Below are 57,671 nucleotides of genomic sequence, written 5' to 3' on the forward strand. Positions count from 1 at the left end.
GGCCCGGGCGTAGACGTGGCCCGGGACGCCGTCGGCGGCGACCAGGGTCAGCGCCTCGGTCAGCGCGAGGGCGGCCCGTTCCCGCTCGGTGAAGAAGTGCGCGGCCTCGCGCCAGAGCGCGACCAGGGCCAGGCGTTCGTCGTTCGCGCCCGCGTTGTGCGCGTCGGTCCAGTGCATGTGCAGGCAGTACGCGCAGCCGTTGAGCTGCGAGACGCGGATCTGGACCAGTTCGACCAGCGCGGGGTCCAGTCCCTCCCGAGCGGCGGCGTCGAAACCGATCAGGGCCTTGAACACCTTGGGTACGGCGCGGGCGAAGTCGACGCGGTGGGCCTCGGGATCGGGGTGGGAACGGGGTTCGGGGGCGGCCTCGGTGGGCCGTTCGGTGCGGTGCTCGCTGCTCATGTCGACGAAGCTCATGTGACGAAGGTAGGCGCGAAAGAGACCTGGTATAGGGTGCAGTTCCATGTCGGAAGACGAGGTCAATTCCGCCGAGTGGAGCGGCCGTGACCTGCATCTGGAGTTGTCCGGTACGGGCAGCCGGCGGGCGGTGCTGATCGGGGCGATCCGGACGGCGATCCGCACCGGTCGGCTGGCACCGGACACGCCGCTGCCGCCGTACCGGTCACTCGCCGCCGATCTGGGCATCGCCCGGAACACGGTCGCCGACGCGTACGCCGAGCTGGTTGCGGAAGGCTGGCTGACGGCGCGTCAGGGCTCCGGGACCCGGGTCGCCCGGCGGGTCGAACCGCTCGCCGCGCCGCGCCGCCGCGCCCGCACCGAACTGCCCGCGCGGTCCGCCGGCTCGACCCACAATCTGCGCCAGGGGCAGCCGGACGCGGCGTCCTTCCCACGTACCGCGTGGGTCGCGTCCGCCCGCCGGGCGCTGAACGCCGCGCCGAACGAGGCGTTCGGACCCGGCGATCCGCAGGGGCGTCCGGAGTTGCGGGCCGCGCTGACCGATTACCTCGCGCGGGTGCGCGGGGTGCGCACCCATCCGGATCGCATCGTGATCTGCTCCGGCTTCGCGCACGCGTTGCGGCTGCTGTTCGCCGGTGTGCTGCGCGGGCCGGCCGCCGTGGAGTCGTACGGGCTCGCCTTCCACCGCTCGATCCTGGACGCGGCGTCGATCCGCACGCTGCCCCTGGACATCGACGAACAGGGCGCCGACACCGACGCTTTGGCCGCGCGGGCGAACGCGCGCGTGGCCGTGCTGACGCCGGCTCACCAATTCCCCACCGGCGGCCCGTTGTCGCCCGAGCGACGGGTCGCCGTGCTGGACTGGGCACGGGCCCGGGGCGGGATCGTGCTGGAGGACGACTACGACGGCGAGTTCCGCTACGACCGGCGTCCGGTGGGCGCGGTCCAGGGCATGGATCCGGACCGCGTGGTGTACGTGGGCTCGGTCAGCAAGAGCCTGTCCCCCGCGATCCGGCTCGGCTGGATGGTGTTGCCCGAGCACCTGGTCGACGACGTCCTGGCGGTGAAGGGCCTGCGCGAGGCGTGGGCCGGTGTCACCGATCAGCTCACCCTCGCCGACTTCATCGAGGGCGGCCACTACGACCGGCACATCCGCCGGATGCGCCGGCGCTATCGCGCCCGCCGGGACCATCTGCTCGCCGCGTTGGCCGAACACGCCCCGCACGTCACCGCGACCGGCATCGCCGCCGGCCTGCACGCCGTGCTGCGCCTGCCGCCCGGCACCGAGTCCGCCGCGGTCAAGGCCGCCACCTGGCAGGGCCTGGCCCTCGACGGCCTGGCCGCCTTCCGCCACCCGGACGCGACGGGCTCGGCTCCGGACGGCCTGGTGGTCGGCTACGCGACGCCCCCGGACCACGCGTACCCGGCGGCGGTGGAGGCGCTGTGCCGGTCACTGCCGCCGGCGGAGGGCGAGTAGGGCGGACTTCGGGCGCGGGCGGCGCCGCGCTTCGGGGCACGTGCGCCCGCCGGTCACATCGTCCGGGTCGGCGGCATGCCCGAGCGGCCCGAGGCGGGGGTCTTGACCGCCAGGATCTGGTTGACGCCGATGCGGTTCTGTTCGAAGGCCAGGGCCGAGGCGGCCATGTACAGGCGCCAGACCCGGACCCTGCCCGGTGAGGTCAGCCGGGTGGCGCGGTCCCGGGCGGCCTCCAGGTTGGCCACCCACGCGCGCAGCGTGGTCGCGTAGTGCTCGCGCAGCGCGTGCACGTCCCGCACCTCGAAGCCCGCCTCCTCCAGCACCGACACCGTGCTGCCCACCGGCGTCAGCTCGCCGTCCGGGAAGACGTAGCGGTCGATGAACTCGTCGACGTGGTAGGCGGATTCGTCCCGCGCAGGGCGGCGGGCGATCTGGTGGTTGAGCAACCGGCCGCCGGGACGCAGGAGTTCGTACAACGAGTCGGCGTACTCACGGAAGCGGATCCGGCCCACGTGTTCGGCCATGCCGATCGAGGAGATCGCGTCGTAGGGGCCGTCGGCGTGTTCGCGGTAGTCCTGGATCCTGATCTCGACCCGGCCGGTCAGCCCCGCCTCGGAGACCCGTTTGCGGGCCAGGTCGGCCTGTTCGCGCGAGATGGTGATGCCGACCACCTGCGCGCCGTAGTGCTCGGCGGCGTGCAGCGCCATCGACCCCCACCCGCAGCCCACGTCCAGCAGCCGCATCCCCGGGCCCAGCGCCAGCTTGCGGCAGACCAGGTCGAGCTTGGCCCGCTGGGCGTCCTCCAGGGTCGCGTCGGGGCGGTCCCAGTAGGCGCACGAGTAGACCATCGAGGGGCCCAGGATCAGCGCGTAGAACTCATTGCCGACGTCGTAGTGGTGCCGGATCGCCTCCTGGTCGCGGCGCAGGCTGTGCAGCATGCCCCGGCGGCGGCGGACCTCCTCGGCGGGCGCGGGCGGCGGTACCGGCAGGCCGGTCAGGGTGAGCGCCTCGCCCATCGGGCGCAGCGCGCCGAGCGCGGCCCGCACGGACGGCAGCGGGCGCTCGGGGTGGGGGGTGCGGATGGCGACCGCCTTGGCCGCCGGGGCGCTCACGGGCGGCGGCTCGTCGCGGTGCAGGGCGATGCCGGCCAGTCGGTCCAGCGCGTCGTAGAGGTCGCCGTCCACGTCCAGGTCGCCGGACACCCAGCCGCGCGCGAAGCCCAGCTCGCCCGGCTTCCACATCAGCCGGCGCAGCGCGCGTCGGTTGCGGACGACCAGGGTCGGGCCGTCCGGCGGCCCCGCCTCGCTGCCGTCCCAGGCCCGGATCCGAATCGGCGACGGGCGGCCGAGTACCTGCTGGGTCAGCGCGGCCAGGCGGTTGGCGGTGTGCGGCATGACGGATTCCTCCGCGGTGTGGAACCCCGGACTCCCGATCCGGGCTACACCGTTGCCCCTACCCCAATCGACGCGGAGCGCGAACGGAATTGCTCCGTCCGGGGCGGATCACCGCCCCGGACGGAGCACATCGTGTCCGGCCGGTCACAGCACCTTGGACAGGAACGCCTTCGTGCGGTCGTGCTGCGGGTTGCTCAGCACCTCGCGGGGCACCCCCGCCTCGACCACGAGTCCGTCGTCCATGAACACCAGCGAGTCGCCGACCTCGCGCGCGAAGCCCATCTCGTGGGTGACCACGATCATCGTCATGCCCTCCTCGGCGAGGCCGCGCATGACGTCGAGGACCTCGCCGACGAGTTCGGGGTCGAGCGCGGAGGTCGGCTCGTCGAACAACATCAGCTTGGGGTCCATGGCCAGCGCGCGGGCGATGGCCACCCGCTGCTGTTGGCCGCCGGAGAGCTGGGCGGGGTAGGCGTCCGCCTTGTCGCCCAGGCCGACCCGCTCCAGGAGTTGGTGCGCGCGCTCCCGGGCGGCGGGCTTGCTGATGCCCTTGACCTGGGTGGGCGCCTCCATGATGTTGCCCGCGGCGGTCATGTGCGGGAAGAGGTTGAAGCGCTGGAACACCATGCCGATGTCGCGCCGCTTGAGCGCGACCTCGCTGTCGCGCAGCTCGTAGAGCTTGCCGTCCTTCTCCCGGTAGCCGACGAGTTCGCCGTCCACCCACAACCGCCCGGCGTTGACCTTCTCCAGGTGGTTGATGCAGCGCAGGAAGGTGGACTTGCCGGAGCCGGAGGGGCCGACGATGCACATGACCTCGCCGGCGCCTACCTCCAGGTCGATGCCCTTGAGCACCTCCAGCGGGCCGAACGACTTGCAGACGTCCTCGGCCTTGACCATGGGTTGCCCGGAGCCGGCCGCCCCGGGCGCGGGCTTGTCGAAGTTGGTCGTCATCGGATCTCGACTCCCGAACGCCGGGTCGGGAACAGGTTGGCCCTGATCCGCTGGAGCGGGGTGGGCGGCAGCGCCCGGCTGGCCCCGCGCGAGAAGCGGCGTTCCAGGTAGTACTGGCCGATGCTGAAGACGGTGGTCAGCAGCAGGTACCAGAAGCAGGCCGCGAAGAGCAGCTCCATCACCGCGAGGTTGTTGGTGTACACGTCCTTGGCCTTCTGCAGCACCTCGGGGTAGACCACCACGCTGGCCAGCGAGGACGTCTTGAGCATGTTGATGAACTCGTTGCCGGTGGGCGGCACGATCACCCGCATCGCCTGCGGCAGCACGATCCGGCGCAGGGTACGGCCCTTGGACATGCCGAGCGCGTGGGCCGCCTCGGTCTGGCCCTCGTCGACGGACTGGATGCCCGATCGCACGATCTCGGCCATGTACGCGCCCTCGTTGATGCCGAGGCCGAGCAGCGCCGCCCAGATCGGGGTGATCAAGTTGTTGGTGTTATGGCCGAACATGGTCGGGAAGATCAGCGCGAGGTTGCCCCAGATGAGCAACTGGACCAGAACCGGCGTGCCGCGGAAGAACCAGATGTAGACCGACGAGACGGTCGCGGTGACCGGATTGCCGGACAGTCGCCCGATCGCGGCGAGCACGCCGAGTACGAGCCCGAGCGCCATCGAGTAGAGGCTGATCTTCAGCGTGTTGACTGCGCCCTTGATGATCTGTTCGTCGAACAGGTACTCGCCGGTCACGCTCCAGTGGATCTTCGCGTTCGCGAACGCGTTGATCAGGAGGCCGACCAGGGCCAGAACCACGACGGCGGCGACCCAACGGCCGTAGTGCGGCACGGGGATCGCTTTGATGTGTTCCCGTTTGGCCGGCTGTTTGTCGGCCGCGGGGGTTGGGGGTGTGGTCACGGGAAGGTGACCTCCTCTTGGAGCACGAGTGCGGGCGCGGGCACGGGGTGGCCCGGTGGGACGGTCCGCCGGGTCCGGCCCCGCCGCCGCTGGGCGGGCGGGGCCGGACCTCGGATCAGGAGGTGCCGCCGTTGATGGTGACCTCGGTGACGGCGCCGGCCTCGACCTTCCAGTTGTTCAGGATCTTGGCGTACTCGCCGTTCTTGATCAGCGCCTCCAGGGCCGACTTCAGCGCCTGCTGGAGCTGCTGGTTGTCCCTGCCGACGCCGATGCCGTAGAGGCCGGCATCGATCTGTTCGCCCGTGACCTCGAAGTCCTTGCCGTCACCGGAGGTCTGCGCGTTGTACGCGGCGACCGGGAAGTCGTTGAGGTCGGCGACGGCGGCACCGCTCTTGAGCTTGAGCAGGGCCTCGCCGTCGTGCTCGTACTTCTGGATCGTGATCGCGCCCTTGCCCGACTCCTCGCACTTCTTGGACTGGGCGGTGGCGACGTCCTCGTTGGTCGTCGCCTGCTGGAGCGCGACGATCTTCCCGCACAGGTCGTCGAGCGACTTGATGTTCTGCGGGTTGCCCTTCTGCACCAGGATCGAGGTGCCGGCGCGGAAGTAGTCGACGAACGCCAGGCCCTGGCCCTGCCGCTCCTTCTTGTCGGTCATCGCGGACATGACCAGGTCGAAGCGCTTGGAGGTGATCCCGGTGATCAGCGAGTCGAACGGGGAGTTCTTGTACTCGTACTTGACACCGAGCTGCTTGCTGAGCGCGGCGGCCAGCTCGGGGTCCACGCCGACGGCCTTGCCGCCCTTCATGAACTCGATCGGTGCGTACGCGATCTCCGAGCCGATCTTGAGCTTGCCGGACTTCTGGACGTCCGGCGGGAGCATCTTGAAGAACGGCGCGTTCTCGTCCTTCTTGCCGAGCGCGCTGTCGCCGCCATCGTCCCCACAGCCGGTCAGGAGCATGGAGCCCGCGACCAGGGTTGCGGCACAGGCGATCAGGCGGCGGTGGGTAAGGCGTCCGCTCATGTGCGGGTTCCTCCAGGTATGAGGGGACAAGGTGGCCGGCATGGCACGAGCTGACTCGCGGTGCCCGATCTGCGGGCGGTTTGGGCGAATCCGGGATCGAGCTATGGGCATGAATGATTTCCTGGTGCTCTGTACGGGACAATGGGACAGATTGTTAATTACGAAGATCCAATTTGACAGAATGTCAAGCAGCGATGGGGACATTTCATCCCATCAGGCGATTTTCCAGGGCATACCGAAACGGCTCTGGCCGGCCGGGGTCTACGCGCATTGGCGTGATACTCGCCGGACGGCGCGTGAGCCGGCGCGGGCGATGCCGGTCCCCCGGCGCAGCAGGAGCGCCACGTCGATCGCGGCGACACCGATCGCGGTGGCGAACGGAACGGCGGGGCGTCGGCCGCCGAGCAGCGCGCCCGCGGCGGCCAGTACGCCGGCACCGGCCAGCGCGAGCCGGCCGGCCCGGTCCGGTCGGCCGTACGCGAGCAACGCGGTGGCGCCGAGCAGCGGCAGCGGGGTGAGCGTGCGGATCCCGGTCGGGCCGAGCCGGTGCGGCAGGCCGCGTACGCCGCCCGCGTGGTCGACACCCAGGTCCGGCAGCGCGTCCGCCAGATGCGCGCCACAGCCCAGCAGCGCGGCGGCGGAGACGACCCACCACGCGGGCGCGGGCCGCCCGGGCAGCCCGAACGCGACGAACGCGGGCAGACTCGCGAAGCCGACCGCGTAGGGCACCCAGGACCCGACGGTGCCCTTGACCCCGAGGTCGTACGCCCACGCGGCACCCACCCCGACCAAATGCGCGGTGCCCGCCGCCGGCCCCGACGCGTAGGACAGCGGTACGCACGCCACGAGCGCGGTTCGGGCGGCGAGTGCCACCCGTTCGGCCGTGACCAGGTCGGCGACGACCGGCTTGCCGATGCGCCCGGCGGCCCGATCGCGGTCCGCGTCCACCGCGTCGTTGCACCAGCCGACCGACAACTGCCCGCTGAGCACCGCCGCGCCGACGAGCGCGCAACCCTTGGCGTCGCGCCCGGCCGCGACGGCGAGCGCGGTGGTCAGGGCCGTGACGGCGAGCGTCGGACCGAGGTGGCAGGCGAACAGGAGGCCGAGCACGGGCGCGTGTTCGGCGGGACGCCCGCCGGGGTGTGCGGGGGTGTGCGGGGTGGCTCCGCTCGGCGTGGCGGCTTCACTCACGTGGGTGTCCTCTCCGGGTAGCCGGCGTAGGTCCGGCGCATGCGAGCGACGAGTGCGGGCAAACGACGTGGGTTCGGTGTTCCCGCTGGGCACTGTTCCAGCGTTCCCGCTCGCCGCCGGTTCCGTTCGCCGCCCAGCGTCTTCGCTCCTCATCCAGCCGGGGATACGCCATGACCCGCATCGCAGCCGTCCGTGGCGCACTGCCGCCGCACCGATACCCGCAAGCCGAGATCACCGAGGCGTTCGCGGCGATGTGCCTGCCCGCCGGCGCCGATCGCCGCGTCCTGGATCGGCTGCACGCGAGTGCCCGGGTGCACACCCGCCATCTGGCGCTGCCGCTGGACCACTACGCCAAACTCGACGACTTCGGCGCCGCCAACGACGCCTACCTGGACGTCGCGGTCGAGCTCGCGGCCGAGGCGGTCGAGTCCGCGCTCGGCGCCGCCGGGCTCAGCGCGCGCGACCTGGACCTGATCGTGTTCACCACGGTGACCGGCCTCGCGGTGCCCTCGATCGACGCGCGCCTGGTCGGCCGGCTCGGCCTGCGCGCGGACATCAAGCGGCTGCCGGTGTTCGGCCTCGGCTGCGTCGCGGGCGCCGCCGGCATCGCCCGCCTGCACGACTACCTGCGCGGGTGGCCCGAGCACGTCGCCGCGCTGGTCTCGGTCGAGTTGTGCTCGCTCACCCTCCAGCGCGACGACGCCTCGATCGCCAATCTGGTCGCGGGCGCGCTGTTCGGCGACGGCGCGGCCGCGGTGATCGCCTGCGGCGACGCGCGGACCGGGCCCGGGCGCGGACCGCGGGTGGTCTCCAGCCGCAGTCGCATGTATCCGGACTCGGCCCGGGTGATGGGCTGGGACGTGAGCGGCTCCGGGTTTCGGATCGTGCTCGGCTCGGACGTCCCCGACGTGGTCCGCGAGTATTTGGGCGGCGACGTGCGGACCTTCCTCGCCGAACACGACCTGACCCCGGCCGACATCACCGCGTGGGTCTGCCACCCGGGCGGCCCGAAGGTGCTCGAGGCGGTCGCCGAGACGCTCGAACTCCCGGCCGGCGCCCTGGACCTGACGTGGCGTTCGCTGGCCTCGACCGGAAACCTGTCGTCCACCTCGGTGCTGCACGTGCTGCGCGACACGATGGCCGCCCGGCCCGATCCCGGTACGCCGGGCCTGATGATCGCGATGGGCCCGGGGTTCTGCTCCGAGCTCGTCCTCCTGGAGTGGTAGGTCGGGGATGTACTGGTATTTCGCACTGGTGGGCCTGGTCGCCCTCGAACGCGTCGCCGAGTTGGTGGTCTCCCGGCGCAACCTGGCCTGGAGCCTGGCCCGGGGCGGCGTGGTCAGCGGACAGGGGCACTACCCGCCGATGGTCGTGCTGCACGTCGGCCTGCTGGCCGCGTGCGTCCTGGAAGTGGGGCTGGGCGACCGACCGTTCGTGCCCTGGTTCGGGTGGTCGATGTTCGCCCTCGTGCTCGCCGCGCAGGCGCTGCGCTGGTGGTGCATCACGGCGCTGGGGCCGCGCTGGAACACCCAGGTCGTGGTGGTGCCGGGACTTCCGTTGGTGCGCACCGGGCCGTACCGGCTGCCCTGGTTGCCGCACCCCAACTACGTCGCGGTCGCGGTCGAGGGCCTGGCCCTGCCGCTCGTGCACGGCGCGTGGGTCACCGCGCTCGCGTTCACCGGACTCAACGCCGCGCTGATGGTGGTCCGGATCCGCTGCGAGTCGACCGCGCTGTCGGCGGCGACCGCGTGATCGACCTGCTCGTCGCCGGCGGTGGGCCGGCCGGTCTGGCCACCGCGATCCACGGCGCGCTCGCGGGGCTGCGCGTGGTGGTCGTGGAGCCGCGGCCGGCGCCGGTGGACAAGGCGTGCGGCGAGGGGCTGATGCCGACGGGCGTTGCCGCGCTGGCCCGGCTGGGGATCACGCCCGCGGGGCGGCCGTTGGCCGGGATCCGGTACCTGGACGCCCGGCACGCGGTGCAGGCGAGATTCCGGGAGGGACCGGGACTGGGCGTACGGCGGACCACGCTGCACGCCGCGCTGTACGAACGGGCGCTGGCGCTGGGCGTGGAGCACAGGGTCGGGCGGGTCACCGACGTGCGGCAGGACGCGCACGGGGTGACCGCGGCCGGGCTGAGCGCGCACTGGCTGGTGGCCGCCGACGGCCTGCACTCTCCGATCCGGGCCACCCTCGGGCCCGCCGTGCCGGATCGCCGGGCCCGGCGGTACGGGCTGCGCCGGCACTTCGAGGTCGCACCGTGGACCGACTTCGTCGAGGTGCACTGGTCGCCGCGCGGCGAGGCGTACGTGACGCCGGTGGGCCCGGACCTGGTCGGCGTCGCGATGCTGGGGCCGCGCGGTCGTTCCTACGACGACCACCTCGCCGCCTTCCCGGCGCTGCGGGATCGGTTGGCGGGCGCGGCGGCCGGCGAGGTGCGCGGCGCGGGGCCACTGCGCCGCCGGGTCCGCACCCGGGTCGCGGGCCGCGTCCTGCTCGTCGGCGACGCGGCCGGCTACACCGACGCGCTCACCGGCGAGGGCGTCGCGCTGGCCCTGGCCTCGGCCCGAGCCCTGGTCGCCGCCCTCGTCGCGGGCAGCCCCGAACGCTACGAATCCGACTGGCGCCGGCTCTCCCTCCGCCACCGCCTGCTCACCGAATCCCTCCTCACCGCCCGCTCCCACCCACACACGGCCCGCCTGATCGTCCCCGCGGCCCACCGCCTGCCACGGGTGTTCGGCACGATCGTCAACGCGTTGGCGTAGGTCGGGATCGGGGCCGCGGGACTGCGGGATCGGGGGATCACAGGACCGCGGGATGACGGGATCGGGGACCGTATTGCCCAGGCGCGCCCGAGGAGGGCGCACACTCCGGCGGGGATCGCCCCGCTGTCCGGAGCCTGTGGCAACGTCCGGCGGGCTTCCACGGCGCCACCCGAATCGTCGTCTTCGGGATGGACCCGATCGCCGCGCCGTAGCCGACACCGGGATCGGAACGGCCCCGACGCCGTGCCGCTTCGAGGGCCGGGGCCGTCCCTCCATCTCCTTCTACGGAGCCTGCCAGGGAATCGACGGCCCGCAGTCCACCCGACCGTGCGGCCCGTCGTGCCACACCCACTGTCCATCACCGGTCACCGTGACGCCGTGCTCCTCGCGCGGGGGTTCACCCCGCGCACGCCACGCTGCGTAGGCGTCCTCGATCTCCCGCCACAGGTCGCGCGGCCCGCCCTCGTTCACCTCGAACGAGTGGGCGTCCGGTACGTAGTCGACGGAGGCCCAGGACTGCCCGTCGGCGTACCACGTGGTGAACTCCCCGGCGTGCGCTCCCCTCCCGAAGAACGTGCGCTGCTCGACATCGGGCAGCCGAAGCCCGATCGCGAAATCCGCGTGCTCCTCCTGAAGGGGTCGCGGATCCGTCGTCGTGTGGCGGACCCTGCCCACGCTCGGGTCGGCGATGACGTCACCCACGAAGCGCCGGGCCTCGAACCTCGGGCGCTGCGACCGGGCCCACATGAAGTTGACGTTGCCCACGAATCGGCCCGAGGCCGTGCCGTCGGCCGCGACGACCAGGCGCAGGAGACCGGAGTTGTGGAAGGCCGTGCCCCAGGGCGTGAGGATCACCCCTCCGGGCCGGACCTGTTCCACCCACGCGTACGGCACGCGTTGTACCGCCATGGTGGCGGCAATCCGGTCGTAGGGGGCACCTTCCTTGTAGCCGTGCAGCCCGTCGCCGACGATCAGGGTCGGTTCCGAGCCGCAGCCGCGCAGGGACTCCTGGGCCTGGATCGCCACGAGTGGATCCACCTCGATCGAGGTCACCCGGCCGGCGGTGAGCGCGGTGGCCAACAGCGCAGTGGACCACCCGGTGCCGGTACCGATTTCGAGGATGTCGTGATCCGGTTCGACGTCGAGTTGTTCGAGCATGTGCCGCACGAGGGAGGGTTGCGACGCCGACGATGTCGGGATCAGGCTCCCGCCCGGCATGCCGTCATCCATCTGAGTCACAAGCGGGATGTCGGCCGCCACGGCTTCCGCCCACGCTTCGGGGTCGGTGTCGCGGTCGATCAGGGCGTCGTCACTCCCCCACACCACCCCCGGGACGTACGAGCGCCGGGGCGTGTCCGCGAAAACTGCGTCCCAGTCGACCAAGGTGCTCACTTGTCCTTCTCCTTGTCGCGGTCCCTGTCCTTCGGCGGCACGGGCCTGTCCCACTGGCCGTCCCGCTGCCGTTGGGGGGTCTTGGCGTCGCCGTCCTTGTCGTCCTTGGCGTGGTTCCCCATCGTCTTGCCTCCCGAGTTGTCGTGTGTCGAGCCGATGCCAGTCGGTGGAGGCGTAGGTATCGCCGTCATCGCTCCTTCTCCTCCTCGTCGAGCAGGAACGGAGGTTCCGCCCAATCGGCCACCGCACCCAACGGGCAACCGACTCGCTCCAGGTCGGACAACAACGCGAACCACTCCGGGCCGACCGGCGGTTGCACGGTCGCCAACATGCCCCTGTCCACGGCGCACAACTCCGTAAGCGTGCCGTCCGGCCGAAGCGTCGCGTCTTCCCCGCCGACGTATCTCACGCTCCGATACAGAATCGGCGAAGGCGGCCGAAGAATGACCAAGTCCCGTACCTGACAAGCGAATTCAATCCCACTACGCAAGCGCAGATGAACCTGTCGCCCTCGCACGTCCATAAGCACACCCTCGCGACCCGAATAGGCGTCACGACACCACGCGTGCCGATAGCGCTCGAAGAACGCGAGCCCCCGGTCGAGATCCTCCTGCGTGCTCCCCGAAACCCGCTGCCGCGTGGTCATCGCACGTTCCGCCCACCCGAGCGCGGCGCGCGAATCCACAGCAACAACCGCGAACGCAAACGTAGTCGCGGCTCCCGGAGTGGGGTGAACGCAGCGGTATCGGCGTCCGCCCCGCCGACCCACTCCCGAATCAGCACCCTCAACCGCTCGTCCTGCCAGTCGCGATCCTCCGCCGGAACCGGCACCGAAGCACGTTGAGTCCACCCGAATTGATATGCCATCGTGGGTACGTGTCCTTTCTGTGAGGGGCACGCAGGGAGTGGGGCGACTCGCCAAAGTTGAGCCCCACTCCCTACGCCCGTCGCAGCCCCACCCTTCGGCCTGCGACGTTTTGAGCAAGGGATTGCCTCTCCCTTCCGTACACGGTCTGTCGCTCTGCGTCCCCATCATGAGGTGGGAGAGCTAGCCTGTGCATCTCGGCATCGTTACCGATTTGCGGTGGAACGGAAGGGGGAACGCCCGTGCGATACCAAGAGAAAGACCTCGAACCCCAAGGCTCGCCACGGCAGATGTTCGGGCGGGAGATTCGGGTCAAGCGCAAGAGCGTGGGCATGTCACTGACGGCGTGCGCGACGATCCTGGGCTACAGCAAGGCGGCGATGTCTCGATACGAGACCGGCGAGAGCACCATCCCACCGGACATGCCGGCAAAACTGGATATTGCCTTCGAGACGGACGGGTTCTTCGTACGGCTTTACCAGATGGTGGAGCACGACCAATTCCCGGACCGTTATCGCGGGTTCATGGCGCTGGCGGCGAAGGCAGAGGCGATCCTGGAGTACTCGGCGCTCACCGTGCCTGGGTTGTTGCAGATCCCTGCCTACGCCCGCGCGCAGTTCAGCAGGTTTGTGCCCAGGTGGCCGGACCCCGAGATCGAACGAAAAGTTGCCGCACGCGTCAATCGGCAAAGCATCTTTACTCGGGAACACCCGCCGCGCTACGGCGCAATCCTTGACCAGGCGGCCATCAGCCGCGTGATCGGTGGCCCAGCCGTCATGCGCACGCAACTCGAAGTGCTCTTGCCTCGGATGGACACGCGGTACGGCACGATCCAAGTCCTACCGTTCAACTCCGGAGCCCACCCGCAATTGGGCGGATCGCTGACGTTGCTGACCCTGCCCGACAGTGAGCCCGTCGCATACCTCGAAGGTAGCCACACCGGCCAGTTGCGTGAGGATTCCGCTACTGTCGCAGACCATCAAACGGCATACGATTGTCTACGCGCCTACGCCCTCTCCCCCAGGGAGTCGGCCGAGATGATCCGGGCGGTCATCGAGGAGTTGGAAGCATGCAAGGGACGCGGGACGCAACCGCCGCGACGTGGCGTAAGAGCTCCTACAGCAACTCGGATGGGGGCAACTGCGTCGAGGTCCGCAATGATCTCCCGGGCGTCGTCCCGGTACGTGACTCGAAGGCCCCAGCCATAGGTCAACTCCTCATCGGCGCAACGTCATGGAGTGCACTGACCGACGCCCTCCGGAACTGACTCGACCCCTGCCGGCCCCGCCTCTAGGCAATCCGCAAGCGGTCGGCGAGGGCGAGGAGTGGGGTCGATCTGCGGCGCTCGCGCGAGACCAGGTCCGTGACGACTCGGCGGGATGTGGCGTGGTAGCGCATCCACTCGGGGGCGGTGTGTTCGGCCTTGAGGATGGCGCGGGTTGCCCGGTCGTCGTTGGCGAGGTCGATGTGGGCCAAGGCGCGGTCCACGTAGTAGCGCGCCTGCCAGGTGGGCGGGAGGCTGTTCAGGTCGGTGATGCGACGGGCTTCGACCAACGCCTGTTCGGGGCGGTCCATTTCGACGAAGGCGTTGACCGTGGCGACACCCGCGTTGGTGGGTCCGAACGGGGTGGCATAGTCGATGCGGTCGGCGCCGATCCGGGCGGCGGCGGCATTGGCGAGACGCAGGAGTTCGGCGGCGGTGTCCTTGCGCTCCGCGCGGACGGCGGCCGAGGCGGCGCGTAGGAGCAGGATGCCCCACAGGGCGACGTCGATCGGCGGTGTCTTCGTCCACGACGGCTCGATCTTCTCCGCAGTTGCCTCGGCCACCCGTTGCGCGTCGTCTATCCGCCCCTGCTTGCTGAAGATCCAGGACAGCGTCGACATGCCAATGACTTCGAGCCGGGCATCATCGGAGTGCCCGGCTGCGCTCCTGGCCCGCTCCATCGCCGTGTACGCCGCGTCCTCCTTGCCGAACGCGGCCAGAGTCGTGGCCGCGACCTGATACGCCTCCGCCAGGATGGCGAACGAGGCGGCGCGATCGGCGCCGGAGTGCTCGCGCGTCGCGGACCGCGCATCCGAGATGAGTCGCGGCAATACGGCGGCGATCTCCGACAGCTTCCCGTCACGCCGGATCGCCTCCGTCGACCTCAACGCCGCCCGAAGGTCGAGGACGGACGGCGATTCCCCGTCGGCGACCGCCATTTCGTCTTCGATCAACTCGGAGACCGGAGTCACGGCCCGCCGGAGCGCCAACAGGCTCGGTAGCGGATCCCGATGCACCGCGCCCTCGAACGTGGTCGGCTGCCCAATCAGGATCGACGTTTCCACGTCGAGCGCGCTCGCGAGTGCGTTGAGCGTGGAGAGCCGGGCCGTGAGTCGCTGGTTCTGTTCCAGCTTGCGGACGACATCGACGGAAACCCCCGCAGCGGCGGCGAGCGACTCCTGAGTGTGGTCCCTCCGCAGGCGCAGCCGCGCGATGCGATCCCCGATGCTGTCTTGCATGGTCAGGACTCCCGGCAAGGTAGGCGCTGACCCCACGGTACGCCCGCCGGCCGGCCGGCAATCGCGGGAAGCGACCACCGGCTCACGTCGTACGATCGGCTACGCGCGCCTCTGCCCTTTCCCCGAAAGAGTCGGCAGCGATGATCCGGGCGACCATCAAGGAATTGCAATCATGCAAGGAATCCAGAACGCAGACATCAGCTCATGGCGCAAGAGCACGTACAGCAACGGGGATCAAGGCAACTGCGTCGAGGTCCGCGATGATCTCCCGGGCCTCGTCCCGATACGCGACTCGAAGGACCCGAGCATCGGGCATCTGACAATCGACGCGGCATCCTGGACAGCACTGACCAACGCCCTCCGAAGCTGACCCAACCCGGCCGACCCCTATGCCTCCGGCACCGTTTACGTGGGGCAGCCGAACATTTCGCGGCACGCGTCCAAGCCCTCGATCTCGGTCTCGATCGTGCGGTGTTCCCGCCAGGCGTCTCGGGTCAGGCGTAGGCGGCGGGCCGGGCGCGGGGGGCCGTTTTCGTCGGCGGGGAGGATCTCGATGCCGTCGTCGGCGTAGCCGAGACGTCGGGAGACCGCCAGCGAGGGTGCGTTGTCCAGGAGCGCCGAGGAGATCGCCCACTGGGCGCCGAGGCCGGCAAAGGCCAACTCCAGCATCGCGGCCCTCATCTCCGTACCGAACCCGTGGCCCTGGTGGGCCAGGCCCAGCCAGGAGCCCGAGCCGATCTCGCGCCGGCGGGCGAAGTCCGTGGCGCTGCACTCCTGGAGGCCGATCACCCGACCCTCGTGCACGACGGCGAGCAGCAGCTTCCACTCCTCCGGCCGCCAGTTCGCCCACGAGCCCCAGTAGAACTTGAGGGCCTCCCGGGCCCGAGCCGGATGCGGCGCGCGCGTCCACGGCGTACTGAACGGCATGAAGTCGGGTGCGTGCACGCCGAGTTCGGCGAGTTCGACCAGCGCCACCAGGTCCTCCTGGCTCGCCGCCCGCAGTTCCAGCCGAGGCGTGGTCAACCGTAGGCCGAAGACCGGCCAATGATCAGTGAGCATGGTCGATTCTCGACGCGACACCCCACCCCACGCGAGCGAATTCCGCCGTCGCGACCGCCTGCTACCGCGTCTGCGCCGTCGGCGCCAGCCCGTGCAGCAGCAGGTCCGCGAACACGTCGCCGACCTCGCGCGGCGACATCGGCCCGTCGAGCTGGTACCAGCTGTTCAGGTGGTGCACGCCGCCGAAGAAGTTGTGCGTGGCGATGTCGGCCGACACGTCCGCGCGCAGCAGGCCCTCGCGCTGGCCCTGCTCGATCAGCGAGCGGAAGCGCTCGTGGTAGCGCCGCCGCTCGGCCCGGATCTCGTTGCGCTTGTCCGGCGCAAGCAGGTGCATCGAGCGGAAGTAGACCACCGCGTCGTCGATGTTGCCCAGCGTGGTGACCACCACGTCCGCCGCCGCCTCGCGCAGCCGGTCCACGACCGGCTCGGGGCCGTCCGCGATGGTGTTCAGCCGCTCGGTCTGCATCGCGAGCATGCGGTGGTAGATCTCCACCAGCAGGTCGTCCTTGGACGCGTAGTAGTGGTACATCGCCCCCTTGGTGACCCCGGCGGCGGCCACGATCTCCTGGACCGAGGTGCTCTCGAAGCCGCGCTCGGCGAACATCCGCGAGGCGATCCGGAGCAGCCGCTGGGGCAAGGGTGTCTCTTCGGCCTCGGACAGAACCGGTGCCGCGTTTCCGCGACCTCTAGCCGCCATGATGTCCAACCTTTCGGGGGAGCGTTCGACGCCACCCTAGCCAAGATACCGACCGGTCGGTACCGTAATTCGCGCACGGCACGTCTCGCGCACCCTATGGCCACGGAACGTCCGCGCCGTCTGCGACCAGGGAGAGGAAGGCGCCGGTGGACTTCAGCTACGACACACGGACCGAGGAACTGCGGGAGCGACTGCTCGCGTTCATGACCGAGCACGTGTACCCCGCCGAAGCCGTGTTCACCGATCAGGTGGCCGATCCGGGCGCCGATCCGTGGGGTCGGCCGCCGGTGATCGAGGAGCTCAAGGTCGAGGCCCGCAAGCGCGGCCTATGGAACCTGTTTCTGCCGGGCGCCGAGGGCGCGGGCCTGACCAACCTCCAGTACGCGCCGCTGGCCGAGATCGCCGGCCGCAGCCCGCACCTGGGCCCCGAGGCGCTCAACTGCGCCGCGCCCGACACCGGCAACATGGAACTGCTGCACGACTTCGGCACGCCAGAGCAGCAGGAGCGATGGCTGAAGCCGCTGCTGGAGGGCACCATCCGCTCGGCGTTCTGTATGACCGAGCCCGACGTCGCCTCCTCCGACGCCACCAACATCACCACGAGCATCGTCCGCGACGGCGACGAGTACGTGATCGACGGCCGCAAGTGGTGGTCCTCCGGGGCGATGGCGCCCACCTGCGAGATCCTGGTCGTGATGGGCAAGACCGACCCGGACGCGCCGCGCCACCGCCGGCAGAGCATGATCCTGGTGCCGCGCGACACCCCGGGTGTACACATCCGGCGCGGGATGCACGTCTTCGGCTACACCGACGGTCCGCACGGCGGCCATGCCGAGGTGGTCTTCGACAACGTACGGGTGCCCGCCGCGAACCTGGTCGGCAACGCCGGCGACGGCTTCGCCATCGCGCAGGCCCGGCTCGGCCCCGGCCGGATCCACCACTGCATGCGGCTGATCGGGATGGCCGAGCGCGGCCTGGAACTGATGTGTCGCCGGGTTATCGCCCGCGAGGCGTTCGGCGGGCCGCTCGCCGACCAGGGCGTGATCCAGGAGTGGATCGCCGAATCCAGGGTGCGGATCGAGCAGTTGCGCCTGCTCGTGCTCAAGACCGCGTGGCTGATGGACACCGTCGGCAACCGCGGCGCGCACCGCGAGATCCAGTCGATCAAGATCGCCACACCGCTCACCGTCGAGTGGATCCTGGACAAGGCCATCCAGGCGCACGGCGCGGGCGGCCTGTCCCAGGACTTCGTGCTCGCGTCGCTCTGGACGCACGCGCGCACGCTGCGTCTGGCCGACGGGCCGGACGAGGTACACCGTCGTTCGCTCGCTCACCGCGAGCTCAAGTCCTACCGAGAGGCAGCCGCCCAGTGAGCGACTCGTCCCGTCCCGTAGCCATCGTCACCGGCGCGAGCCGAGGCATCGGCCTGGGCATCGCCCAGGCCCTGGTCGCGCGCGGCGACCGGGTCTGCGTGACCGCGCGTGGCGCGGACACGCTGGCCGAGGTGGTCGCCTCGCTCGGCGGTCCCGAGCACGCGATCGGCGTCGCGGGCAAGGCGCACGACCCGGTCCACCAGGACGCGGCGGTGGCCGCGACCCTGGAGGCGTTCGGCCGGATCGACATGCTGGTCAACAACGCCGGCATCAACCCGGTGTACGGCCCGCTGGTGGAGCTCGACCTGGACGCCGGGCGCAAGATCCTGGAGGTCAACCTGCTCGCCGCGCTCGCATGGACGCAGCGCGTGCACAAGGCGTGGCTGGGCGAGCACGGCGGCGCGATCGTCAACGTCTCCTCGCTCGCCGGCGCGCGGCCCGCGCACGGGATCGGCTTCTACGGCGTCAGCAAGGCCGCGCTGACCCACCTGACCGCCCAACTCGCGAGCGAACTCGGCCCGCGGGTGCGGGTGAACGCGGTGGCGCCCGCGGTGGTCAAGACGGTCTTCGCGACCGCGCTGTACGAGGGCCGCGAGGAAGAGGTCACGGCGGCCTACCCGATGGGCCGGCTCGGCGTGCCCGAGGACGTGGCCGGCGCGGTGGCGTTCCTGCTGTCCGAGCAGGCGAGCTGGATCACCGGCCAGACGCTGCTGGTCGACGGCGGCGTGAGCCTGTCCGGCGGTGTCGGATGACCGCGCTCGCCGGCGCCGGGGTGGTGATCACCGGTTCCGGTGCCGGGATCGGCGCGGCTCTGGCCCGCCGCTTCGCCGCCGACGGCGCCCGCGTCGTGGTCAACGACCTGGACGCGGACGCGTGCCACGCGGTCGCCGCCGAGATCGACGGCATCGCGCTGCCCGGCGACGCGGCCGGCGAGGAGGGCGTCGCGGCGCTGATCGCCGGTGCCCGCAAGGCCCTCGGCGGCGAGATCGACGTCTACTGCGCCAACGCCGGCATCGGCGAGGGCATGGGCCTGGACGCCTCGGAAGCGGCCTGGGACCGCTCGTGGGACGTCAACGTGATGGCGCACGTACGCGCCGCGCGGCTGCTCACCCCGGCCTGGCTGGCCCGGGGCCGGGGCCACCTGGTCACCACGGTCTCCGCCGCCGGCCTACTGACCATGCTGGACGCGTCGGCGTACTCCGTCACCAAGCACGCCGCCTACGCGTTCGCCGAGTGGATGGCGATCACCTACGGCGCCAAGGGCATCACGGTCCAGGCGGTCTGCCCGCTGGGCGTGCGCACGGCGCTGCTCGGCGCGACCGGAGAGGCCGCCCGGCTGATCCTGGACGACGGCGCGATCGAGCCGGCTGAGGTCGCCGGCGTGGTCGCCGAGGCGGTCGTCACCGGCGCCCCCTTCCTGATCCTGCCGCACCCCGAGGTGGCCCGGATGTACGCGGGCCGGGCCGCCGACCCGGACCGCTGGCTGGCCGGCATGCGCAAGCTCCAGGCCCGCCTGGAGATCGCGAAGGACGGCTGACCACCCGGGCCCGGGACGGCGGCGCCACGTCGCCCGGGCCGGTGCGCTCATCCTCGGCGCAGCGCCGCCAACTGCTCGGCGAACGGCACCACTTCGTCGATCGAGTCGCCCTCGCCGCCGCCACCGGCTTCGCGCCTGGACAACCCCGCCGCGAGGTCGGCGAGTTCGCCGCCGGCGCGGGCGATTCGGACGGACAGGTCGTCGCCGGCACCGGCCGCCGCGCCCCAGTCGTCGGTCGCCGCGTACACCGAGGTCGGCACGACCGTGGCCCGCAGGTAGGCGAACATCGGGCGCAGCGCGTGCTCCAGGGCCAGCGAGTGCCGTGCGGTACCGCCGGTCGCCGCGATCAGCACCGGTTTCCCGGTCAGCGCGGTGTGGTCCAGTACGTCGAAGAAGGACTTGAACAGCCCGCTGTAGGACGCGGTGAAGATCGGCGTGACCGCGATCAGGGCGTCCGCTCCGGTGACCGTCTCGATCGCGGCGCGCAGACCCGGCGGCGGGAAGCCGGTGACCAGGTTGTGCGCGATGTCCACCGCGACGTCGCGCAGTTCGACCACCCGGACGTCCGCCTCGACGCCCCGATCGGCCGATTGCCGACGCGTGGCCTCGGCGAGGCGATCGCCGAGCAGGCGGGTGGACGAGGGCTTGCCCAGTCCGGCCGAGACGACCACGAGCTTGAGCGGTTGCGGCTTGGGCGGCATGGTGTGCTTCTTCCTTTCTCTCCGGTCTCTCCGGCGGTACAGGGGTGTTCGGCCGGTCACAGCACCGGTGCGACCTCGTTGGCCGGTGCGACCCCGTCGACCGGCGCTGCCTCGTTCGCCGCCGCGTCCCGTCGGGCGACCAGCGCCGCGTGCGTCGGGCCGGCCGGCACGTCCGTCCCGCGCCGGGCCGCGAACTCCTTGCGCAGCACCGGGATCACCTCTTCGCCGAGCAGGTCGAGCTGCTCCAGCACGGTCTTCAGCGGCAGGCCGGCATGGTCCATCAGGAACAGCTGGCGCTGGTAGTCGCCGAACGAGTCGCGGAAGGTCAGCGTCTTGTCGATGACCTCCTGCGGGCTCCCCACGGTCAGCGGCGTCTGATCGGTGAACTCCTCCAGCGACGGACCGTGGCCGTACACCGGCGCGTTGTCGAAGTAGGGGCGGAATTCGCGTATCGCGTCCTGCGAGTTCCTGCGCATGAACACCTGCCCGCCGACGCCGACGATGGCCTGCTCGCGGGTGCCGTGCCCGTAGTGCTCGAAGCGGTCGCGGTAGAGGTTGATCAGCCGGACGAAGTGGTCCCGGGGCCAGAAGATGTTGTTGGCGAAGAACCCGTCGCCGTAGTAGGCGGCCTGCTCGGCGATCTCGGGGCTGCGGATCGAGCCGTGCCACACGAACGGCGGCACGCCGTCCAACGGTCGCGGTGTCGAGGTGAAGCCCTGGAGCGGCGTACGGAAGCGGCCCTCCCAGTCGACCACGTCGTTGCGCCACAGCTCGTGCAGGAGCGCGTAGTTCTCGATCGCCAGCGGGATGCCCTGGCGGATGTCCTGACCGAACCACGGGTACACCGGTCCGGTGTTGCCCCGACCCATCATCAGGTCCACCCGGCCGTCGGCCAGGTGCTGGAGCATCGCGTAGTCCTCGGCGATCTTCACCGGGTCGTTCGTGGTGATCAACGTGGTCGAGGTGGAGAGGATGATCCGCTCGGTACGCGCGGCCACATAGCCGAGCAGCGTGGTCGGCGACGAGGGCACGAACGGCGGGTTGTGGTGCTCCCCGGTCGCGAACACGTCCAGACCGACCTCCTCGGCCTTGAGCGCGATCGCCACCATCGCCTTGATCCGCTCGTGCTCGGTGGGCTCCCGGCCGGTAGTGGGGTCGACGGTGACGTCTCCGACGGTAAAGATCCCGAACTGCACGATGACCACTCTCTCAGGTAGTTGAACTCTCAATCATCCCTAAAGCAAGATACGCCGCCCCCTATTCCCAACCAAGACCGGGCCGGGGCCGGGGCCGGGCGGGGCCCGGACGGGGGCCGAGGCCGGGCGGGGGCCCGGGCAGCCGGGCCGCGCCGGGACGGGGCAGCCCGGACAGACGGACGGGGCCCGAATCGGAGCGAAGCCGGAAGCCAGCCGAGGCGGAGCCGGGCCAGCGCGAATCCCGCGCCGGATCGGGGCACCAAGCCGTCCGGACGCGTAGCGGACGTGCATCCCGGACGCGTAGCGGACGCGCATCCCGGACGCGTAGCGGACGTGCATCCCGGGCGCGTAGCGGACGGCCCGACCGTGACCGCGTAGCGGGCATGCACCCCGGCACGCCGACCGGGGGCACGCCCACAACGCAGCCGCCCGCGCCACACAGCCCGCCAGGCCCGCGCCTCTCACGGGCCATCTCCCACAGGGCCCGAATCGGAGCGAAGCCGGAGACCAGCCGAGGCGGAGCCGGGCCAGCGCGAATCCCGCGCCGGGACGGAACACCAAGCCGTCCGGACGCGTAGCGGACGTGCATCCCGGACGCGTAGCGGACGGCCCGACCGTGACCGCGTAGCGGGCATGCACCCCGGCACGCCGACCGGGGCACGCCCACAACGCAGCCGCCCCGCGCCGAGCAGCCGGGCCAGGGCCGGCCAGAGCCGGCCAGAGCCGGCCAGGGCTCGACGCCCCCTGGGGCTCCGGCACCGCCGGAGAGCGACGCGGCTCCATGTGCGGCACACCACCGCGCGGCACACCAATACGCGGCACACCGCCGCGCGGCACACCAATACGCGGCACACGCCACCGCGCAGCACCGCCACCGCGTGGGTTCAGTCGCGCAGGATGCGTAGGCTTACCGCGAGTTCCGCCTCGGTGACGCGGCCTGCCGCCGCGGCGTCGCCGGATCGGATTGCCGCGACCATTGCCGCGTGCGCGTCGGCGCCCGGGTCCGCCGAGGCGGTGCGCAGGCCCTTCTCGTCCATCACCGCGAGCAGGTCCAGCAGCCCCGGCCGCATGGTCACCTGGAACACCGCGAACAGGTCGGTCAGCACGTCGTTGTGCGCCGCCGCGACGATGCTCGCGTGGAACGCGATGTCCGCGTCGATGTACGCCTCGTCGTCCCCGAGCGCGGCGGCCCGCGCGGCCAACCCCGCCTCCAGCGCCGCGAGGTCCTCGTCGGTACGCCGCTCCGCGGCCAACATCGCCGCCCGCACCTCGATCAGGTTGCGCACCTCGTACACCTCGGCCGCCGAGGCCCGCCGCAGCCGCGTGGTCAGGTCCTCGACCGGCTCGGTGGCGATCACGAAGACGCCGGACCCCTGCCGGGACTCGACCAGACCCGCTCCCGCCAGCGCGCGAATCGCCTCGCGCACGGTCGAGCGGCCGATGCCCAGTTCCTTGCCGAGCGCCACCTCGCCGGGCAGCTTGGCTCCCACCGGCCAGTGCCCCGCGGCGATCCGGTCACGAAGCCGTTCGGCCGCCTGGCCGACCAGCGGGCTGCGGCGCAGGGGGCCGAACGTCATCGTGTCACCCTCACATCTCAGGTTGTCTGACGAATCCTAACCCGCCGAAACCCCGATCCGTCCCTCCCGCTCCCCTGCGCGAGCTCGCTCCGCCGTCCGGGCCCGATTCACCGCCGACACGGTCGCGTGCACCGAGGCGGCCAGGATCGAGGTGTCGATCCCGACGCCCCAGCGGGTGACCCCGTCCACCCGGCACTCCACGTACGACGCCGCCTGCCGGTCGCCGCCCGCGCCGATCGAGTGCTCGATGTAGTCCAGGATCTCGACCCGGATCCCGGCCGCGCCGAACGCCGACGTCAGCGCCGACAGCGGTCCGTTCCCCTCACCAACCACCGAAAGCCCGACCACAGAAAGCCCGACCACCGAACGTCCGACCGCCGAACGCCCGCCCGCCGCATCGGTGAGCGTCCCGGTGAACACGTGCCGTCCCGGTTCAACCTCCTCGGCCCGCCATCCGCTCACGTCCACCGGCGAGCGCCGGTCCAGGTACTCGCGCCGGAACAGCTCGCCCAACTCGACCGAGGTGATCTCCTCGCCGCTGTCGTCGGTGGCCTCCTGGACCACCCGGGAGAACTCGATCTGGAGCCGGCGCGGCAGGTCCAGGCCGTGCGCGCTCTGCATCAGGTAGGCGATGCCGCCCTTGCCGGACTGGCTGTTGACCCGGATCACCGCCTCGTAGTCGCGGCCCACGTCGGCCGGGTCGATCGGCAGGTACGGCACGTCCCACGGCGCGCGGTCCGCGGACAGGCCCAACTCCTCGGCCTGGCGGGCGTGCCGCGCGAAGCCCTTCTTGATCGCGTCCTGGTGGGTGCCGGAGAAGGCGGTGTACACCAGGTCGCCGCCGTAGGGGTGGCGGGCGTGCACGTCGATCCGGTTCGCGTACTCGACGGTGCGTCGGATCTCGTCGATGTCGGAGAAGTCGATCATCGGATCCACCCCCTGCGTGTGCAGGTTCAGCGCGAGCGTGACCAGGTCCACGTTGCCGGTCCGCTCGCCGTTGCCGAACAAGCAGCCCTCGATCCGCTGCGCGCCCGCCAGCAGCGCCAGTTCGGCGCAGGCGACGCCGGTACCGCGATCGTTGTGCGGGTGCACGGACAGGATCACCGCGTCTCGGCGGGCCAGATGCCGGTGCATGTACTCGATCTGGTCGGCGTACACGTTCGGCGTGGCGATCTCGACCGTGGCCGGCAGGTTGTGGATCACCGGCCGGTCCGGGCTCGCGTCCCACAGCTCGGTGACGCTGTCGCACACCTCCAGGACGTAGTCGGGCTCGGTCAGGTTGAACACCTCGGGCGAGAACTCGAACCGGATGTCAGCATTCGGCCGGGCGTCCGCGCCACGCGCGACGTCCTTCGCGCCGGCCAGGATCAGGCCGTGCAGCGCGGCCCGGTCGTGTCCGAGGACGACCTCGCGCCAGGTCGGCGCGGTCGCGGTGTACATGTGCACCACGGCGTGCGCCAGTCCCTCGATGGATTGGTGGGTGCGTTCGATCAGGTCGGTCCGGGCGGCGGTGAAGACCACGATGGTCACGTCGTCCGGGACCGCGTCGCTCTCGGCCAGGTGCCGGACGAAGTCGTAGTCGGCGCGGCTGGCCGACGGGTAGCCGACCTCGATCTCCTTGAAGCCCATCGCCACCAGCAGGTCGAACATCCGCCGCTTGCGTGACGGGTCCATCGGCTCGGCCAGTGCCTGATTGCCGTCCCGCAGGTCCACCGGAACCCACAGCGGCGCCTGTTCGATCCGCCGGGTGGGCCAGGTCCGCTCGGTCGGGTCGATCCCGACCCGGACCCGTTCGTGCGCCGGGCGGTAGCGGTGGTGCGGCATCGCGCTCGGGCGCTGCCGGTTCCAGTGCGGCCGATCCTCGGGGATGGGGCCGGCGGGGGTGCGCAGGGTCGGGAAGTTGTGTTCGGTCATGGTGCGGAACCGTCCTCGCGGTCGAAAGATCGACCGGCAGCACCGAACCCCGCGGCGGGGTGCCGGTCGGATCAGACCCCGCCGCGGCGGCCGAGAAGGAGGACGCGCAGCTTCATGACGAGGACGCTAGCACAACTTGTCTGACAACCTGATGTCTTTCTCGAGGGCTACGCCCAAAATGAAGAAAGCAACACACCAAGGCACGACGCCCCACGACGCCCAAGGACACGCCCGCACAACGCCCGCACACAGAGCCCCAACGCGCACGCACCCCAGCGCACCCGCCCAACACACACCGCCACCGCCGCCCCAACGAGAGGAGGCGCCGACCCGGTTACCCGGAGGCGCCTCCCTGGACCGACCGCGTGGAGTCGGGATGTTCAGAGATTGCTCAGCTTCGCGTAGGGACGGCAGATCCGCTCCTGACGCGACCCGAAATCGACAGTGACCGCGATGTCCTCTTCGACACCGACGATCCGACCGAGTCCGTACTGATCGTGCGTCACTCGTGCACCGAGTTCGAAATCCTCGATGATGGGAGCGACCGGGACATTGAAGGGACTGGTGGGCAGAATGCGCCGGGTCACGGCTGACGTCGTCATCCCCACCAGTATGCGCCTGTCGGGTGACGCGCGGGGCGTTCGGGGGCGGTATAGGCGAAGCCGTAACCGGAAAGTGTCCCCACGATATGGCGGTTCGAATCCCGTAGAACCCGACCGAAATGCCGCACGGCCAACCCTGCCGCAGGTCACGCGGGATCCGGCCGGCACCGCGTTCTCGCACACTATGCGAACAACGCCCCGGTAAACCCGATTGGGCCGATCGGGCGAAGCCCGAACGCATCGCCGACGCGTGCCGCCCCCCGCCCGGCGCCGGTCGGGCCGCCGTACCGATCCCCGCCCGCCGATAGGGTCGGCGGCATGAGCGACAGCACTGCCCCGGTGGACATCGAGCTGGTCAGGCCGCCCGAGATCCTGCTCGAGCACGACGAGGTACGGGTCTTCCACAGCGGCATCCTGCGCACGCCGGCCGGCCTGTACACCAGCATCGGCATGGAGACCTTGGCCCGTCCCACCGGCCCGCGCCCGCCGGCGCCGCCGCTGTTCGGGCAGTACGGGGTGTCGGTGACCCGCTCGGGCGACCGGTTCGCCCACTCGGCGCTGGCCACGACATTGTCGGCCGGGCCGATCCGGTTCACCTCCTGCCTGTTCGGTCCCGTCCCGGACGGCGATCTGGTGCTGGACGTGGTGCTGCCGACCATCCCGCGCCGCCTGGTGCTGCGCTTCGACTCGGACCGGCACGACGGCACCGGCCTGACACTGAGCACGCCGCCGGCGATCGTGCGCACCGAGGCGGGCGTGACGTTGTGGCACGCGGGGGTGTTGCGTACGGACGCCGGTCGGCTCACCCACGTGGAGGCGACCTCCTCGGACGACCGCGCGCTCGGCGGCGCCAAGTGGGACGTCGAACACAAGCCGCTGGCGGTGACCTGGGACGACCCGACACCGGCCCGTGAGGCGCGGCAGCGAGGGCGGGACTTCGTGAGCACGGACAGTTGGATCGCCGCACCCGACGCGCACGGCACGCTCTCGTGCGCGCCGCTGGACGTGACGCGGGAGCTGTAGCGACAGTCCCGAGCAACGCTCGCGAGCGGCACTTCCGAGCGACGTTCCCACGCCACTTCCGAGCGACAGTCCCGAGCAACGCTCCCGAGCGGCACTTCCGAGCTACACTCCCACGCCACTTCCGAGCGACACTCCCTCCCAGTCGGGTGGGCACCGCCGACCCAAATCCCGGTGGAGGACGGAACACCCGCCCGCTCTACAGGTCCGACCCGCCGGTGGCGTCGATCGTGGTGCCGGTGACCCAGCGGGCGTCGTCGGAGGCCAGGAACGCGACCGCGTCGGCGATGTCGGCGGGTTGCCCGACCCGGCCCAGTGCCGCACGGCCCGCGGCCTGCGCCTGGGCCGCCGGATTCCCGCGCAGCCAACCCGCGTTGACGTCGGTGTCGACGATGCCGGGGGCGACATTGTTGACCGTGATCCCACGCGGGCCCAGGTGCTTGGCCAGAGCGAGCGTGAACGCGTCCAGAGCGCCCTTGGTCATCGCGTACGCGATCGCCTCGGGGAAGGCGATCCGGGTCGCACCGGAGGTGACGGTGACGATCCGGCCGCCATCGCGCAGTACCGGCAGCGCCTCGCGGGTGAGGAAGAACGGCGCCCGGGTGTTGACCGCGAACACCCGGTCGTAGCCGGCCTCGGTCTCCGCCTCGATCGGCCCGGTCGAGCCGATCCCCGCGTTGTGCACCAGGATGTCCAGCCCTTCGACGCCGAACTCGGCCCAGCCGGCCCGCAGTCCACCCAAGAGCGTGTCCACGTCGCCCGGTACGCCGAGTTCGGCGTGCACCGCGAAGGCCAGCCCGCCGGCCGCCCCGATCGCCGCGACCACCTCCTTCGCGGCGGCCTCGTCCCGGCCGTAGTGCACCGCGACCAGTGCCCCGTCCGCGGCCAGCCGCTCGGCGATGGCGCGGCCGATCCCCCTGCTCGCGCCGGTGACGAGCGCGGTCTTGGCGGTGAGCGTGTGCATGGTTGCGCCTTTCGTCCGCGAACCGCTTCTTTAGCGATCGCTACAAATCTCGTTCGGGCAGCACCGTACCCCAGATTTGTTAGCGATCGCTACAGAAGCATCACCGAGCCGACCCCAGACCCTGATCGGCCTCCGATCCGGCGAGCATCAGCGTGGTCTCCTCGATCCGAAGGAATCGGCCGTCCGGCGCGAACTCGCCGAACACGTACACCTCCATCACCACGGTCGCGCCGTCCGCCTTGCGCACCTCGACGGTGTGCCGATCGGCGTAGCGCGACCCGTCGAACAGTTCCTCGTGCAGGCGCACCCGGCCGCCGGCCACGACCGAGCGCAGGTGCGCGATGTGTTCGACGAAGCCGGCCCGGTCCGACCAGACGCCGTCGGTGCGCTGGCGGTAGTCCGGCGCGAAGTGCCGGTCGACGGCGGTGTCGAGATCCAACTCCGGGCGGAAGAGGAGGTCGGTGAGGGCGGGAACGATTGCGGTCTGTGTCATGGCGAGGTGACTCCGATCCGGGCGGTCCACGCAGGACGGCCCACGCGAAGGAAATGCGTGCTTGGCGCACGCTTTTGACGATAGCCCATAAGCGTGCGCGGCGCACGCTAATCTGAGGTCATGGAACACGTGGTGGGACACGAGGTCGCGGACGCGCTGGGTCTGCTGCTCCGGCGCGGCACACGCGCGAACCTGTACGCGCGACTGACCGAGGGCCTGGGGCCGGCCGTGGACGAGGTGACGTATCCCGTGCTCAGCGGGCTGGCCCGAACCGGGCCGCGCAGCGCGGCGGACCTGGCCGGCGAGATCGGCCTCGACCGATCCGGCGTCAGCCGTCGCGCGTCGCGCCTGGAGGCGGCCGGCCTGGTCCGCCGCGAGCCCGACCCGGACGACCGCCGGGCCGTACTGCTCGCACTGACCGACGCGGGCGCCTCCTGCGTCGAGGAACTGCGTGAGCGGCTCGCGACCCGGATCGAGTCCTCGCTCGCGGGCTGGCCCGCCGACGAGGCGCGGATGTTCGCCCGCGGACTGCGCCGATTCGTCGAGGACGGGCCGTTCACGGAGGCGTAGCCCGGCCCGCCGAGGCATAGCCCCACCCACCCGGGCACCCACCCGGGCACCCACCCACCCAGGCACCCAACCACCCGGGCGGTAGCCCGGCCCGCCGAGGCATAGCCCCACTCACCCGGGCACCCAACCACCCAGGCAACGACCCACCCGGGCAGCCACCCACTCCGGCACCCACCCACCCGGGCACCCACCCGCCCGGATGCCGCCCACCGGGGCCATCCACCCGGGCGCACCACCCGCCCGACCGAGGGCCATTCGCTCGATCGAGTGCCGAGTGCCACTCGCCTCCGGGCACGCTTTGCCGATTCTTGACTTTACATGCGTATGGTCACAGCTTATGTTTACAGACGTAAGCTAACAAGCGTTAATTCATGGGGGTCCTCGTGAGCAGCACAGAAACCCGGTCCGCCGCCGCTCCGAACGACGAGCCGGATCCCGCGGGTCACCCTCGTCGGTGGGCCGCGCTGCTCGTGCTCTGTTCGACGCTGGTGGCGGTGACACTGGACAACTCGGTGCTCAACACCGCGCTGCCCGCGCTGGCCGAGGGGCTGGACGCGTCGACGGCGGATCTGCAGTGGATCACCGACGCCTACACGCTGGTCTTCGCCGCCCTGCTGCTGCTCGCGGGCAGTCTGGGCGCCCGCTTCGGTGCGCGACGCGCCCTGCTCGGCGGGCTGGCGCTCTTCGGAGCCGGATCGGCGATCGCGGCGGTGTCCTCGACCGCGGCCGAGTTGATCGCCTGGCGGGCGGTGATGGGACTGGGCGCGGCGTTCGTGATGCCCGCGACGCTGGCGATCATCATCCGGCTGTTCCCGCCGGTCGAACGCGCCAAGGCGTTCGCCGTCTGGTCGGCGTCGGCCGGCGTCGGCGTGCTGATCGGCCCGGTCACCGGCGGCGCGCTGCTGACCCACTTCTCCTGGTCCAGCGCGTTCTGGATCAACGTCCCGCTCGTGCTCGCCGCGATGATCGGCATCGCGCGGATCGTGCCGAGCGTCCCGAGCGTGGGCACCGCCCGACTCGACCTGCCCGCCGCCGTGTTGTCCGTCATCGGTCTGGGCGTCCTGGTCGACGCGATCATCGAGGCGCCGGAGCGCGGCTGGACCGCGCCGGTCACGCTCGCCGAGCTCGGCGCGTTCGTGCTGCTCGGTGTGGTGTTCGTGGCCTGGGAGCTGCGCCGCGACGAACCGATGGTGCAGATCCGCCTGTTCGCCAACCGGGGCTTCGTACTCGCCGCCGCGACGCTCGCGGTGACCTTCTTCGCGCTCTTCGGCACGCTGTTCGTGCTCTCCCAGTACTTCCAGCTCGTGCACGGCTACAGCCCGCTCAAGGCCGGCCTTGGCGCGATGCCGTTCGCCGTCGCGATGGCCACGATGTCCGGGCTGTCCCCGGTGGTCACCACCCGGCTGGGCATCCGGGCCACGCTCACCGTCGGGCTCGCCGCGATCGCGGCCGGCCTGACCGTGATGGGCCTGACCACCGGGACGGACACCCCGTTCGCCGCACTCGCCGGGGAAATGGCCCTGGTGGGCGCGGGGATGGGGATGATGATGGCTCCCGCGAGCATGGAGATCACCGCGTCGGTGCCGGTGCGCTACTCGGCGATGGCCGGTGCGCTCAACAGCGTGGTCCGCGAACTCGGCGGCGTGCTGGGCATCGCGGTGGTCGGCACGCTGGTGTCCTCGCACTACCGGAGCGAGATGGCCGACCAACACCTGATCGGTCCCGCGGCGGTCGCCGAAGACGACCTGCACAGCGCGTACGGGGTGGCCGGGCACCTGTCCCCCGAGTCCGCCGGCCGGCTCACCTCGGCCGCCGACCACGCCTTCACCACCGCGATGAACAACGGCGCCCTGGCGGCCGCGGCGGTCGCCGCGATCGGCGCGATCGTGGTCGCGATCGGTCTGCCCAGGCGTACCGGCGGCACCCCGGTCACCGCCGGGCAGCCCACCGAATCGACCAACGCCCAGGCGGTGCAACCTGCCTGACGGATCGTCACCACAGCGCACGGCGGCCGGCGCGTTCCGGTCGCCGTGCACCCGTCGTTCGGCGACCGGTCGTCGACACCCCCGAGGAGGCACCCATGCCCGCGAGCGCCGCTTCCACGCCTCGTACGCTGACCGCCATGGACGACGATCAGGGGCCGAACCGCCGACGTAATCGCCGCGGCCAGGGTGCGCTTCTGCGCGACGACATCCTCGCCGCGGCGACCGCGCTCATCGAACGCGACGGACACTCCGGCGACGTGACGCTGCGCCGGATCGCGCGCGAGGCCGCGATCACCGCGCCGTCGATCTACGCGCACTTCAACGACCTCGACGACGTCCTCGACACCGTGCTCAACGGCTACTTCGACGACTTGCAGGCGGCCATCGCGGCCGCCGCGGCCGAGGAGACCGAGGCGGACCGGTCGCTGCTCGCGGGTTGTCGGGCGTACGCCCGGTTCGCCATGGATCGCCCCGGCCGCTACCGCGCCCTGTTCCACCGGATGCGCCCACCGAACACGGATCCGGCCGAACCGGCGCCCGCGATGCCCAGTCGGATGGACGTCTTCCAGACCCTGATCGACGCGATCGCGGCCACCGCGGCGGCCGGTCGCTCGGCCGGGACCGACCCGTTCGAGGACGCGTTGGCCGTCTGGGCCGCGATGCACGGCGCGATCCTGCTGCGGATGACCGCGCCCGTCTTCGACTGGCCGCCGCTGACCGACTTCATCGACACTCTGGTCATCCGCACGGCGCGACTGACCTGAGGCGCCGTCGAGACGCCGATTTTCGAACCCGATCGATCCGAAGGCGACCGGTATGTCCACTCTCGTGGGCGTCACCCGGTCCGGGCGTGCCATCGCGGGCCCCGGCATGGAAGGGTGTCCCTACGGATCGAGTCCAGTTCGAGAGCAGGAACGCACCATGGCTGACGAGACACCCGCGAACGAGACAACCGAGGAGACGGCCGCCGAGGCCGCCGAGGCCGAGACGCCCGAGGACGAGACCAAGCGCAAGTTCCGCGAGGCCCTCGCCCGCAAGCGCGGCACCAAGACCGACGGCACCGGCGAGGGCCCCGGCGGCGACGGATCGAAGATCCACGGCGCGCACGGGCCCGCCGCACAGCAGCGCTCGTTCCGCCGCAAGAGCGGCTGACTCGGACCGCTCACGGACCGAACCGCACCCCGATTCGGCCCGAAACGCACCACCGAGGGACTGCCTTCGCCGGGTTACCGAGCAGTAGGATCGCCAGATCTCATGGCATGCCTCCTGCCCACCCGGCGAAGGGTTCCCCGTGTTCGACTACGACGTCCTGGTCATCGGTTCGGGTTTCGGCGGATCGGTCGCCGCGCTGCGGCTGACCGAGAAGGGCTATCGGGTCGGCGTCCTGGAGGCCGGCCGGCGCTTCGCCGACACCGACTTTCCCAAGACGTCATGGCAGTTGCGCGACTTCCTGTGGGCCCCCGCGCTCGGCCTGACCGGCATCCAGCGCATCCACGTGCTCAAGGACGTGGTCGTACTGGCCGGGGCGGGCGTGGGCGGCGGATCGCTGAACTACGCGAACACCCTGTACGAGCCGCCACAGCCGTTCTTCGACGACCCGCAGTGGGGCCACATCACCGACTGGCGCGCCGAACTCGCGCCGTTCTACGCCCAGGCCAAGCGCATGCTCGGCGTGGTGACCAACCCGCACACCACCCCCGCCGACGAGCACATGAAGGCCGTCGCCGAGGACATGGGCGTGGGCGACACCTTCCATCTCGCGCCGGTCGGCGTGCTCTTCCCCGAGGAGGGACAGCGGCCCGGCGAGGAGGTGGCCGACCCGTACTTCGGCGGGGTCGGCCCGCGCCGGACCACCTGTACCGAGTGCGGCTCCTGCATGACCGGCTGCCGGGTCGGCGCGAAGAACACGCTGCTCAAGAACTACCTCCACCTGGCCGAGCGGGCCGGTGCCGAGGTGCACGCGGAGCGTACGGTGCGCCGGGTCCGGCCGCTGGGCCCGCGGTGGCACGCGGACGGGTCCGCCGGCGGCTACGCGGTGGAGACCGTGCACAGCGGCCCCGCGACGGCGCCCCGTTCGCCGCGCACCTGGACCGCCGAGCAGGTGGTGTTCGCCGCCGGCACCCTGGGCACCCAGCGCCTGCTGCACCGGATGGCGGCGGAGCGTACGCTGCCGCACCTGTCCGGCACGCTCGGCCGGCTGACCCGGACCAACTCCGAGGCGCTGGTCGGCGCGGTGGCACCGACCACCGGTGTGATCGACGCGACTCGCGGGGTGGCCATCACCTCCTCGTGGCACCCGGACGCGGACACCCACATCGAACCGGTCCGCTACGGCAAGGGCTCCAACGCGATGGGGCTGTTGCAGACCCTGCTCACCGACGGGGACCGACCCCGAGTGCGCCAACTCCTGACGAACGCGCTGCGGAACCCGGCCCAGCTGCGGCTGCTGAACGTGCGCAACTGGTCCGAGCGGGCGATCATCGCGCTGGTGATGCAGTCCCGGGACAACTCGCTGACGGTGTACCGCAAGCGCGGCTTGTTCGGGCGCACCAGGATCACCACCCGGCAGGGCCACGGGGAACCCAATCCGAACTGGATCCCGGCCGGCCACGAGGCGGTCCGGCGGATCGCCGAGCGCCTGGGCGGCGTGGCCGGCGGCACCTGGGGCGATCTGGCCAACGTGCCGATGACGGCGCACATCCTGGGCGGCTGCGTGATCGGCGACTCGGCCGAGACCGGCGTGGTCGACCCATACCAGCGTGTGTACGGCCACCCGGGCCTGCACATCCTGGACGGCTCCGCGGTCAGCGCGAACCTGGGCGTGAACCCGTCCCTGACCATCACCGCACAGGCGGAACGAGCCACCGCGATGTGGCCCAACCGCGGCGACGCCGACACCCGCCCCGCCCTGGGCGCCGCCTACCGACCGATCGCCTACACCCCGCCGGCGGCCCCGGTGGTCCCGCCAAGCGCCCCGGCGGCGTTGCGACTGCCGATCGTGGAAGTGCGCTCCGGATCCGTGCCGCCGCGCGAGTGACGCCGACGGGCAGCCCCGGCAACGCGGGGAACCGACGCGGAGCGGGATTCGGCCTCCGCGCACAGACCCGTCCGGTCACTTGAGCAGGTCGGACGGGCCGGCGACGTCGACCAGCGCCATCTCCACGTGCGTGACACCGGTTTCTTCGAGCCGGTAGGCGATTTTGCGCAGCACGATCGCGACGTCGCCCCAAGTCGCGGCGCTTCGCGGGTAACAGGACACGGTCATCCGCTCGTCCGATTCCCCATAGGGCGGGGTGGGGCCGGGCAAAACGCGCACCAGCATCACATCGGTTTCGAAGGAGTGGCCTTCCGCCCGATCGGCACCCAACACATCCCCCACGAGGTCGGTCAGGTCCTCCCAGTCGCCCTGCCACGGGTGGGTCAGGGAGAGACACAGGGCCCCTTCGCTCATCTCCCGACCGCCGAAAGCCGGATCCCCGGGACCCGGGATGGGCCGAGCGGGCGCACCGCGCAGTCCGAACTCGGCGACGAGGCGCTCGTGGTCATCGCCGAGGTAGATCTCGCGAGCCCACTCGTCGCGGCTCCGCTCCTGAAGCGCGTATTGATCCGTGTCATCCGTCAAGTCCCATCGGTACGGCCGGAAGAACCTGTCCACCCGCACGAAGGCCTCCTCCGCCGAGATGCCGAAGACCTCCACGATGCGCTCGGAAATACGGGCGAGGCGCCTGTCGTCGTTGGAATCTACGGCGGCGGAATACTGACGCACGTTTTCGCTCCGATTCAAATCGTGAGGCACGCGCCTCGGGCTGAGCCGACAATACCGGACGCCAGGCCGGAACAACGCGGCCCCCGAGCCCAATGGGGCTCGGGGGCCATCCCGCAAAACAACCTCTACACGAAGTAGAAGCCTGCGAACCACCTGTTGAAGATCATGGCCAGGATTGCTGTCAGCACGGCAATCTGATGGCCCTTGATGACCGGCCGCTCGCCATAGTCCTTGTAACCGTCCGGGTTCATGAGCATCGGACCTTCGATGTAGTCGTAGTTGCCCGTGCTCCGGCCGCTCCGGCCCTTTTTAACGGTGTCCTCCCAAGCCGGTCCGCCCGATTTCGGATACGTGACGTGAGTGTAGGTCTCGAGCTCCGACTTTTTGACCCGGTACATGAGCACGACACCCCGGTCTCCGGACCTCGCCAGCTTGCGGGCCCAGTTGTCGGCCTGCGTTTTATCGTTCGTCACATAGAATCCGTCACCGAAATCACGCTCGCGGGTCTTGAACTGCGGGTCGATTCCGTTCTTCAGAATGCTGTCGAGACTTCTTTCCGTCGTGGCGTGGAAAAGCCAAATGTACTCATCGGCATCCTTTTTCTGCTTCTCCTCGCGGTCCGCGTCCTCGAACTTGCGTGGATTCGGGCGCACAAACTTATTCGGCATCATCTTCGGCGTCGGTGGCGACGCCTTCTTCGCCGTCACCACCGCCGCGTCGGCCGCGTTGTCGGCGACCCGGTACGTCGTCGCCGCGTTGCCGGCGATGGGGATCGCGCCCGCGGCCGAGATCGCCGCGTTGACCCAGTCGCCCTCGGCGGCGTAGAGACCCGCGTTGGCCAGGTCCGCCGCTTCGCCGATGACCGGGACCATGCCCGCCACATCGAGGACCACGTGGACGACCGGGGCGACCTTCTGGACCGCCTTGACCGTCTTCTTGGCCCACTTGGGCATGCCCCAGAGCCCGGACGGGTCCGAGTAGTAGAGCGGATTGTTGTAGCCGTAGATGTAGGGGTGGAGCTGGAGCGGGTCGCCGGTGTCGATGACCGGGTCGACCGAGATGAACCGACCCAGCGAGGGGTCGTACATCCGCGCGCCCAGCAGCGTCAACCCGGTCGTGTCGTCGACCTCCCCGCCGACGAAGCCCTTTCTGTCCACCCAATTGGCGGGCGCCGCGCCGCGTGTCTCGCCGAATGCCGTCATCTTCCGGCGCTCGACCGGCATGCCGGGCTTGAGCGCCACCGCGATCAGCGACGACTGGTGGTGGTCGGTGACCATGGCGGTGAGGCCGCCGGTCGGGCCGGTCGAGCGGACGACCGTGTGAGCGCCCTGCTGCGAGTAGTACCGCAGGCCGGCGACCGATCCGTCGGGCTTGGCGGTGACCTCGGTATCGCCGAGGAACAGCGTGGAGCCGGTCGGGGTACGGCGGATCAGCCGGTTGCCGTCGACGTCGTAGGCGAATTCGCTGGTCCCCTGGACCGAGTCGACGACCTTGCTCAGCTTGCCGTGTTGGTCCCAGGCCAGGGTCTGCGTCGCACCGTTCACCCGGCGGGTTTCGGTATTGCCGAGTGCGTCGTAGGTGTAGGTGTCCTGCTGCTGCGATGGTTGCGCGGCGGTCGTGGTGACCGAGAGCAGGGCGTGGTTCCTACCGGGCCCCTGCTGGGCGTAGGCATAGCTCCGGGTGACGTCCTTGGCGGTGTCCCCCGTGACGTCGAACCGCTTTTCGCCGACCCGGTTCCCGATCGCGTCGTACGAGTACTCGCGGTAGTACGGGTCCGGGCCGCCGACCGTGCCGCCGGGGCCGCGGGTCGGTCCGGTGGCGCACTGGTTCGTCGACGTCCACGTCTCGGTCAGGAAGCGCAGCGGGGAGTAGTTGAAGCACTGGACGTCTTCGACCGTGGAACCCGAAGTCCCGCCCGGACGGCGGTCCTTCAAATAGGTGACGTTCCCGGCCTTGTCGTAGCCGTAGGAGGTGTCGCCCAACCAGTGCCCGGGGGCCTCGATGTGGTTGGCGGTCTGCTTCAGCGCGCCCGTGGCCTCGTCGTAGGTGTTGGTGGTCCACAGGCGGTTCGGCGCGCTGCCCGCGGCGCTGCGCAGCACGTTGCCGAACGCGTCGTAGGTGGTGTCGGAGGTGTACCACGCGAGGCCGGAGGTGCTGACCGGCATGCCGTCCGCGTTGTAGCGGAAGACGAGCTTCTCCTGCGGGAGGCCGCCGGCCGCGGGGAGCACGACCTCCTTCGGCGCCCCGGTGTCCGTGTAGGTGTAGCCGTACCGGTAGTCGCCGGCCAGTTTGCCCTCGGTCGCGGGGATCTTGATGGTGCGTCCGGTGACCCGGTACGCCACGTCGTAGCCGCCGATCTCCTCGGAGTACGGCTGACCGTTGGTGTACTGCGTGGCCTTGCTCAGCAGTCCCTTGGCGCCGGGCCCGTCGTAGGCCCACTCGCTAACGATCGGCCCGTTCGGCGTGCCGGTGCGGATGGTCGTCTGCCGGCCGATGGCGTCGTAGGCCCGGACGAGAACGACACCGCGCGCGTCCGTCGACGACGTCTTCTGGCCGAGGTTGTCGTACGTGAACGCCGAGCGGCCCTTGTCCGGGTCGTTCGTCTCGATCAACCGGGTTCGCGAATCGTACTTGTACGTCCACTCGTTGCCGAGGGCGTCCGTCATCCTGGACGGGTTGCCCCGCAGGTCGTACTCGTACTTGGTCTCGCTGAACTGCGTGCGCGTCGTGTCGGTGAACAGGTCCCGCTTGACGATGCGGCCGAGGGCATCCGTCCACTGGCGCGAGGCGATCCCGCCGGTGGGCGGGATCTCGACGGTGTAGTCGCCGCCGAATTCGAAGCGCGCGGTGTTCGCGCGGACTCCGGCGTTCCAGGTCTCCACCGTCGTGGCACGGCCGAGACCGTCGTACTTCTTCTCGGTCCAGGACGGGATCTGCGTCCACGACGTCGGTGCGTAGACCTTGTCCGACGGCTCACCGGACACCAGGTACTTGGCATTCTCCCGACGGACGTCGCCGCTCGGGTTGTACATGACGTCGGTGACCACGCGCCCCGCGCCGATGGCCTCGTTCTGGGTCTGACGTTGCCTCAGCAACCCGTCGTAGAAGGTCTTTCCGACGCTGTAGGAGCCGTCGTCGCGAACCGTGCGGGAGGTGACGACCGATGCCTCGGTGCCGGTGACGGAGTACGAGTACTCGATGCTCGGCGACCGGTTGCCCGACGAGCGCTCGGGCATCCAGACCTTGACCAGGCGACCGAGCGGGTCGTAACCGGAGACGGTCACCCGGGTGTTGGGATCGGTCTTGTCGAGCGCGTGTCCGCGCCCGGGCTCGAAGGTCGTCGTGGTCGCGTGGCCGAGCGCGTTGGTCACCACCGCCGAGGTCGGGCTGTCGTTGCCGTCCGGGGTGTAGGCGGTCGTGGTCGGCTGACCGTTGGCGTCGAAGCTCTTGGTGACGCGCCCGAGGACGTCGTACTCGGTCCGCGAGTCCTCGATCCGTCCGGTGCCGTCGGTCGATGTCGTCTCGGTGCGGGTGGGGCTCCCCCGCGTCGGGGCCACCCCGTAGTCCGCGCCGTCGTAGGCGGTGCGCGCGTCGGACATCACCCGAGTGGGACCGGCTGTGTCGATGTCGGCGCAGAGGGAGGCGAACGATCGGATGCGGTCCGCTATCCCGATCAGGTTTGCCGAGAGGTTGTGCAGGTACGTCGTGACCGTGCACGTCTCGTCGCCCTGGACGGTCGTGTCCCCGGTCGTCTCGACGCGCAGCGGCAACGCGTACACGGGGTCGAACTCGAGTGTCCTGGATCCCGTGGAGCGGACCCGACCGCCGCTGACGGTCTCGTAATTCGTGGTCGAGGCGACCGAGCCCTGGTACATGTCCAGCGCGGGCGCGTCGGTGCGCGGCTGGGTCCCGGTCTTCCTGGACCACGGGACGGTCACCGTCCGCGAGGCCACGGCCTGGCCGTCGGACTGGTACTTGATCGTCTCCGCCGTCTGGCCCTGGTACGGGGGCAGGTCGTCCGCGATGACGGCGCCGGTGGAGTCCTTGACCTGGGCCACGCGGGTGCCCGACGGCAGCGGGTCGCCGTGCATGCCGCGGAAGAAGCGGGTTTCGCTCAGCCCGGCGACGGTGCCCTCGTCCGGGGAGGTCTTGCCGGTGACGACCTGGACGCGTCCGTAGCCGCGCCACAGGCTCCAGGTGCGTTCGGCGGCCTTGGTGAACTCGCCGTCGTCCTTCGCCCAGGCCGCGCCGTCGAGGTAGCGGTACCCGGTGACCTTGGCGGGGGCGCCTCCGACGTAGTCCTCTTCGGAGATGTTGTCGACGACGTACTTGTTGAACCACTCGATCTTCGGATCGTCCGCGCTGTCCGGAGACCAGAACACCGGGTAGCAGCGGGAGGTGTTCGCCTGCGGCTCCGGCTTGGTCGCGCCCGGGGTACACGCAGGGTCCGGCGCGGAGTACTTGACGACGAGGCCGCCGCCGGTCTCGGTGAAGATCTTCTCGACCCGCAGGCGGTTGAACGGCGGGCGGGCCTCGCCCTGCTTGGACTGCCGGTTGGGCATGTCGACGGCGTTCGCGTGGAACGTCACCGGCGGAAGCGAGGCGACCGTGCCGTCGGGCGCGTAACCGGTACGCCGGACCGAGTCGAGCCACGCCGGCGGGTTGGTGTCGTAGCGGGCGTCGAGAAAGTTGTGCTTCAGTTCGAAGACGTCCACCGGACGGTACTGGTTCGACCCGGCCGACTTGGCCACCTCGGTGGTGATCGTGGTCAGCCACTTGCGGGACCAGAACGTCGGGCCACCGGTGTAGCACTTGCCGGTGTCCTTGCACATCGCGTCGACCGGAGTGTCGGGCCAGTGCAGCGCGTCCGTGGAGAACTTGGTGAACTTCGCGTCCGCGCAGTCGAACGCCTCCGACACCAGGCAGCGCTCGCCGACGGTGAACGAGACCTTCGCGGGAGCCGGACGCGAGTACACCGCGTCCGTGCGCAGCCCGTACTCGATCCGGTCCAGCCAGCCGCCTCGCACGTACGGCTTGGGCTGGTCGGTCTTGCTGTTCTTGGCGTACCAGTTCTTCTCCTGCTTCCAGTACAACGCCATCGCGTTGGAGTGGGTGTCCTCGACGTAGTCGAGGTTCCATCGCCACGCCTGGTCGCACGCGGAGTTCTCGAACGCCGTCTGGTGGCACGGCTCGTCCGACTGGTTGCCGAAGACCGGCACCGTGAACACCGAATCGGTCGTCGCCTTGCCGTTCGCCCAGCCCGGCAGGCGGTTCAGGCCGAAGTGGTACTTGCTCCCGTCCGGCGTGGTGACCAACCAATACTCGCCGTTGTCGTCACCGTTGACCGCGCCGAACTTCTGTTCCACGCGCGTGCCGTTGTCCGACGCGGGCTTCCACGCCTTGGTGGTCTTGTCCTTCACCAGCGGCAACGTGGAGCCGTTCAGGGACATCACGGCGTTTTCGCTGCCCCAGCACAGATCGCCGGTGTCCTTGGCGTTGTTGCCGTTGGTCTTGTCGTCCGAGCAGCCTCGGTACGTCCGTTCGATGTAGCCGGGGTGGTAGTCCCAACCGTCGCCCACCCACGACGCCTGGTTGTTCGTGGTCGAGGTGCGTCCGTCCACCGACTGCGACGAATAGCCCAGCGAAACCGCCGGCTTCGGGCCGGCCGCGACCGGCGGGACATCGATCCCGTAGTCCCACGAGAATCCGCCCGACGATCCACCCGCGGTCCACTTGCCCGACGGCTGGAGCGAGGTGGCCTGGTAGTCGCCCGCGTCACCGGACTTCCCGCCGGTGGCGGCCAACACCACCGAACCGCCGGACGACGCGGTCATCGCGGCGACTTGCGGCGCGGCCGGTGGGGGCGGCGCGACCGTCGCGGTGACCTCGTTGAGGACACCGTTGTTGACCGAGCCCAACTCCACCGCATCCGAACAGCCGGGCGCGTCGGGGGTGGTGAGGAAGCACTCCGGGAACTGCACGAGCTTGAGCCGCGAACCCCAGCCCGCGCCGTACAACTGCTCGAAGGCGTCGTACTTCAGCTTCAGATCGACCGCGGTCGCGCCGGCCGACGGCTCCAGCTTCATCAGCACGCCGTCCAGGCCGGCCGCCTCCGTGGCGGCGCGCGTGGACACCGTCACCGTCCATGTCCCGGACGGCGTCTCCGCCGTGGTCGCGTCGGTCGATGCCGCGGCCGACTTCGCGGCCGAGGAACCGGACGCCGGGGACCCGCCGGCCGGGCCGAGCCAGATCGGCAGGTTTCCCGCCCGTTGCATCGCGGCGGAGCCACCACCGGGCGCGGAACCGCTCGCCTGCCGGGCGCCGTTGCCGGTGCCGATGACGATCTGCCCGCTGCCGCCGTCCACAGGCGTCGTACGGGTCGGCGCGTACTCGACCTGCGTTCCCGGCGCCACCGGAAGCTTGAACTCGGCCGTGCTCTCCGTACCGGGAACCGGCTTGTCCTTCTGCAATTCCGGTAGTTGCACACCGGACCGGGACGGCGCGCGAGCGGCCATCGCCTGCGCCGGCACCAACGTCACCGTCAACAGCGCGGCCACCGACGCCGCAACCATCCGTGCGGGGCGCCCCACCGCACCCGGGCCACCGCCGCCGCCCACCAGACCGCCCCGCTCGCGTCGACCGCGAGCCCACCCCAGATCGACCACGCGAAAAGCCCCCCAGAAACGCGGGCACCACAAACAGCCCCGCAGCCACACGAGCGCCGCCGATCATCGCGGATAAATCGACGCCGAAGCAATAGGTCGGCAAAGCCGAGGCAATTGATGTGACGGCCGTCACCGGCTTCCGAATACCCGCGTGGCGGATTCTCTTCCTGCTTAAAACCGAACATGTGGGAATTTAAAGTGCCAACTTTTTATTTGCCGCAATCATTGTCCTTCGCGGATGAAATGCACACCCGCAAGGGCTTCGAAAGCATATGATTCGGGCAAAATATTTCCCCGGTCAAGATCCTTTCTTTCCCGGGACTTCGGGCCACCGGATCAGCGAAGCAGCGACAGAACGTCCGAATTTCGACGCTCCCGGGTCCACCGAGGACTGCCTTTAGGAAATGTGCTGCTTTGGAGACATGACAGCAGTCTCCGCTTGGTCCATGCTGTGACCCGCATGTCTGCGCCTCGGGAAGTGGGGACGCGGATCCTTTAGCCGTGCGCGCCTTTTTTGGCTACGCGCGCGGCCCTGGGTGGGTTTGTTCGGTCGCGGCGACGGAGTCGTTTCCAAGATCGCGGGAATAAGGGGGCGGCGCGTGTCGCAATTGGCTGGGCGTTTGCGATGGGCGGCCGGTCGGCCGCGAAAGCGGGTCGGTGCGGCGGTCGCTGCACTGGTGGCCGCGGCCCTGGGGGCCGGATCTTTGATTCTGTTGGACGAAGGCGGCGGCAATCCGCGCAGGGCGGCGGAGCCGGCGGCCGCGCCGGTGCGCGTCGACGAGAACGCCGCCCAGCGCCGCGCCCGCGAATCCGGGCAGCCCGTCACCGTGGAAACCACGCTGACGGCGACCGGGACGACGGTGGCCAACCCGGACGGGTCGTTCAGCCGCACCGAGCGCGTGCTCCCCATCCGGGTGAAGAACGGCGATGGCTGGGCGAACGTCGACCCCACCCTGCGGCGAACCGGCGCCGGGTACGCGACCACGGCCACCACGACCAAACTCGTGTTCGCGGCCGGAGGTTCGCCTGCCGCGACCCGACCCGAACCGCGACCGGCGCCCCGCCGCCCCGCCGCGGCACCTGCGGCCGAAGGCGCACTGGCCGCGGGCGCGCCGGCCGACGGCAAGCCGGCGCACGACATCCAGTCCACCGGCGGCCCGCCTCGCGGGACTTCGTCCGGCGTGCCCCCAGCCGACGGGAACACACCTGCGACACCCCGGGAAACCGGGCCCACCCCGGGTGGACCGGCGACCGTTCCCCCGGTGGTGACAGCGTGGCCGACCGGACCGCTGGGCCCCATTCCCATCGATCCCTCCTGGGACCAAACCCCCCTGCCGGACGGCGCGTTGGTGCGGATGACCACCGGCGAGGGGCGCACCTTCACCGTTTCCTGGCCGAACGGACCGCTGCCCACCGCACAGACGTCCGGGAACCGGGCGGTCTATCCGAATGTGCTGCCGGGTGTCGACCTCGTCCTGACCGCTCGGGACGGCGGCTTCTCGCAGGTCCTCGTGGTCAGGACACGGGACGCCGCCGCGCACCCGAAGCTCGCCGAGTTGGCGCTGCAACTATCTGCCGTCGACCTGGCGTTCAAGCACGACGAGTCCGGCGTCACGCGCGTCGTGGACGCCGCGGGCGGCGAAGTGGCCGCGTCCCCGACGCCGTTCATGTGGGACTCCGCCGGCCACGCACCGGACAGCCTGTGGAGTCAGCGCCAGACGTCCTTCGTCGCCGGATCCGTGCCCGCTCCCCCGGACGCCCCCGAGCTCCCGGGTCTGCCGGCTCTGAACGGCCCCGAACCCGGCACCCACGAGGCGGTGGTCGGGTCGAGCCTGGAGGGCGATCGCCTGCGCCTGACGCCCGACCGGAAGCTGCTCGACAACCCGGACACGGTCTTCCCCGTGTTCGTGGACCCCTCGTTCTGGGGCCACTCGGCGGCCTGGACCCTGGCCTACAAGCCACACCCCGGCTCGTCGTTCTGGATGGGCGCGAACTACAACGGCGGCACCACGAACGCACGCGTCGGTCACGAGAACACCTCCGGCGGCACCGCGCGTTCGTACTTCCGCATGTCGTTCGACCCGAGCCTGCGCGGGGCGAACATCTCCGCGGCGACGTTCCGGGCGCTGGAAGTGCACTCGTGGTCCTGCTCGGCACGGCCGGTGAGCCTGTACCTGACCGGGCCGATCAGTTCCTCGACCACCTGGAACAACCAACCCGGCCAGTACGACCAACAGCAGAGCGTCAACGTCGCCAAGGGCTACAGCGCGTCCTGCCCGGGCGACTGGGTCGGCTTCAACGCGCGGAACGCGGTCGACCAGGCCAAGAACAACGGCTGGGGCGACATCACCTTCAAACTCCAGGCGGACAGCGAGACCGACACCTACGGTTGGAAGAAGTTCGACGTCAACCCGAGTCTGGAAGTCGTCTACTGGCGCCCGCCGAATCCGCCGACCGACATCTCGATCTCGCCGGGCGGCGCCTGCCGGACCACCGAGCCGTACCCGGTCGTCGGCATGACGGATGTGACGATCAATGCGCGCGCCACCGACCCCGACGGCGACCTGCGCCGCATCTGGGTCACCGTCGACTCCAGCGCGGGCGGCGAGCGAGTGCTGTTCGGCTACCTCGATGTCGACGGGCAGGGCTGGATCCACCACCGCATCCCGATGGCCCGGCTCCAGGACGGCGCGACGTACTCGTTCCGGATGCAGGCCAACGACTGGACGGGAGCCGACTCGGACCCGAACGCCGTCGTGACATGCCACTTCAGGGTGGACAAGGCCGCCCCGAACCCGCCCTCGGTCACCTCGCCGCAGTACCGGGCCGGCAGCGACAACGCATGGCCCGAAGGCGCCGACTACGGCACCCCCGGGGACTTCACGTTCGCCGCCAACGGATCGAACGACACCACCGCGTACGCCTACAGCTTCGACACCAACCTGCTGGACACTCGCGTCGCCGCGCCGTCTCCGGGAGGCAGCGTGACGATCAACCACACACCGGCACACGCCGGTCCGGTACAGCTGTATGTCAAGGCGCTCGACACCGGCGGCAACTGGTCGAGCCAGACCGTCTACACGTTCTTCGTCGAGCCGCGCGACGAGGTCGACGGGCCGATGGACTTCACCGGGGACCGCATCCCCGACCTGGCCGCGGTGGACCCGAACGGCAATCTGCGGATCCACCCGTCGTTCTCCGGCGGCCGGCTCAACCAGTCCATCGACGCGGTCAAGAACGACGACGGCAGCGGCAGCCCCGGCCGGTCCCAGGTGCCCGCGGGCCACTTCAAGGACGCGTTGACCACCTACCACGGCGACTGGTGGGGCGGTGACGGGTTCCAGGACCTGGTCGCGCGCATGCCGGACGGCAAACTGTGGATCTACCCCGGCAACGGCCGAGGCGGCGTCGACACCGAGGGGCGCATGGAACTCCTGTTGCCCGAGGGAGCGCCGGCGCCGCAGGACCTGACCCAGATTCTCACGATCGGCGACGCCACCGGAGACGGACTGCCCGACATGCTCGCCACGACCGCCGACGACCTGTGGGCTTTCGACGGCTACACCGGCGCGTCACTGCTGACCGCGCGCAAGGTCAAGGCCGGCGGCATGGGCGCGTACACCATCCACGGCGCGGGTGACATCACCGGCGACGGCACGTTCGACCTGCTGCTGCGTCAGAAGGCGGGCGACGGCAAGTTGATGCTTCGGCCCGGCAAGGCGCCCGCCGCCGGCACCGGTACCGATCTCGCGCGCCTCGGCGACTCCGGCGACGACACGGCGTACGGCGCCGGGGGCTGGCAGGCGTCCGCCATCGCCTGGATCACCGCGATCCCGGACGTCAACGCCGACGGCATCCCCGACCTGTGGGTCGGCGCCACCGACGGAAACCGCTACCTGTACCCGGGGGGCCGCACCGTGCACGGCCCTCGCAGCAACCTCGACGGTGACGCGTGGGACTACTGCGCGACGTTCCCGGGCGCGGCCGGCGGTACGCAGAAGCTGTGCGGACCGATCCTCGACAAGTACCTCGCGCTCGGCGGTCCCGGATGGGCACTGCCGTCCACGAGCACCACCGCCACCCCGGTCAAGCCCGGCAAGTACGTGCACTTCCGGTGGCCGGGCGGGAGCATCGACACAGCCTCGATCTACTGGAGCCCGGAGACCGGTGCCCACGAGATTCACGGCGGTATCCGGGGCGAATGGGAGGCGCGGAACTGGGAGAACAGTTACCTCGGGTTCCCGACGTCGGACGAGTACGACGTCTCGAACGGTCGGCGAAGCGATCTTCAGGGCGGCTACATCCGCTGGAACAAGGCCAACGGCTTCAGTACGGCCTACACCTACGGCGGTGAGACCCCGACGACGCACAACACGCTCGGAGGCGACTTCAACGGCGACGGCAAGGCCGACATCGCCACGATCGTCGACTACGTCAACTGCGCCGCGGGCCTGTGGACCCACGTGGGCAACGCGTCCGGCGGCTTCGAGGCCCCCTTCGAGTCGTGGACGAACCCCACGGGCTGGTGGTGCGTCGACTCCGCGAAATACGCGACGGGCGACTTCAACGCAGACGGCCGCGACGACATCGGCGCGCTGTACCGGTACGGCGACGGGCGAGTCGCGCTGCACACCAAGCTCGGGCGCCCGGACGGCGGGTTCGTCGACGGGCCGATGAGCTGGGAACAGGCGTCCGGTTTCGACTGGGATCGCACCACGTTGCTGGCCGGCGACGCGAACGGCGACCATCGCGACGAACTCCTCGCCGTGTACGGCTACGCCGACGGACGCATCGCCTACCTCACCTTCCCGTCGCGGGTCGACGGCGGATTCGACGCCCCGGTCAAGGGCTTCGAAATCGTCAACCCCGGCTGGTGGTGGTACGAGAGCGCGCGTTACACGGCGGGCGACTTCAACGGCGACGGGCGCACCGACATCGGCGCCGTCTACATGTACGACAACGGCGACGTGTCCGCCATGACCGCGCTCGCCAACCCGAACGGTACGTTCGCCGCCCCCACCGCGGGGTGGGGGGCTGCCGGCGCCGGCTGGAATCGGTCGGCCGTGCAGCTCACCGCGGGCGACGTCAACGGCGACGGGCGCGCCGAGATGGCAATGATGTACGGGCACCCCGTCGACAGGATGAGTCTCTACACCTTCACCACCGCACCGAACGGCCTGTTCGGCGCCCCGGTGATGAGCACCGACACGGGACCGAACAACTGGAACACCAACAACTCGGCCGCCTTGATGGGTGACGTCAACGGGGACGGGCGCGCGGACATGTACACCATCTACAACTACCGCTCGACCCGTTGGACGGCCTTCACCTTCCTCGGCCAACCGACCGCCGGGTTCGACAGCGGATCCGTCGGCTGGTCCGTGCCTTGGGGGAAGTGGTAACCGCGACGGCCGACCCATTTCCGTGCCCCCGGCCCGCTTCGCGCGGCCGGGGGCACGGCCCTGTCGACGTCGAGGTACACGGGCACGGCGACGACGAGGGCGAAGACGGGCACGAGGCTCCGGAACACGACGGCGACCGCGGCGAGGATCGCTAGCCGCGATAAAGGTCCCGCGCCGTTCTGGATTCGGCGGCCCAGTGGTGCGCGTTCCAGGTCTCGGCGATCTCGGCGGCCCGGTCGAAGTGCTCGGTCGCCTCCTGCTCGCGGCCCAGGAAGCGGGCGAGTTCACCCAACGTGTGGGCGGGCGGACGGATCGCCAGGGACACTCCCGCGCAGCCCGGCGCGGCGTCGTGCAGGGGCGACAGGGTCGGGTAGAGCGCGGCGGCCTCGTCGTGTTCGGCCAGCGCGACCACCGCCGCCGCCCGGAAGGTGGACATCAGGGTGTCGAAGAAGTCCGCGCGGATCGGCTCGACGGACGCGCGCATCGCCCGGGCCTGTTCGATCCGGCCGTCGGCGGCCACCACGAGGGCGCACAGGTCGGCCAGGAACGGGCCGAAGCCGGCCAGGATCTCCGGTGCCTGCGGGGCCAGTTCGGCAAGTCGGCCCTGGCTGAGCCGAATCGTGGCCAGGGCCAGCCAACGCAACCCGAGCGCGTGCAGCGAACCCTGCGCGATCATCGACTCGGTGGCCCGGACGTAGCGTTCCTCGGCCTCCTCGAGGCGGCCCTCGACGTGTGCGAGGGCGGCGAGCGCGCACGCGCCGACGCCGATCGCCTCCGGCATGCGGTACGCGTCGGCGATCGCCACGCTCTCGTCCACCAACCGACGGGTGGTCTTCGGGTCGTTCAGGTCGGCGGCGGCGGTGGCCAGGCTGAATCGGGCGTACCAGCGGTGCGCCGGTAGGTCGAACGTGTCCGCGAGGCCCATCAGTTCGCCGGCCGACGCGGCTCGTGCCGGCGCGTCCGCGCGACCGGCCAGGTTGCCGATCAGGGTGGCCAGCGTAAGCGTGCGCAGATCGGGATCGCCCAGGTCGGCGGCCAGCGCGACGGCCTCCTTGGCCAGCACGCGCGGGTCCGGATCGATCCGCTCGCCGACCAGTTCCCCGGCGTAGCCGTTCAGCAGCCGGCACCGGGTCTCCGGGGCGAGGTCGGTCCGCGCGATCAGCCGGCGCAGCGCCGCCACCACGCCGAGGTCCAGCACCCCGTACGGCCGGCTCTGCCACGGCGTGGGCACCGTCCAGGCGGTGAACGCGGCGATCGTCAGGTCGTCGCGGTGCGCCGACTCGGCGGCGTCGAACGCCCGTTGCCGGGTCTGCCGGGCCGCCGCCACGTCGCCCGCGCGCACCTGCGCGCGCAGCAGCCGGCCGAACAGGTCGGCGCGCTGCGCGTCCCGGTCGCCCGGGGTGTCCGCCGGGATCCGGTCCAGGCACTCCAGCGCGCGGGTGAGCAGGGCGACCGCGGTGTCGTGGGCGAAGCGGCGCTCGGCCAACTCGGCCGCGGCGATGCCCGTCTCGACAGCCCGGGCGGCGGTGGCCGCCGTGGCGGCGCTGCCGTAGTGGTGGGCCAGCGCCGAGACGTCGCGGGTACCCAGGCGTTCCAGCGCGGCGGCGATCCGGGTGTGCATCCGGGTCCGGCGCAGCCCGCTCAGGTCCGCGGCCATCGTGTCCCGCACGAGCGCGTGCACGAACCGGATCCGGCCGGGGGCCGGTTCGGTGAGCAGGCCGGCGATCAGGCCGGCGTCCAGCGCGTCCACGACGCCGCCCTCGTCGACCTCGGCCGACTCCACCAGCACGTCCACGTCGACCTCGCGGCCCGCGACCGAGGCCAGGCGCAGGACGGCGACGGCGGGTTCGGGCAGCCGGGCCAGCCGGCGGCGCAGCACGTCGCGCACGCCCTCGGGCACGTCGGAGAGCGCGACCAGGGCGCCCTCGCTGTCCAGCAGGCGGGCGCTCTCCCGGACGTAGAACGGGTTGCCGCCGGTGCGTTCGGCCAGCGCGGTGATCGTCGCGGCGTCGACGGGGGTCTGTGACACGGCGTCCACGACCCGGGCCACGGCGGCCTCCGGCAGGCCGGCCAGCGCCAGGCGCACGGGTGAGCGGCGGGCCAGGCCGGCCAGCGTCTCGGTGAGGCGTCCGTCCACCTCGTCCGGGCGGTACGCGGCCACCACGAACAGCGGCGCGCCCGCGGCGTCGCCGTCGGCGCCGGCGGCGAGCAGGGCCAGGGTCTCGGCGTCGGCCCGATGCACGTCGTCCAGCAGGATCGCCAACGGTTGCCGTCGGGCGGCGGCGGCCAGCCAGGACCAGACCGCGCGGTGCAACCGGAACCGGCCCGCCGAGGTGTCCTGCCCGGGGCCGTCGCCCTCGTCGTCGCCGAGCAGCGGGGCGAGCGCGGCGGCGGCCTCGGGCGGCGGCGGGACGATCGCGGCGATCGCGCGCAGCGCCTCCACCCACGCCCACGCGGGCGGCGCGCCGTCCACCTCGGGACAGCGCCCGGTGGCCACGAGCAGTCCGGCCTGTTCGAGTCCGGCGCCGAGCCGACCCAGCAGCGCGGACTTCCCGAGCCCGGCCTCGCCGGTGACCAGCGCGACGCGCAGGCCGGCCGACGCGACTTGATCGGCCTCGCCCAGGAGCGCGGCGAGTTCGCCGTCCCGGCCGACGAAGAGTTCACCGGTGACGCCGGAATGGGGGTCGACGCCGGGTCGCGGGTTCATGGCGGCGGCGATCGCGTCGGATGGCCGGCCTGCGGTCGGTGCGGCCGGATGGTCACCGGACGCGTCCTCGGCGCTGTGGGCGCTGTCGGCGCCGGTGACGGTGCGGTCGGCGCGGGCGCCCCGAGCGGGGTCCTCGACCTGGCTCCCGCTCCGGCCGCCCGCGGGATCGGCCGCACCGATCGCGGCGGGCCCGGCCTCGGGGCCGCTCGGGGCCCGGCCGACGCCCGGGCCCTCGACCGCCGCCTCCGCCCGCCCCGTCGCCGCGCGCAGGACGTGCATTCGTCGGCCCAGGATCGCCGCCTCGACCTCGGTGAGCGCGGGGCCCGGGTCCAGGCCGACGTCGGCCGCCAGTACCGCGCGGGCCCGGCGCAGGGTGGCCAGCGCGTCGGCCTGGCGGTTGCCCGCCCACAGCGCGAGGGCGTGCAGCCGCCAGGCCTCCTCGCGCAGCGGGGCGTCCCGGGTGAGTCGCTCGGCGTCCGCCGCCGCGGCTGCCGCGGCGCCCGATCGCAGCCCGGCGGCGATGTGCAACTCCCTTGCGTTCAGGTGCAGTTCGCTCAGCCGCGCGGCCTCGGCCAGGGCCCACGGCTCATCCGAGGCGGCGGCGAACGCCGGTCCGCGCCACAGCGCCAACGCCGTCTCGACCACGGTCCGGGCCTCGACCGGTGCGGCGTCGAGTCGCTCGCGTGCGGCCCGGAGCAGGCGTTCGAAGCGCCACGCGTCCACCGCGTCGTCCGGGAGCCGCAGCGCGTATCCGGGCGCCGCGCTGACCAGGACCGTGGCCGGCGCCCGCCGGGCCCGGCCCGGTTCGAGCAGGCGACGCAGGTTGGACACGTACGCCTGGAGCGAGGTGACGGCCTGCGCGGGCGGTTCGCCGCGCCACAAGTCCTCGATCATCCGGTCGATCGACACGACCCGTCCACGCGCGGCCACCAGGAGCGCGAGTACGGCACGCTGGCGCGGACCCCCCAGCGGGACGGTCACATCGTCCACGTCGGCCTCGAACGGGCCGAGCACGCGCAGGTACACCATTTCTCCCCCATCCCGGGCCGGGCGTCGAACAACCCCGCCGGACGGCTCCATGTTCCTTCCAGGATTCCTCCAAGACGGCCGGACCAGGCTATGGGCATGCCCAACGGCAACCGCGCCGAGGGCCCATCGAAGGGATCCACCATGACCGCCTCGCCCGTCGCCCCCGCGTCCGCCGGCTTCGACACCCGGGACATGGTGATCGTCCACCGCGGGCTGCGCCGCGAATCGCGCCTGCTGGTCGAGTTGGTCGGCGCCGTCGAGCCGGGCGACACCGCCCGGGCCAAGGTGCTCGCCGACCACTTCGACCTCTACCGGCTGGGCCTGCACGGCCACCACACCGGCGAGGACGAACTGCTGTGGCCGCCGCTGCTGGCCCGGGTCGACCTCGAGGCCGAGCTGGTCCTGCGGATGGAGGCCCAGCACGAGCGGGTGGCCGGCTCGCTGACCGCCGCCGAGGAACTGGTCCGGGCGTGGGCGGCGAACCCCGGCGTCACCGAGCGGGACGCCCTGGTCGCGGCGCTCGCCGAGCACCGCGCGGCGTTGATCGAGCACCTCGACGAGGAGGAGTCCGAACTGCTCCCGCTCGCCCAGCGGCTGCTCACCGCAAGCGAGTGGCACGCGATGGGCGAGCACTTCGTCGAGACCACGCCCAAGCCGCAGATCCTGCTCCTGCTCGGCGTGGTGCTGGAGGACGCCGAGCCCGCGGAGCGGGCGACCATGCTCGGCGGGCTCCCGCTGCCGGCTCGGCTGATCTGGCACCTGGTCGGCCGCCGCATGTACGCGCGCACCGTCCGTCGGGTCCGCGGCTGAATCGGTGCGCGCCGCCGATACACCCGGACGGCGTGCCCGTCCCGGCCGCCGGGCCTTGCTGCCCGGGCCGCCCGGCGCGCGGCCCGCGTGCGGCCTCCGGCGCACGGTGTCCGACGCGCGACGATCGGCGGCTCGCGGGACCCGGCCTCGGGCGCGCGATCGCGGCCGATTGGGTTGGATGGGTCCCATGACCACCGCTCTCGCCCTTCACCCCGCCCTGACCCACCCCGAGTTGCTCGCCGACCCGGTGGCCGGCGCCCTGGCCGATTGGCCCGCCGAGTCCGCCGGGTTGGTCGAGGTCGCCGCGATCGACCCCGAACTGGCCGACACCGCCACGTTCTGCGCCCGCTACGACGTGGCCCCGGCCGACAGCGCGAACTGCGTGGTGATCGCGGCCAAGCGCGGCGGCACGGTCACCTACGCCGCGTGCCTGATCACCGCCACCACGCGAGCCGACGTGAACGGCCTGGTCCGTCGGCACCTGGACGCGCGCAAGGCGTCGTTCGCGCCCGTGGAGGCCGTACTGGCCGCGACCGGCATGGAGTACGGCGGGATCACCCCGATCGGCCTGCCCGCGGACTGGCCGATCCTGATCGACGCCGCCGTCGCCGCGCATCCGCGCGTCGTGGTCGGCTCCGGGATCCGCGGCTCCAAGCTGTGGGTGCCGGGCCGGCTGCTGGCCGACCTGCCGGGCGCGCAGGTCCTTCCCGACCTCGGTGTGCCCCTGGCCTGAGCGCCGGGTCGCCTGCCCGCACCGGGTCGGCGGGCAGGCGACCCCGACGTCAGCAGTGGTGCGTGAACAGGCTCAGTCCGACCCCCTCCGGCACCGGCACCGGCACCGGCACCGTGTCGACCCTCGGGTAGACCGTTCGGCCCGCCTTGATCGTCTCCTCGATGACGATATCCAGGAGCGCCTCCCCCGGCACCGTCACCGGATTCGCGCTCAGGATCACCAGGTCGGCCAGCTTGCCCACTTCGATGCTGCCCTTCTCCGCCTCCTCGCCGTACTGGTAGGCCGCGTTGATCGTGATCGACTTCACCGCGTCCGCCCCGGACACGCACTGATGCTTGCCCAGGGTGATGCCGGATCGGGTCTTCCTGGTGACCTGACCGGACAGGATCGCGAGCGAACTCGGCCGGGCCACGGGTGCGTCGTGATGCGACGTGTAGACCATGCCCCGGGCCAGGGCCCATTGCGCGGGCGAGATGTCGACCGCGCGCGACTCGCCCAGCACGGTCTCGACGTACCAGTCGCCCCAGTAGAACGTGTGCATCGAGAAGAACGACGGGATGATGCCCAAGCGGCGGAACTCCCCGATCTGGTCCTCGCCCGCCGTCTGACAGTGGATGCCCGTCGTACGCCGATCGGCCGGCTCGGACTCCTCGGTCGCGATCCGCACACAGCGGATGAACTGGGCGATCGCCTCGTCGCCGTTCACATGCGCGATCACCTGCCAGCCGTGCGCGAAGCCGGCCCGGACCTGCTCCAGGGCGACCTCCTCCTCCAGCGTCGGGTAACCGCAGTAGTCGTCGCCCTCGTCCGCGGGCGGAGTCTTGTACGGCTCGCGCAACCAGGCCGTCCTGCCCTGCGGCGAGCCGTCCAGGTTGAGCTTGATCCCGGCGGCCCGGAGGCCGTTCACATACTCCCCGCTCGCGTCGACCAGGTGCGGGGTCTTGATCGCGTCGGCCGCCTTCACGTAGACGACGACGTCCAGGGGCAGCGGCTCGGCCGCCGCCAGTGCGCGCAGGTCCCCCAGTACGGCCAGCTCGGCGGCACCTTCCTGCACCGTGGTGAAGCCGTAACTCGCCGCCGCCTTCAGGCCCTTGTCCAGGAACAGGGCCCGGTCACGCTCGTCGATGCCCATGATCGCGCGACCGGAGGCGGGAGTGAACGCGGTCTCCTCCAAGACCCCGTTCGGCTCGCCGAAGGGCAGCACCGACTCGTCGCCGCGCCGAATCACCCCGCCCTTCGGGTTCTCGGTGGCGGCGCTGTAGTTCAACACCTCGAGCCCCTTGCTGTTCACCGCGCCCAGGTGGAAGGACTGGTGGATGGCCAGCACCGGACGCTCGATGGAGACCCTGTCCAGGTCCTCCCGGGTGGGGTGCGACTCGCCGTCGAGCAACGCGTCGTCGTAACCGAACCCGACGATCCACGCGGAGCGCCGGCCGACCTCGCTGTCGCCGAACTCGCGCAGCTTGCGCACGATCGTCTCGATGTCACCGACATCGCCGTCCGGTTCGCCGAGCAGGTCGGCGACGGTCTCCTGGAGGCCGGTGCCGACCACGTGGCCGTGCGGATCGATGAATCCGGGGAGCAGCGCCCGGCCGTCCAGGTCACGCACTTCCGTCGTCGTGCCCCGCCATCGCGCGAGTGCCTCGTCGAGACCACCGACGAAGACGATGCGGCCGTCCTTGACGGCGACCGCCTCCGGCCGCGCACCGTCCTCCGCCACGACCCTCTTGGGACCGGGCCCGTCCGCCACCGTCTCGATTTCGCCGCCGTGGAAGATCACATCGGCCTCGCCGGAACCCGTCCCGGCACCCTCACGTCCTTCGGACATCACCACTCACCCTCACCTTCATCCCTCGCCGCCTCGTGTCGCTACGAAGTCTGTCGGCGACACACCGTAACAACGAAGAAGAATTCCGGACATCCTTCCCTCACCACGCACACCGAACAGCCCACGCCGCGGGCGCGAGGGTGGCGGGCGAAGGGGTGGCGCGGGTCGAGGGGCAATCGGGCCGTGGAGCGAGGGTGGGGACGCGGGGCGTCGGAGTGGGGTGCGTCAGTGGGTTGGGGTGGGGCCTCGGTTGGCTTGGAGGAGTTGGGCCAGGCCCTGGCGGGTTGTCGCCAGGACCACTCGGTCGGTGGGGCGTAGCAGGTATCCCGGGTGGAGCTCCCACTGGAGGTCGCGCTGTGGGGCCGCGTCCCGGCCGAGGTCGGCGCGGCGTTCCGCCGGATCGGCCACGTCCAGCGCGAGCACCCGCCACAGTCCGGCCCGAAACGCTTCCGCGACCGTCTGCCCCTGCAACTCCGGATGGCCGGCCACGTCGATCGCCGCGAACAGCAACACCTCGCGCTCCACCGGGATCGCGCCCAGGATCTGCCGCCCCATCACGGCCCCCGCGAAGGCCGGCGCGGACAACGAGGAGACGCTGCGGCTGCGGGTCAGCGCGTTCGGGTAGGACTCGCGCAGCGTGCGGTTCACCATCTTGGCGAAGTCGTCGTCGAACAGCCGCATCGCCACCCGCAGTTCGGGATCGACCTCGCGGGCGTACAGGGCCGCCTCGAGGTTGATCGCGTCGTTGCTGGTCAGCGCGAGCAGCACCCGGCTGGTGCCGATGTGCGCGGCCTCCAGCACGCCTTCGCGGGTGACGTCGCCGATCACCACCGGCACCCGACGCGCGTGCGCGGTCGCGATGCCCAGCGCCTGCGGGTCGCGCTCCACGCACACCACCGGGATGCCCAGGTCGCACAGCCGATCCAGCACACGCGTACCGATCTTGCCCAGGCCCAGCAGCACCACATGGTTGGCGATCGCGCGCGGCGGCGGGCGCTGGGTGGTCGCGGTGCGGAACGTGCCCAGGCTCTCCAGCACCACCGCGAACAGCACCGGCATCAGGGCCATCCCGGCGAGCCCGGACAACACCTGCAAAACCTGCCGACCGGTGCCCTCGCCGATCGCCGGATCGCCCATCCCGAACACGTCCAGGATCGAGCGGTAGGCGGCGCGCAGCGGCGGATCCCCGGTGACCCACCAGGTCAGGCCCGCGAACACGAAGAGCAGTGTGACCAGGCCGAAGATCGCGTACCGCAGCCGGGGCGGGAACAGCGTGGCCACCGGCAGTCCCTGGGGCAGCCGGGGCCGGTTGACCGGTGCGCCGCCCTCCTCCAGGGTGATCGTCTCCAGCACGGTCCGCCCCCGCGTCCGTCCCGCCGCGGCCACCGTGCCGTCGTCCGGCAGCAACTCCGGGCTGCCGCCCACCCCGTCGGAGGCGAGCGCGAGCGTGTACAGGTACGGCGCGGGGTCACGCTCGTCGGCGGGCCGCTCGGCCGCCCGCAACAGCAGCCCGTCCGCCTGAACGACCTTGCCCGCGCCGGAGATCGCCGCCGCGACCAGGGCCGGGGTGGCGGTGTCCGCGTCGGAGAGCACGGTCGTGGTCACGTCCCGGGCCGAGAGGTCCCCGATCCGGGCCACGACCGCGCGGTCGAGCAGTTCCTCCAGGTGTCGGCCGAGCTTGCGGTTGTACAGCCGCACCACGAGTCGGATGTTCGGGTTGATCCGCCGGGCCCGTAACGCCGCGTGGATGTTGGCCCGGTCGTCCCGGTAGACCAGGGCGAGCGCCATCGCGCCCGACACGCCCGCCGAGCGCAACGCGTCGTCGTCCGGCTCGGCCGCCTCCACCACCGACACCGACAACCCCCCGCCGCGCGCGAGGTCGTCGATCTGCGGGCCGTGGTTGCGGTGCACCGAGGGCAGCAGCACGGTCACGTGCTCGCCGTAGACGTGCGCGAGTTCGTAGGACAGCCGTTGCGCGAGCGCGTCGTCGCCGCACACCACGAGGTGGCCGGCCCGAGGCGGAGGAGTCAGGTGATGCGCGGGAGTCGACACACCCCCACCCTGCCTCCCGATCCCTCCCCCGTCAGCCCCTTTCCGCACCACCGAACACATCGAACACATCGAACACATCGAACGGTCGCGCGCACACGAACACGCCTCGCACGCCGATCACATCGAAAGGATCGCGTACAACGAACAAGCCGAGAAGACCGAGCACGACCGATGACGGCCGGACCCGGCCCACCCCGTCAGGTCCCCGTGGTGTCCGAGATCAGCAGATCCAGCACGCCCGGCAGACCCCCGGCCACGAATGCCTCACGCTGCCGATCGGCCCCCGTACCCTGCAGGATCAGTCGGTCCACGAGCGAGAACACCTGGGCGGTGTCCCCGAATTCGTCCAGCACCGGGGTCACGTGCTCGAGCAGCTCGCAGACCAGGTCCCCCGCCTGGATCCGGCGGGCCGTACCCGCCGGTCCCACCGGCCCGAACAGATCGCCCTCCAATCCGTCCCGAGCCGCCAACCAACACGCGGCCCGCAGCAGTTCCGGCTCCGGTGCGGCATACGGCGCCTTCTCGTCGTGCTGGTGCAGCGCGGTCACCACCAGCGCCCGCACCAGACCCGCGAGCATCACCGCGTCGTCCGCCCGCAACTGCACGTCCGGGCATCGGATCTCGACGGTCGGGAACCGCTCGGAAAGCCGCACCTGCCAGTACACCTGACCCCGGTCGAGCATCACGCCCACCGCGAGCAGCGCGTCCACCCGCCGTTCGTACTCCTCCAGGTCGGCGAACAGCGGCGGTTGCCCCTCCACCGGCCAGCGTGCGTAATGGATCGTGCGCCAGCTCGCGAAACCGGTGTCCAGCCCCTGCCACAGCGGTGAGTTGGCGCCCATCGCGACCAACACCGGCAACCACGGCCGGATCCGGTTGACCACTTGCACGCCGGTCTCCCGATCGGGCACCGCCACATGCACGTGCATCCCGTGGATGAGCTGCACGTCGGCCAATCGCCGGGCGTTCGCCCGGATCGCCAGGTAGCGCGGATGCTCGCTCACCTCCATCAGCTTCCCGTCACCGGCGGGCGCGGTCCCGCAGGCGACCATCCGGCAGCCGATCCGCTCGGCCGCGGCCGACAGCTCGCGGCGCATCCGGGACAGATGCCCGTTTATCTCGTCGAGCGAGGAGCACACCGGCGTCGCCACCTCCAACTGCGCCTTCAGTAATTCCGGCTGCACGTCGCCGAGGTCGATCCCGGGCCGCAGGCTCGCCTCGGCCCGGACCCGCTCGGCCGCCGGTACCGGCAGTCCGCTGACCGGGTCCACGAGCAGATACTCCTCCTCGACACCCAGAGTGGTCATCACCGAACCGTCCTTTCGAGCGGGCGAACCCGCCGGGCAGGGCCTCCACCTGGACATGACCATCCGTAGCCGGTGCACGTCACGACCCGTGCCCGCACCCTGAGGCCCCGGGACGACCCCGGACCCCACCAGGTGCGACATCGCGACCCGCGACGCGCTCGACCATGATCCGGACAGGCCGTACTACTTGGGAGGACTCGATCGGTTGTACCCGTAATCACCGCAGGTCGACACGTCGACCCGAATGCGCGTCCGAACCAATCGCCACCGCGGCGGGGCCGGCGCGCCCGATGTCCGCGCGTTGTGATGGGGTGGAACCCGAAAGTGGGACAGGCGAGTGCGGGGGCGAGTGGTGGCACGGGTACAGATCACGAACAAGGCCGTTCTGGTCGGATTGTTGTTCGAGGGAGCGGTTGTCGGCGACCTCGGGCGGGTCCGCCATCGGATCGGCGACGACGTGGTCGGCGCGCTGCTGGGCGATCCGAAACTCGCTCCGAGTCTGCGTTCGCTCGCCGCGCGGGACCCCGACCCGTGGGTGCGCCGCGCCCTCGCGCACAACGTGGCGGTGCTCACCGCGGCGGATCTGGCCGCGCTGCTGGAGCAGCCGGACCCGGTCGTGGACAGGATCGTGTACGCGCACCCCGAGGCCGGCGCGTGGATGCGCCGGATCGTGCTCGCGCCCGGCCGGCACGCCGGCACCCCGCACCCGCTGACCGCGCTGCACGAGGAGTTGCTCGCACAGCCCGCCGAGGGCGAGCCGCCGCGCCGACTGGGCGCCGCGGTGGTCGCCGATCGACCGGA

At 71.0% G+C, this 57,671-nt stretch carries 44 protein-coding genes and 1 pseudogene (2 of these 45 cut by a window edge); 20 read left to right on the forward strand and 25 right to left on the reverse strand.

The genetic code is table 11. The features are described 5' to 3' along the window. On the reverse strand, positions 1 to 417 hold the 5' portion of the coding sequence (locus ACZ4FV_RS09750) for a carboxymuconolactone decarboxylase family protein (protein ID WP_465322329.1). The gene continues 126 nt to the left of window position 1, outside the view; only the first 417 of its 543 coding nucleotides appear in the window; its start codon is at positions 415 to 417; the stop codon falls past the left edge of the window. Between the two features lie 46 nt (positions 418 to 463). On the opposite strand from ACZ4FV_RS09750, the gene pdxR reads away from it, so the two are divergent. Continuing rightward, a complete protein-coding gene (pdxR, locus tag ACZ4FV_RS09755; protein WP_395863819.1) occupies positions 464 to 1,894 on the forward strand; it encodes a MocR-like pyridoxine biosynthesis transcription factor PdxR in 1,431 nt (476 codons plus the stop codon). 53 nt (positions 1,895 to 1,947) lie between these two features. Here the strand turns inward: pdxR and ACZ4FV_RS09760 are convergent, their stop codons facing one another. From ACZ4FV_RS09760 to ACZ4FV_RS09780, 5 genes are all read right to left on the reverse strand, one after another. After that, complete coding sequence (locus ACZ4FV_RS09760; protein ID WP_465322331.1) at positions 1,948 to 3,288, reverse strand: class I SAM-dependent methyltransferase; 1,341 nt, start codon at positions 3,286 to 3,288, stop codon at positions 1,948 to 1,950. Between the two features lie 144 nt (positions 3,289 to 3,432). Then, the gene (locus ACZ4FV_RS09765) at positions 3,433 to 4,239 is read right to left on the reverse strand and encodes an amino acid ABC transporter ATP-binding protein (protein WP_395863815.1); all 807 of its coding nucleotides are present in this window, start codon (positions 4,237 to 4,239) and stop codon (positions 3,433 to 3,435) included. Continuing rightward, the gene (locus ACZ4FV_RS09770) at positions 4,236 to 5,150 is read right to left on the reverse strand and encodes an amino acid ABC transporter permease (RefSeq protein ID WP_395863813.1); all 915 of its coding nucleotides are present in this window, start codon (positions 5,148 to 5,150) and stop codon (positions 4,236 to 4,238) included. The genes ACZ4FV_RS09765 and ACZ4FV_RS09770 overlap by 4 nt, the downstream gene beginning before the upstream one ends. A gap of 115 nt (positions 5,151 to 5,265) precedes the next feature. Further along, a complete protein-coding gene (locus ACZ4FV_RS09775) occupies positions 5,266 to 6,171 on the reverse strand; it encodes an ABC transporter substrate-binding protein (RefSeq protein ID WP_395863811.1) in 906 nt (301 codons plus the stop codon). Positions 6,172 to 6,432: 261 nt separating this feature from the next. Beyond that, a complete protein-coding gene (locus ACZ4FV_RS09780; protein WP_395863809.1) occupies positions 6,433 to 7,362 on the reverse strand; it encodes a UbiA family prenyltransferase in 930 nt (309 codons plus the stop codon). Between the two features lie 92 nt (positions 7,363 to 7,454). Between ACZ4FV_RS09780 and ACZ4FV_RS09785 the strand changes: the two genes are divergently transcribed. The 3 genes from ACZ4FV_RS09785 to ACZ4FV_RS09795 are packed head-to-tail and all read left to right on the forward strand — an operon-like array spanning position 7,455 to position 10,124. Then, complete coding sequence (locus ACZ4FV_RS09785; RefSeq protein WP_395864069.1) at positions 7,455 to 8,588, forward strand: type III polyketide synthase; 1,134 nt, start codon at positions 7,455 to 7,457, stop codon at positions 8,586 to 8,588. Between the two features lie 7 nt (positions 8,589 to 8,595). After that, the gene (locus ACZ4FV_RS09790; RefSeq protein ID WP_395863807.1) at positions 8,596 to 9,114 is read left to right on the forward strand and encodes an isoprenylcysteine carboxyl methyltransferase family protein; all 519 of its coding nucleotides are present in this window, start codon (positions 8,596 to 8,598) and stop codon (positions 9,112 to 9,114) included. Continuing rightward, on the forward strand, positions 9,111 to 10,124 hold the full coding sequence (locus ACZ4FV_RS09795) for an NAD(P)/FAD-dependent oxidoreductase (protein WP_465322333.1): 1,014 nt from the start codon (positions 9,111 to 9,113) through the stop codon (positions 10,122 to 10,124). The genes ACZ4FV_RS09790 and ACZ4FV_RS09795 overlap by 4 nt, the downstream gene beginning before the upstream one ends. A gap of 282 nt (positions 10,125 to 10,406) precedes the next feature. On the opposite strand, the gene ACZ4FV_RS09800 is transcribed toward ACZ4FV_RS09795, so the two are convergent. The 3 genes from ACZ4FV_RS09800 to ACZ4FV_RS09810 are packed head-to-tail and all read right to left on the reverse strand — an operon-like array spanning position 10,407 to position 11,859. Next, positions 10,407 to 11,516 carry an rRNA adenine N-6-methyltransferase family protein gene (locus ACZ4FV_RS09800; protein WP_402233018.1) on the reverse strand — a complete coding sequence of 370 codons (1,110 nt, stop codon included), beginning with the start codon at positions 11,514 to 11,516 and terminating at the stop codon, positions 10,407 to 10,409. After that, a complete protein-coding gene (locus ACZ4FV_RS09805; protein ID WP_402233021.1) occupies positions 11,513 to 11,707 on the reverse strand; it encodes a hypothetical protein in 195 nt (64 codons plus the stop codon). The genes ACZ4FV_RS09800 and ACZ4FV_RS09805 overlap by 4 nt, the downstream gene beginning before the upstream one ends. Further along, complete coding sequence (locus ACZ4FV_RS09810; protein ID WP_402233024.1) at positions 11,704 to 11,859, reverse strand: hypothetical protein; 156 nt, start codon at positions 11,857 to 11,859, stop codon at positions 11,704 to 11,706. Before ACZ4FV_RS09810 ends, ACZ4FV_RS09805 begins: the two co-directional genes overlap by 4 nt. Positions 11,860 to 12,671: 812 nt before the next feature. Here ACZ4FV_RS09810 and ACZ4FV_RS09815 point away from each other — a divergent pair. Both ACZ4FV_RS09815 and ACZ4FV_RS09820 read left to right on the forward strand, forming a co-directional pair. Continuing rightward, a pseudogene (locus ACZ4FV_RS09815) lies at positions 12,672 to 13,415 on the forward strand (helix-turn-helix domain-containing protein); the annotation flags it as partial. Between the two features lie 35 nt (positions 13,416 to 13,450). Then, entirely contained in the window at positions 13,451 to 13,648 is a 198-nt protein-coding gene (locus ACZ4FV_RS09820; RefSeq protein WP_465322335.1) for a DUF397 domain-containing protein, read from the forward strand. Positions 13,649 to 13,671: 23 nt separating this feature from the next. On the opposite strand, the gene ACZ4FV_RS09825 is transcribed toward ACZ4FV_RS09820, so the two are convergent. Further along, positions 13,672 to 14,883 (reverse strand): helix-turn-helix domain-containing protein, encoded by a 1,212-nt coding sequence (locus tag ACZ4FV_RS09825; RefSeq protein WP_465322336.1) that lies wholly within the window; start codon positions 14,881 to 14,883, stop codon positions 13,672 to 13,674. 172 nt (positions 14,884 to 15,055) lie between these two features. Between ACZ4FV_RS09825 and ACZ4FV_RS09830 the strand changes: the two genes are divergently transcribed. Then, positions 15,056 to 15,253 (forward strand): DUF397 domain-containing protein, encoded by a 198-nt coding sequence (locus ACZ4FV_RS09830; RefSeq protein ID WP_402233032.1) that lies wholly within the window; start codon positions 15,056 to 15,058, stop codon positions 15,251 to 15,253. A 35-nt stretch (positions 15,254 to 15,288) separates the two neighbouring features. On the opposite strand, the gene ACZ4FV_RS09835 is transcribed toward ACZ4FV_RS09830, so the two are convergent. Together ACZ4FV_RS09835 and ACZ4FV_RS09840 are read right to left on the reverse strand one after the other, a co-directional pair. Further along, positions 15,289 to 15,942 carry a GNAT family N-acetyltransferase gene (locus ACZ4FV_RS09835; protein WP_402233035.1) on the reverse strand — a complete coding sequence of 218 codons (654 nt, stop codon included), beginning with the start codon at positions 15,940 to 15,942 and terminating at the stop codon, positions 15,289 to 15,291. A gap of 61 nt (positions 15,943 to 16,003) precedes the next feature. Further along, positions 16,004 to 16,639, reverse strand: a complete 636-nt coding sequence (locus ACZ4FV_RS09840; protein ID WP_395863791.1) for a TetR/AcrR family transcriptional regulator — start codon at positions 16,637 to 16,639, stop codon at positions 16,004 to 16,006. 146 nt (positions 16,640 to 16,785) lie between these two features. Here ACZ4FV_RS09840 and ACZ4FV_RS09845 point away from each other — a divergent pair, with 146 nt between their 5' ends. From ACZ4FV_RS09845 to ACZ4FV_RS09855, 3 genes are read left to right on the forward strand one after another with little or no spacing between them, the layout of a single operon-like run. Further along, positions 16,786 to 18,012 (forward strand): acyl-CoA dehydrogenase family protein, encoded by a 1,227-nt coding sequence (locus tag ACZ4FV_RS09845; RefSeq protein WP_395863789.1) that lies wholly within the window; start codon positions 16,786 to 16,788, stop codon positions 18,010 to 18,012. Then, complete coding sequence (locus tag ACZ4FV_RS09850) at positions 18,009 to 18,764, forward strand: SDR family oxidoreductase (RefSeq protein ID WP_465322338.1); 756 nt, start codon at positions 18,009 to 18,011, stop codon at positions 18,762 to 18,764. Before ACZ4FV_RS09845 ends, ACZ4FV_RS09850 begins: the two co-directional genes overlap by 4 nt. Next, on the forward strand, positions 18,761 to 19,549 hold the full coding sequence (locus ACZ4FV_RS09855) for an SDR family oxidoreductase (protein WP_465322340.1): 789 nt from the start codon (positions 18,761 to 18,763) through the stop codon (positions 19,547 to 19,549). Before ACZ4FV_RS09850 ends, ACZ4FV_RS09855 begins: the two co-directional genes overlap by 4 nt. Before the next feature lie 47 nt (positions 19,550 to 19,596). On the opposite strand, the gene ACZ4FV_RS09860 is transcribed toward ACZ4FV_RS09855, so the two are convergent. The 5 genes from ACZ4FV_RS09860 to ACZ4FV_RS09880 all read right to left on the reverse strand — a co-directional run bounded on the left by ACZ4FV_RS09860 (position 19,597) and on the right by ACZ4FV_RS09880 (position 25,539). Then, positions 19,597 to 20,250, reverse strand: a complete 654-nt coding sequence (locus tag ACZ4FV_RS09860; RefSeq protein WP_395863783.1) for an FMN reductase — start codon at positions 20,248 to 20,250, stop codon at positions 19,597 to 19,599. 56 nt (positions 20,251 to 20,306) lie between these two features. Continuing rightward, positions 20,307 to 21,446 (reverse strand): LLM class flavin-dependent oxidoreductase, encoded by a 1,140-nt coding sequence (locus tag ACZ4FV_RS09865; RefSeq protein ID WP_395863781.1) that lies wholly within the window; start codon positions 21,444 to 21,446, stop codon positions 20,307 to 20,309. An 884-nt stretch (positions 21,447 to 22,330) separates the two neighbouring features. Continuing rightward, positions 22,331 to 23,023, reverse strand: coding sequence for a FadR/GntR family transcriptional regulator (locus ACZ4FV_RS09870; RefSeq protein ID WP_402233042.1), 693 nt, complete (start codon positions 23,021 to 23,023; stop codon positions 22,331 to 22,333). A gap of 36 nt (positions 23,024 to 23,059) precedes the next feature. Beyond that, entirely contained in the window at positions 23,060 to 24,937 is a 1,878-nt protein-coding gene (leuA, locus tag ACZ4FV_RS09875; RefSeq protein ID WP_465322342.1) for a 2-isopropylmalate synthase, read from the reverse strand. Between the two features lie 380 nt (positions 24,938 to 25,317). Continuing rightward, on the reverse strand, positions 25,318 to 25,539 hold the full coding sequence (locus ACZ4FV_RS09880; RefSeq protein ID WP_026218929.1) for a hypothetical protein: 222 nt from the start codon (positions 25,537 to 25,539) through the stop codon (positions 25,318 to 25,320). A 318-nt stretch (positions 25,540 to 25,857) separates the two neighbouring features. Between ACZ4FV_RS09880 and ACZ4FV_RS09885 the strand changes: the two genes are divergently transcribed. Further along, a complete protein-coding gene (locus tag ACZ4FV_RS09885; protein ID WP_402233046.1) occupies positions 25,858 to 26,562 on the forward strand; it encodes a hypothetical protein in 705 nt (234 codons plus the stop codon). 196 nt (positions 26,563 to 26,758) lie between these two features. Here ACZ4FV_RS09885 and ACZ4FV_RS09890 read toward each other — a convergent pair whose 3' ends face one another. Then, positions 26,759 to 27,523 carry an SDR family NAD(P)-dependent oxidoreductase gene (locus ACZ4FV_RS09890; RefSeq protein WP_395863773.1) on the reverse strand — a complete coding sequence of 255 codons (765 nt, stop codon included), beginning with the start codon at positions 27,521 to 27,523 and terminating at the stop codon, positions 26,759 to 26,761. Between the two features lie 100 nt (positions 27,524 to 27,623). Next, complete coding sequence (locus ACZ4FV_RS09895) at positions 27,624 to 28,016, reverse strand: nuclear transport factor 2 family protein (protein WP_395863771.1); 393 nt, start codon at positions 28,014 to 28,016, stop codon at positions 27,624 to 27,626. 120 nt (positions 28,017 to 28,136) lie between these two features. On the opposite strand from ACZ4FV_RS09895, the gene ACZ4FV_RS09900 reads away from it, so the two are divergent. The 5 genes from ACZ4FV_RS09900 to ACZ4FV_RS09920 all read left to right on the forward strand — a co-directional run bounded on the left by ACZ4FV_RS09900 (position 28,137) and on the right by ACZ4FV_RS09920 (position 33,608). Then, on the forward strand, positions 28,137 to 28,586 hold the full coding sequence (locus ACZ4FV_RS09900) for a MarR family winged helix-turn-helix transcriptional regulator (RefSeq protein ID WP_402233050.1): 450 nt from the start codon (positions 28,137 to 28,139) through the stop codon (positions 28,584 to 28,586). Positions 28,587 to 28,969: 383 nt separating this feature from the next. Further along, entirely contained in the window at positions 28,970 to 30,571 is a 1,602-nt protein-coding gene (locus ACZ4FV_RS09905) for an MFS transporter (protein ID WP_402233053.1), read from the forward strand. 137 nt (positions 30,572 to 30,708) lie between these two features. Continuing rightward, the gene (locus ACZ4FV_RS09910) at positions 30,709 to 31,335 is read left to right on the forward strand and encodes a TetR/AcrR family transcriptional regulator (RefSeq protein ID WP_402233055.1); all 627 of its coding nucleotides are present in this window, start codon (positions 30,709 to 30,711) and stop codon (positions 31,333 to 31,335) included. Positions 31,336 to 31,492: 157 nt separating this feature from the next. Then, a complete protein-coding gene (locus tag ACZ4FV_RS09915) occupies positions 31,493 to 31,723 on the forward strand; it encodes a DUF5302 domain-containing protein (RefSeq protein WP_395863764.1) in 231 nt (76 codons plus the stop codon). Between the two features lie 139 nt (positions 31,724 to 31,862). Then, a complete protein-coding gene (locus ACZ4FV_RS09920) occupies positions 31,863 to 33,608 on the forward strand; it encodes a GMC oxidoreductase (protein ID WP_395863762.1) in 1,746 nt (581 codons plus the stop codon). A 75-nt stretch (positions 33,609 to 33,683) separates the two neighbouring features. Here ACZ4FV_RS09920 and ACZ4FV_RS09925 read toward each other — a convergent pair whose 3' ends face one another. Together ACZ4FV_RS09925 and ACZ4FV_RS09930 are read right to left on the reverse strand one after the other, a co-directional pair. Next, complete coding sequence (locus ACZ4FV_RS09925; RefSeq protein WP_402233059.1) at positions 33,684 to 34,337, reverse strand: hypothetical protein; 654 nt, start codon at positions 34,335 to 34,337, stop codon at positions 33,684 to 33,686. A 125-nt stretch (positions 34,338 to 34,462) separates the two neighbouring features. After that, positions 34,463 to 40,894 carry an RHS repeat-associated core domain-containing protein gene (locus ACZ4FV_RS09930; RefSeq protein ID WP_402233061.1) on the reverse strand — a complete coding sequence of 2,144 codons (6,432 nt, stop codon included), beginning with the start codon at positions 40,892 to 40,894 and terminating at the stop codon, positions 34,463 to 34,465. An 821-nt stretch (positions 40,895 to 41,715) separates the two neighbouring features. Here ACZ4FV_RS09930 and ACZ4FV_RS09935 point away from each other — a divergent pair. Then, positions 41,716 to 46,404, forward strand: coding sequence for an FG-GAP-like repeat-containing protein (locus ACZ4FV_RS09935; RefSeq protein ID WP_465322346.1), 4,689 nt, complete (start codon positions 41,716 to 41,718; stop codon positions 46,402 to 46,404). A 151-nt stretch (positions 46,405 to 46,555) separates the two neighbouring features. Here ACZ4FV_RS09935 and ACZ4FV_RS09940 read toward each other — a convergent pair whose 3' ends face one another. Next, entirely contained in the window at positions 46,556 to 50,140 is a 3,585-nt protein-coding gene (locus ACZ4FV_RS09940) for a BTAD domain-containing putative transcriptional regulator (protein ID WP_402233067.1), read from the reverse strand. Between the two features lie 141 nt (positions 50,141 to 50,281). Here ACZ4FV_RS09940 and ACZ4FV_RS09945 point away from each other — a divergent pair, with 141 nt between their 5' ends. Both ACZ4FV_RS09945 and ACZ4FV_RS09950 read left to right on the forward strand, forming a co-directional pair. Then, complete coding sequence (locus tag ACZ4FV_RS09945) at positions 50,282 to 50,950, forward strand: hemerythrin domain-containing protein (protein ID WP_395863752.1); 669 nt, start codon at positions 50,282 to 50,284, stop codon at positions 50,948 to 50,950. A gap of 187 nt (positions 50,951 to 51,137) precedes the next feature. Beyond that, positions 51,138 to 51,683 carry a YbaK/EbsC family protein gene (locus tag ACZ4FV_RS09950; protein ID WP_395863750.1) on the forward strand — a complete coding sequence of 182 codons (546 nt, stop codon included), beginning with the start codon at positions 51,138 to 51,140 and terminating at the stop codon, positions 51,681 to 51,683. Positions 51,684 to 51,732: 49 nt separating this feature from the next. Here the strand turns inward: ACZ4FV_RS09950 and ACZ4FV_RS09955 are convergent, their stop codons facing one another. The 3 genes from ACZ4FV_RS09955 to ACZ4FV_RS09965 all read right to left on the reverse strand — a co-directional run bounded on the left by ACZ4FV_RS09955 (position 51,733) and on the right by ACZ4FV_RS09965 (position 56,870). Then, the gene (locus ACZ4FV_RS09955; protein WP_402233071.1) at positions 51,733 to 53,511 is read right to left on the reverse strand and encodes an amidohydrolase; all 1,779 of its coding nucleotides are present in this window, start codon (positions 53,509 to 53,511) and stop codon (positions 51,733 to 51,735) included. Positions 53,512 to 53,736: 225 nt separating this feature from the next. Next, on the reverse strand, positions 53,737 to 55,623 hold the full coding sequence (locus tag ACZ4FV_RS09960; protein WP_395863746.1) for an NAD-binding protein: 1,887 nt from the start codon (positions 55,621 to 55,623) through the stop codon (positions 53,737 to 53,739). Positions 55,624 to 55,760: 137 nt separating this feature from the next. Next, positions 55,761 to 56,870, reverse strand: coding sequence for a carboxylate-amine ligase (locus ACZ4FV_RS09965; protein WP_402233077.1), 1,110 nt, complete (start codon positions 56,868 to 56,870; stop codon positions 55,761 to 55,763). Positions 56,871 to 57,222: 352 nt separating this feature from the next. Here ACZ4FV_RS09965 and ACZ4FV_RS09970 point away from each other — a divergent pair, with 352 nt between their 5' ends. Beyond that, on the forward strand, positions 57,223 to 57,671 hold the 5' end (the start) of the coding sequence (locus ACZ4FV_RS09970) for a hypothetical protein (RefSeq protein WP_402233080.1). Its footprint extends 4,180 nt past the window's final position; the window shows 449 of its 4,629 coding nt (coding positions 1-449); its start codon is at positions 57,223 to 57,225; its stop codon lies beyond the right edge, outside the window.

Source organism: Embleya sp. NPDC025285, from assembly GCF_055558835.1.

Bases quoted from the DNA above. Each gene is read 5' to 3' on its own strand.
- pdxR (WP_395863819.1), top strand. From the start codon at position 464: ATGTCGGAAGACGAGGTCAATTCCGCCGAGTGGAGCGGCCGTGACCTG.
- ACZ4FV_RS09760 (WP_465322331.1), bottom strand. From the start codon at position 3,288: ATGCCGCACACCGCCAACCGCCTGGCCGCGCTGACCCAGCAGGTACTC.
- ACZ4FV_RS09765 (WP_395863815.1), bottom strand. From the start codon at position 4,239: ATGACGACCAACTTCGACAAGCCCGCGCCCGGGGCGGCCGGCTCCGGG.
- ACZ4FV_RS09775 (WP_395863811.1), bottom strand. From the start codon at position 6,171: ATGAGCGGACGCCTTACCCACCGCCGCCTGATCGCCTGTGCCGCAACC.
- ACZ4FV_RS09790 (WP_395863807.1), top strand. From the start codon at position 8,596: ATGTACTGGTATTTCGCACTGGTGGGCCTGGTCGCCCTCGAACGCGTC.
- ACZ4FV_RS09805 (WP_402233021.1), bottom strand. From the start codon at position 11,707: ATGACGGCGATACCTACGCCTCCACCGACTGGCATCGGCTCGACACAC.
- ACZ4FV_RS09820 (WP_465322335.1), top strand. From the start codon at position 13,451: ATGCAAGGGACGCGGGACGCAACCGCCGCGACGTGGCGTAAGAGCTCC.
- ACZ4FV_RS09825 (WP_465322336.1), bottom strand. From the start codon at position 14,883: ATGCAAGACAGCATCGGGGATCGCATCGCGCGGCTGCGCCTGCGGAGG.
- ACZ4FV_RS09830 (WP_402233032.1), top strand. From the start codon at position 15,056: ATGCAAGGAATCCAGAACGCAGACATCAGCTCATGGCGCAAGAGCACG.
- ACZ4FV_RS09835 (WP_402233035.1), bottom strand. From the start codon at position 15,942: ATGCTCACTGATCATTGGCCGGTCTTCGGCCTACGGTTGACCACGCCT.
- ACZ4FV_RS09840 (WP_395863791.1), bottom strand. From the start codon at position 16,639: ATGGCGGCTAGAGGTCGCGGAAACGCGGCACCGGTTCTGTCCGAGGCC.
- ACZ4FV_RS09855 (WP_465322340.1), top strand. From the start codon at position 18,761: ATGACCGCGCTCGCCGGCGCCGGGGTGGTGATCACCGGTTCCGGTGCC.
- ACZ4FV_RS09860 (WP_395863783.1), bottom strand. From the start codon at position 20,250: ATGCCGCCCAAGCCGCAACCGCTCAAGCTCGTGGTCGTCTCGGCCGGA.
- ACZ4FV_RS09870 (WP_402233042.1), bottom strand. From the start codon at position 23,023: ATGACGTTCGGCCCCCTGCGCCGCAGCCCGCTGGTCGGCCAGGCGGCC.
- leuA (WP_465322342.1), bottom strand. From the start codon at position 24,937: ATGACCGAACACAACTTCCCGACCCTGCGCACCCCCGCCGGCCCCATC.
- ACZ4FV_RS09880 (WP_026218929.1), bottom strand. From the start codon at position 25,539: ATGACGACGTCAGCCGTGACCCGGCGCATTCTGCCCACCAGTCCCTTC.
- ACZ4FV_RS09885 (WP_402233046.1), top strand. From the start codon at position 25,858: ATGAGCGACAGCACTGCCCCGGTGGACATCGAGCTGGTCAGGCCGCCC.
- ACZ4FV_RS09890 (WP_395863773.1), bottom strand. From the start codon at position 27,523: ATGCACACGCTCACCGCCAAGACCGCGCTCGTCACCGGCGCGAGCAGG.
- ACZ4FV_RS09895 (WP_395863771.1), bottom strand. From the start codon at position 28,016: ATGACACAGACCGCAATCGTTCCCGCCCTCACCGACCTCCTCTTCCGC.
- ACZ4FV_RS09900 (WP_402233050.1), top strand. From the start codon at position 28,137: ATGGAACACGTGGTGGGACACGAGGTCGCGGACGCGCTGGGTCTGCTG.
- ACZ4FV_RS09910 (WP_402233055.1), top strand. From the start codon at position 30,709: ATGGACGACGATCAGGGGCCGAACCGCCGACGTAATCGCCGCGGCCAG.
- ACZ4FV_RS09915 (WP_395863764.1), top strand. From the start codon at position 31,493: ATGGCTGACGAGACACCCGCGAACGAGACAACCGAGGAGACGGCCGCC.
- ACZ4FV_RS09940 (WP_402233067.1), bottom strand. From the start codon at position 50,140: ATGGTGTACCTGCGCGTGCTCGGCCCGTTCGAGGCCGACGTGGACGAT.
- ACZ4FV_RS09945 (WP_395863752.1), top strand. From the start codon at position 50,282: ATGACCGCCTCGCCCGTCGCCCCCGCGTCCGCCGGCTTCGACACCCGG.
- ACZ4FV_RS09950 (WP_395863750.1), top strand. From the start codon at position 51,138: ATGACCACCGCTCTCGCCCTTCACCCCGCCCTGACCCACCCCGAGTTG.
- ACZ4FV_RS09955 (WP_402233071.1), bottom strand. From the start codon at position 53,511: ATGTCCGAAGGACGTGAGGGTGCCGGGACGGGTTCCGGCGAGGCCGAT.
- ACZ4FV_RS09960 (WP_395863746.1), bottom strand. From the start codon at position 55,623: ATGTGTTCGGTGGTGCGGAAAGGGGCTGACGGGGGAGGGATCGGGAGG.
- ACZ4FV_RS09965 (WP_402233077.1), bottom strand. From the start codon at position 56,870: ATGACCACTCTGGGTGTCGAGGAGGAGTATCTGCTCGTGGACCCGGTC.